This is a genomic window from Bacillus sp. HMSC036E02 (assembly GCF_001836235.1).
GTDB lineage: Bacteria > Bacillota > Bacilli > Bacillales > Bacillaceae_G > Bacillus_A > Bacillus_A cereus.
Genome location: NZ_KV827802.1, coordinates 68,432 through 124,947, shown reverse-complemented (window position 1 = coordinate 124,947; position 56,516 = coordinate 68,432). Strand labels below are relative to the sequence as shown.

Below are 56,516 nucleotides of genomic sequence, written 5' to 3'. Positions count from 1 at the left end.
TGGTTGAGATGTAGGTTTTTAATATAAATGATTATCATGGTTTTGTGATTGTTTCTTGTTGAAAAATTCTTATTGTAATGCCAGTTTGGAGGCTGTATAAACATTTTTCGTATTTAATCCCAAATTAATGGTCTTTCTAAGTTTACCGTTCGTAAATATTGTAAAAATTGACCTGCATGGACCGCATCATGATAGGCAATTCGTAATAGCATATCGCCTAAATATCGTTGATAGCCAACATCGCTTCTATCAATAAGTCTTGAATCTAGCTCGGCTATGCTTATCGATTGAACATATTCTATGAAGTCAGTAAAGTATGATTGTGCCAATTCAATTTCTTTTTTTACACAAGTAATCGGCTCGTCATCATACGGGATACGTATGTCGTTTATTGAACCGTTGTTTTTTATAATCATATGGTAGTAAAAAGTTGAACTCCATACATGACGAATCATCTCACCAAAAGACATAGCCTCAGGATCAGGCTTCCAATTAAGAAAATTGTTAGGAAGAGAATTCCATAATTTTTCTGAGCGCCTTCTCGTTTCTTTCAAATTTAATATACTAAGATCAATTGCATTCATAATACATTCTCCTTTACTATTAAACTTAAAATAATTGTATCAATTTAATAGTTAGGGTATCATCGAAATATGAATGTATATCCGAATATCTCATATATAGCTAAACTAATTGCTGAACCTACAAGAGCAATCATATTAGATTGTCTAATGAATAATCAGGCACTACCTGCTAGTGAATTGGCTTATATGGCAAAAGTGTCACATCCAACAATTAGTTCGCATCTTTCTAAATTAGTAGAAGGGAATTTACTTACAGTTGAACAACATGGTAGACATCGTTACTATCGACTTGCTAATCAAGAAGTTGCAGAAGTGCTTGAAAAGTTAGGGACAATTGCACCAACAGTTCAAGTTCGCTCTTTAAAACAATCAAGCCAACTAAAACAAATTCGTTATGCTCGAACTTGTTATGATCATCTTGCAGGCAAACTCGGTGTAGAGATAACTGAAAAATTACTAGATAGGCAATTTATAATTTTAGAGGATGGAGAATACATTGTAACGGAACAAGGTAAGCAATGGTTTCTGAATTTTGGAATAAATGTTGATGAGGCAGATACAAAAAGGAGGGTATTTGCAAAACCTTGCCTTGATTGGAGTGAACGACGCTACCATATTGCCGGTTGGTTAGGATCTGCAATAGCAAAACTATTTTTTGAACAGGAATGGATTACAAAAACGGATAAGAACCGAGCTGTCCATCTTACAAAGAAAGGTGTAAAGTTATTGGAAGATCAATTAGGCATTGATATGAAAACTGAGGAAAGAAAAGCTTGAAATTAGAAAAGTCCGTCAAAATGACGGGTTTTTTCATTATGGTAGGAGTGTACATGAATAATAGGATGTTACCAATAATTGTTGCCAATAAAAAAATCTTTCTTTTCATTCTTCTTTTTTAAGTTTTAAAGGAGAAAGCTAGGCTTCTTATTTTTACTAATGTTATAATAAGAAAAAAGCACGAAAAGAGGTCATCTCATGCTAGAGGTTATTGCAACATGTTTAGAAGATGTAAAACGAATTGAAAGCGCTGGCGGGAAGCGGATTGAATTAATTTCATCTTATACAGAAGGTGGTTTAACACCGAGTTATGCTTTTATAAAAAAAGCGGTAGAAGCGGTAAGTATACCAATTCATGTTATGATTCGTCCGCATGCGAAGTCTTTTACATATACGGAAGAAGAAATTGAAATGATGAAAGAAGATATTATAGTTGCACAGAAGTTAGGAGCAGCTGGTGTAGTATTAGGCGTATTAAATGAACGAAATGAAGTGGATGAAGAGAAATTAGCGGACTTACTATCTGTTGTAGATGGAATAAATGTAACGTACCACCGTGCGATAGATGATATAGAAAATCCAGTAGAAGCGATGAGAACTTTAAAGAAGTTTCATAAAGTGACTCACGTTTTAACTTCAGGTGGACAAGGAAATATAGTAGAGAATATTCCGGTGCTTACAGAAATGCAAAAGGTAAGCGATGGTCAAATTCAGCTTGTAGCTGGAGCTGGCGTGACGAAAGAAAATATAAAGCGATTGCTAGATGAAACTGGAATCACGCAGGCGCATGTCGGTACAGCGGTAAGAGAAGGAAAATCATGTTTTTCTGAAATAGATCCTAATTTAGTACAAGAATTAGTTGAAATAATAAAATAAGTGCTTAAGAAAGAGGAGAAACGATGAAGGAAAATACGAAGAAAGAATTATTCTCTTGGGCTAAAACGATAGGTTTTACCCTTGTATTAATTGCTATTATTCGCGGTGTTTTATTTACACCTTCTTTAGTGCAAGGTGAATCAATGATGCCCACTTTAAAAAATAACGAACGAGTTCTCGTGAATAAGATTGGTTATAGTATAAGTGGATTAGATCGCTTTGATATTATCGTCTTCCACGGAAAAGAAGGATACGATTTAGTAAAACGAGTAATTGGTTTGCCAGGCGATACAGTTGAGTATAAAAATGATGTTTTATATGTAAACGGAAAAGCGATGGAAGAACCATATTTAAAAAAGTTTAAAGAAAAAGCAGTAGGTCGTGTATTAACTCCAGACTTTACGTTAGAACAAATCACTGGGAAAACGAAAGTGCCAGAAGGCCAAGTATTTGTTTTAGGGGATAATCGTGAAGTTTCTAAGGATGGTCGCATGTTTGGCTTTATTTCAGAAGATGAAATTGTCGGAAAAGGACAAGCTGTTTTCTGGCCGTTGGAACAAGTAAGAGCGTTATAAAGTGTGGTGAAGTATGGTGAAGTATGGGAGAGATATTCTTCCATACTTTTTTATTTGCTTAAAATCTATTGATTGAATTGAAAGAATATTTTATAATTTTAAATTATATGTTTGTTTCGAAAAATGGAATTTAAGTTCCGTAATTTGGAACGAAAGGGAGATAGAATGAGTATAAATAAAACGGCAGTTAAGACAATGGATATTTTAGAGTTGTTTTATGAGCATGAAGAGCTAAGTTTAACTGAGATGGTTCGGCTTACAAATATGCCGAAAACATCTGTTTATCGTTTAATTGGCTCGTTAGAAGAGATGGCGTTTTTACAAAAAAACGAAAAGGGGAAATATCGTTTAGGGGTCGTATTTTTACGGTTCGGTCAACTTGTTTCACAACGATTATCAGTAAGAAATATAGCAATTCCTTATATGAAAGAACTTAGAGATAGTTTAGGACAGGCAGTTAATTTAATAATTCAAGATGATAATGAGGCAATTTACGTTGAAAAGATGGAGGGTGTTCAGCCGGTACGCGTGTATACGGCGGTTGGAAGAAGAGCACCGCTTTATGCTGGTGCATGTCCAAGAATTTTACTATCGTATTTCTCTGAGGAAGAGAAACGGAGATACATAGAGGAAGTGGATTTAAAACAGTTTGCAGATGGAACAATCGTGGATAAGGAACAATTGTTAGAAGTGTTGCAAATGGCAAAAAAGGAAGGCTACACAATTAGTTATTCTGAGTTAGAAAATCATACAGCCGCGATAGCAGCACCCATTTTCGCGAGCGATGGAACGGTTGTAGCAGGCATTAGTATTTCAGGATTAGCAATTGAGTACAGCGAAAGTAACATTTCATATTTTATTGCGAAGGTGAAAGAAACAGCGCATCGCATTTCGAAAGAACTCGGCTTTTTGGCATAGAAAGAGGGAGTAGGATGAAATTTTCTGCGTTAGGGGATCAAGCAATTATTGTTACATTTGGTGAAGAAATTAAGATGGGTATATATGAGAAAGTACAGCGGTTATTTAAAGCACTGCAGCAACATCCGTTTGCAGGAATGATAGAGTGCGTTCCGTCGTTTACTTCATTAGCTGTTTACTACAATGTATACGAAGTATGGAAGGGAAATGAGAGAAGTGAAAGGTCACATGATTACGTTCGCCAGTATATAAAGGAGCTGTGTGATTCTTATAAAGAAGAAGTAAAACAGGATGTGAAACATATTTCTATACCAGTGTGCTACGGGGGAGAATATGGACCTGATTTAGAAGAGGTCGCGCATTATCACGGTTTACAAGTAGAAGATGTGATTCGAATACATAGTGAAACTATATATTTTGTATATATGCTTGGTTTTACACCAGGGTTCCCGTATTTAGGAGGACTATCAAAAGAATTAGAAACACCTAGAAAAGAAACACCACGATTACAAATCTCTCCTGGTTCAGTAGGTATTGGGGGAAATCAAACAGGTATTTATCCGCTTGAAACACCAGGTGGATGGAATATTATCGGCCGAACACCTATTGCTCTATTTAATCCGAAAGAAGAAATGCCAACATATATTCAAAGTGGTATGTATTTACGATTTATCCCGATAACGAAGGAAGAGTACGTATCACTTGAGGGGGCTAAAGAATGGATGTAGAAGTTTTGCATGCAGGAATGTTTACAACAGTCCAAGATTTAGGGCGATCTTATTATCAACAGTTTGGTGTACCTGTTGGGGGTGCTATGGATAAAAATGCGCTTAGGCTCATCAATATGTTAGTCGGTAATGAAGAGAATGAAGCAGGATTAGAAATGACGATTTTAGGTCCTAAATTGTTAATAAAGAAAACGACTTTACTCGCAATTGGTGGGGTTGATATGGAACCGTTGTTAAATGGAGAACGTATCCCATTATGGCGTCCCATTTTAGCGGAAGAAGGTAGTATGCTTTGTTTTGGAAAAGTGAAAAGTGGTTGTAGAGCGTATGTGACTTTTGCGGGTGGTATACATATTGAGCGTACAATGGGAAGCAAAAGTACGTACATACGTGCTGCGATTGGTGGTATAGAAGGAAGAATGCTGAAAAAAGGAGATTGTTTTCAAATTGGTACGTACTCAGAAATGGCGAATCGTTTCATTCAAGACTTACAAAAAGATGAGCGAATAAAAACGAAATGGGTAATTAGCAACAGCGTACTACCAAAGTATAAGAAACATCCTAAGCTTCGTGTCATAGCTGACTTTGAATACGATCAATTTACAGAAGAAAGTAGAAAGGCATTTTTTACGAAAGAGTATAAGGTATCTAATTATGCTGACCGTATGGGCTATAGGGTTGAGGGAGAAGTTTTAAATAGGATTGAAGAAAAAGAGATTTTATCGAGTCCTGTTACATTTGGAACCATTCAAGTTCCTAATGGCGGACAGCCGATTATATTAATGGCAGATAGGCAAACGACAGGTGGCTATCCGAGAATGGGAAATATCATTTCAGTAGATTTACCTCTTCTTGCCCAGCTAAAGCCGGGGGACTATGTTTCTTTTGAGAAAATTACGCTTGAAGAAGCGGAACAATTGTACATAGAACAGGAAGTAAATATGAATCTATTAAAGAAATTCATCGCTTTACGAAGCTGGAATTAGGAGGAATACATTGTGACTACAATCGATTTAAACTGTGATTTAGGAGAAAGTTTTGGAGCTTATAAAATGGGGAATGATGATGAAATTCTTCCGTTCGTTTCCTCTATAAACGTTGCTTGCGGTTTTCATGCGGGTGATCCGTCTATTATGCGTCAAACTGTTGAAAAAGCTTTGGAGCATAACGTAGCAATAGGGGCGCATCCTGGATTTCCTGATTTAATTGGATTTGGTAGAAGAAACATGAATGTTTCAGCAAGTGAAGTATACGATTATGTTTTATATCAAATCGGCGCATTAGACGGGTTTGTAAAAGTGGCTGGCGGGAAGATGCAGCACGTAAAGCCGCACGGTGCCTTATATAATATGGCGGCGTCTAATCCGGAAATTGCAGATGCAATCGCAAAGGCAATTTATCATATAAATCCAAGTCTATTACTTTACGGATTAGCAAATAGCGAGGCGTTTATACAGGCTGCAGAAAAATACAATGTAACTCTCGTACAAGAGGCTTTTGCGGATCGTACGTATAAGCAAGATGGTACATTAACGAGCCGTACAGAAGAAAATGCGCTTATAAAAGATGAAGACGAAGCGATAAAGCAAGTACTTCAAATGGTGAAAGAAGGCCATGTAAATTCGATCAATGGAGAGAAAGTAGCAGTTCAGACGCAAACGATTTGTTTACACGGTGATGGGGAAAAAGCAGTGCAATTTGCAGAAAGAATATACAGAACATTCGGGTATTATGGTATTTCTATATGTGCACCGAAATAAAAAATGAGGGGAAGTGTTGGAATTGGTGAAATTAATCGGGATATTATTAGTGGCAGTGGGCTTTTTATTTAGATTAAATACACTTTTAGTAGTTATGGTTGCAGGTATTGTTACTGGTATGGTTTCAGGATTAAGTTTTTATGATGTGATCAGCATGTTCGGTAAATTTTTCATAGAAAATAGATATATGTCTATGCCAATTATATTAACTTTACCGGTAATCGGAATTTTAGAGCGTTACGGTTTAAAAGAAAGAGCCGAAGCACTTATAACGAAATCAAAAGGAGCAACAACTGGAAGAGTATTAATGTCATATTTTACGATAAGAGAATCATCAGCAGCACTAGGGCTTAATATTGGTGGGCATGCGCAAACAGTAAGGCCGCTCGTTGCACCGATGGCAGAAGGGGCTGCGCAAGGTAAATACGGTAAACTTCCTGAAAAATTAAGAGAAAAGATTAAAGCAAACGCAGCTGCTGCGGAAAATACAGCTTGGTTTTTCGGAGAAGATATTTTCATCGCAACTGGTGCTATTTTATTAATGAAAGGATTCTTCGATTCAGTAGGTATGCATGTCGGTGTATGGGATATGGCACTTTGGGGCATTCCGACAGCAATATCTGCACTTATTGTAAGCTGGATTAGATTTAGAAGGTTTGATAAATATATAGAGAAAACAATGAAGGCAGAAGGAAAAGAAGAGAAGGAGGCAATCTAATATGAACATCATCACAATGGATACAATCTATTATGTATTAGGGATAATTGTTGCTTTTATCGCTGTTCGTATCGCATTCGATCGTGAACATCCAAACAGATTCGGTTCTAGTTTATTTTGGGCATTGTTTGCAGTTACATTTTTATTTGGAAATGTAATTCCTTCGTTTTACGTTGGCTGTATCGTGCTCGCTATGGTCGTTTTAGCCTCGCTAAATAAAGTGACAAAATCAGAGGAAAAAGAAGTTCCAGTACAAGAACGTGTAAAACATGCTGAGAAATTAAAAAATAAAATTTTTATGCCTGCACTATTAATTCCTATTTTTACAATTATCGGTACGTTGACGTTAGGGAAAATTAAATGGGGAAATGTCTCTCTTGTTGATCCAGATAAAGTAACTTTAGTTGCATTAGCGCTTGGTGCATTACTCGCATTTGTCGCGGCGATGCGTATTACAAAATCGAAAATAACAACGCCTGTTCAAGAAGGAAGCAGACTATTACAAGCTGTCGGCTGGGCTGTTATTTTACCACAAATGTTAGCGGCACTTGGCGGTATTTTTGCGAAGTCGGGCGTTGGACAAGTCGTTTCTGATTTAGTCGGACAAGTGTTACCGACAGAGTATCCGTTCGTTGCTGTTATGGCGTACTGTTTAGGCATGATGCTATTTACAGTCGTAATGGGAAATGCATTCGCAGCGTTTGCTGTTATTACTGGCGGAATTGGCTTACCTTTAATAGTTCAAATGCACGGCGGAAACCCAGCAATTATGGCAGCACTCGGTATGTTTGCTGGATATTGCGGAACGCTGCTTACACCAATGGCAGCAAACTTTAATATCGTACCTGCGATGCTTTTAGAGCTAAAGGATAAAAATGCGGTTATTAAAGCGCAAGTACCAATTGCTCTTTCAATTTTTATCATAAATATGTTTATTATGTACGGCCTTGTATATCGTTTTTAATTAGGAGGATAAAACTATGAAAACAGTATTATTAACAGGGTTTGATCCGTTTGGCGGAGAAAATATCAATCCAGCTTGGGAAGTAGCAAAAGGTTTGCATGAAAAAACAATTGGAGAATACAAGATAATAAGCAAACAAATACCAACTGTATTTCATAAATCAATAAGCGTATTAAAAGAGTATATAGAAGAACTAGCGCCGGAAATTATTATATGTATCGGACAAGCTGGGGGCAGACCAGATATTACGATAGAACGTGTCGCAATTAATATTGATGATGCAAGAATTGCTGATAATGAAGGGAATCAGCCAGTAGATGTACCGGTTGTAGAAGAAGGAGCGATTGCGTATTGGTCTACACTTCCGATGAAAGCAATCGTAAAAAAACTTCGCGAAGAGGGCATACCGTCATCTGTTTCACAGACGGCAGGCACATTCGTTTGTAATCACTTATTCTATGGACTTATGCATGAACTAGAGAAACATGATAAGAAAATAAAAGGCGGATTCATTCATATTCCGTTTTTACCAGAACAAGCGAGTAACTATCCAGGGCAACCGAGTATGTCACTTTCTACTATTCGTAAGGGGATAGAATTGGCAATCGAAGTAACGATGACAGTTGAAGGAGATATTGTAGAGGTTGGCGGCGCAACGCATTAAGTAAAATGAATTGTACAACACCTCCTGTAAACAACTGGTATAATAAGAATAGGAAAATACATAGAGGTGATTTTTGTGCAACAATTTGAAGAGGTACGTTCAATTTTAGAAAAAGCGAAGAAAATTACAGTATTAACAGGCGCTGGTGCAAGTACGGAAAGTGGTATCCCAGATTTTCGTTCAGCAAATGGATTGTATGCTGATGCGAATGTGGAGATGTACTTATCAAGAGGGTACTATAACCGAAGTCCGAAAGAATTTTGGAAGCATTATAAAGAAATCTTTCAAATTAATACGTTCCATCAATATAAACCAAATCGTGGACATCGTTTTTTAGCTGAGCTAGAAGAACAAGGGAAAGATATTACGATTTTAACGCAAAATATTGACGGTTTACATCAATTAGGTGGCAGTAAACATGTCATTGATTTACATGGAACACTTCAAACAGCACATTGTCCGAAGTGTAAAGCGGGATATGATTTACAGTATATGATTGATCATGAAGTGCCGCGTTGTCAGAAGTGTAATTTCATTTTAAATCCAGACGTTGTTTTATACGGAGATACACTGCCTCAATATCAAAATGCGATGAAACGTTTATATGAAACAGATGTACTTATCGTTTTAGGAACGTCGTTAAAAGTACAACCTGTCGCTTCATTCCCACAAATCGCAAAGAGGGAAATCGGGGCAACGACAATTTTAGTAAATGAAGAGTTAACAGGACAAGAATATAACTTTGATTTTGTTTTTCAAAATAAGATTGGTGAGTTTGTTGAAGGGTTATCTTCAATAAAATAAATTATCGAAAAAACTGAGGTATCCACCTCAGTTTTTTATTTGGGTAATCGCTGTATTAAGCAACATGAAAACAGGTCGATAATGTAGTAACCACATCTCTATAATTTATAAAAAAGGTTTTAGTCGGCAAAATAGCAGAATAGGAAGAAATGTTTTCTTTAACCAATAAACAATCGTCATAAAGTAAGCTAATATGTAGCTGTTGTAAAGGCTCTATTTCGTTTTGCTTTAAGTATAAAACTAAGTCATTATAAAGTTGTTCACTATAATTACTTACGGAACATTCTATTGAAAGCTGACCTACTATGCTAGTCCACCATACTTTAAAGCTACATATTAATTCTTTAAATGATTCCTCATCACATAAATTAGCGTCAAAAAGTTTCTTATAAAATATATGATTCTCCTCGTGGAAAATTTGTAAATCATATCTGTCGTTAGCAGTTTGCTTACGAAGAGTCAGCCATAATTCTTTGAAATTTGTTTCAAAGTCACTTGAGAAATGTAATGTTTTTGCTATGTAAGGAAAACGTAAATTTCCTTTTTTCTCTTTTTGGTTGAGATACATATTTTGAATGTAGATCATAAAGTTTAAACAATGTGGCGTTTTAGTATGTATGATAAACGAATCTGTCATTTTCGTTCTCTCCTTAAGTAATGTCTTTTATAAATTTATTTCTTTAGTATACAAAGAAATGTAAACTAATGGTATAAAAATAAATTTGCCCCATTTTTCTTTTAGAATAATATTCATGTTATTTTGCATTCAGGGAATGGTAATAAATAGGATATAAAAATAAAAAACTGAAAATTAAATCTTTTATTTCTTTTATAATTAATATAAAATTCTATATATATCATATAAATAAATTTGATACATAATGACTTTGCGTAGAAATGTTAATAGAATGAAGCGAGGGAGCGAAATGAGACAGAAAAAGGAGCAGAAAAAACTATCGAAAAAGAAAAAGACTCATATTCCATTTCGGTTAAATGTACTATTTTTTATTGTCTTTCTTTTATTTTCAGCTATTATAATTCAATTAGGTAAAGTACAAATCATTGATGGAGAAACGTATAGAAATGAAGTAAATAAAAAGGAAGATGTAACGGTAAGCACTCCCGTTCCTAGAGGGAAAATGTTTGATCGGCAAGGTCACGTTATTGTAAATAATAAACCATTGCGAACCGTTACATATACGAAAATGAGAGGAGTAGACTCGAAAGAAGTTTTACAAGTAGCAAGAGATTTAGCTAAGCTAATTGAAATGTCGCAAGAGGACATAGACAAGTTAACAGAAACAGATAAAAAGGATTTTTGGATGCAGTTAAATGAAAAGCGGGCAGCAGCGAAAGTAACGAAAGAAGATGAGAGTAAATTTAGAAAGCAGGAGATAGAAGGGAAAGAATTAGATAAAAAAGTTGAAGAGTTACGTAGGGAAAGAATTACACAAGAAGAATTAAGTGAACTTTCAAAAGAAGACCTAGAAGTACTAGCCATTAAAAGCAAAATGAATGCGGGATATAAAATGACGCCGCAAATCGTTAAAAAAGATGTAAGTCAAAATGAATATGCTGTCGTTAGTGAAAGGTTGGCAAGTTTACCGGGGGTAGATACAACAGTAGATTGGGAACGTGAATACCCAAATGATAAAATACTGCGCTCTATACTAGGTAGCGTTTCTAATGAAAATGAAGGGTTGCCAAGAGAACAATTAGATTATTATTTAGTTCGTGATTATAATCGAAACGACCGTATTGGTAAAAGTTACATCGAAAAACAATACGAAGATGCACTACACGGAACGAAAGAACAGTCTAAAAATATTACGGATAAAGCAGGGAAGATTGTTCGAACAGAAAAAGTGACTGAAGGAAAAAGTGGAAATAACTTGATGTTAACAGTCGATATGGATTTACAGAAAAGAGTAGAGGGAAGCCTTGAAAAGAATTTACGAGCCTTTCATGCTGCAGAGCCGATGATGGATCGTGCGTTCGTAGTAATGATGAATCCGAAAAACGGTCAAATTTTATCAATGGCAGGAAAGAAAATTGTAAATAAAGATGGCGGTATGCAAATAGAAGATTATGCATTAGGAACGATGACAAGTTCTTATGAGTTAGGGTCAACTGTAAAAGGTGCTACTTTATTAACTGGATATCAAACAGAAGCGATTAAGCCGTATACACATTTCTTTGATGCACCAATGTATTTTAAAGGAAGTTCTAAGCCGAAGAAATCGTGGAAAGAATTTGGGGATATTGATGATTTAAGAGCTTTGCAAGTGTCATCGAACGTTTATATGTTTAATACGGCTTTAAAAATGGCAGGCATTAATTATGTCCCAAACAATCCATTAGACATTAAACAAGAAACATTTAATAAAATGCGCTACTATTTTAGACAATTTGGCCTAGGTGTGTCGACTGGTATTGACCTGCCAAATGAATCAATTGGTCAAGTAGGTAGAACTGATAACATACCCGGATTTTTACTTGATTACGCGATTGGACAGTATGATACATATACGCCGCTTCAGCTTGCACAATATATTTCAACCATTGCAAATGGCGGTTACCGAATGAAACCACAAATTGTACAAGAAGTTAGAGAGCAACCGAATAGACCAGAGGATGTAGGAAAAGTCGTTCGGTCGATTGAACCAGTTGTATTAAATCGAGTGGATATGGATACTTCGTACATTAATCATGTAAAAGAAGGATTTAGAAGAGTTTTTCAAGAAGCTGACGGAACAGGTACCGGAACGTTTAAAGGTCTACCATATAAACCAGCGGGAAAAACAGGAACAGCTGAGACAGTATATGGTGGAGAAAGTGATATTGGAAGAGATGAGAACAACAACCGAAAAAAATGTTATAATTTAACTCTTGCCGGTTATGCACCATATGATGCTGATCCGGAAGTGGCTTTTTCAGTTGTTGTACCATGGGTGAATGATGATAAATCAGGAATTAATTCTGCGATTGGTAAAGAAATTTTGGATGCGTATTTTGAGTTAAAAACAAATAGATCAAATGCAAATTCAATTCCAGTAGAACAACCGAACAAGGCACAGTAAAAATAGTATCACTGCATGGAAACATATTGTGCAGTGATATATTTTTTGAGTTAAAAAGCGCTTTATAAGGTGGGAATGGATATGAAAAAGGAGATTAAGAGAGGCTGGGGCAAGTACATACTATTTATATTGGTGATAGTCATAGGCTACCATTCTTTTACTTTATGTAAGGTGGAAGGGGAATCGATGCAGCCGACTTTATATGAAGAAGATTACGTATTTGTAAATAAAGCAGTAGTACGTCTTTCTAATTTACAACACGGAGAAATTGTCATTATAAAGGAAGCGGATGAATCGAAATATTATGTGAAACGTGTAATAGGGCTTCCTGGTGATGTAATTAACATAACGAACGGAAAGGTATATGTGAACGATAAAAAGCAAGAAGAACCATATACAAACAAAGATTTATTTAACAACACACAAGTGTTTTATAACTTTCAAAAGACAAAAATTCCGCCAAATAAGTTATTTGTAATGGGAGATAACCGCGAAGTAAGTAGAGATAGTCGAAATGGCTTAGGATATATTGAAGAAGATAACATAATTGGCAAGGTGGAATTTGTATATTATCCTTTTTCAAAAATGAAAATAATAGAATAAGTGGGAGAGGAGCAAAACCCCACTTATTAAAGTTTCACTTTATTTTCTTTAAAAAACCTTTTGGATTAAATGATATGAAAAATTTATGTTTAGACTCGTCGATTATGAAGTTATTATTTTTAGTTAAAAACTCATCCACAGCCTCCATCGGGCCAGGACCCCAATCGGGAAGAAGCGGATGTCCATTAATGGAGGTATCTTCTACAATCATATAACTGCCAGTAGTGACGATAGATTTATATAGTAATAGTTCTTTGGATACATGCTCTTTACTATGATCAGAATCTAAAATAACTAAAACCACATCATCAGGTTTGCGCATGCTTACTATTGTTTGGATGGCCTGCACAGAAACAGAAGATGCTGTTAAATACGTAATCCGATTATGTGATGGTCGATTTGGCTGCGGAGTTATATCGATAGTAAGTACGTGACCTTTTCCAATTAAATCTAACATAGAAGCTAAATACAGTGCACTACCACCGTGAAAAGTCCCGCATTCAATAATTAAATCGGGCTTTAATTCATAAATGATTTCTTGATACAAAAAGAGATCAGAGGGAAGTTTACAGATTGGAACCCCGAACCAGTGTGTATCGTTTAACCATACGAGGCTGTAGTAATATTGGTTTAGAAATTCATTGTTTATATTATCGATTTTAAATTCTCCTTTCTAAAAAGGATTCTCTCGTTTGACGTAAAGTGTTTACGCATGAAAGTTGTACTATATATTATGTAGTAAGGAATTGTAAGGCGAGTGTTTTTACTTGAAAATAAGCCAAATAACTCATGTGGAAAATGAAAGGAAATGATCGTATGTACAAATACACAATTTGCTTTATTAGAAAAAGCGATAAAATACTGCTATTAAATAGAAATAAAAAGCCGAATATGGGGATGTGGAATGGTGTTGGAGGAAAAATAGAAGATAATGAAACGCCATACGAAGGAATAATTAGAGAAACATTTGAGGAAACGGGCATAGAACTTTCAAGTGTAACGTATAAAGGGACTGTTGATTTTAAAGGTAAAGATGAGCCCAAGGCTAGTGAAGGAATGTATGTGTTCGTTGCTGATTTGCCAGATGGAATGCAAATGAATACACCATTACGTACGGCTGAAGGTCTATTAGAATGGAAAGAAATTGATTGGATATTAGATGGTGATAATAGAGGAGTAGTTAGCAATTTACCAAAATACTTACCGACAGTATTAACAGAAGAAAATAAGTTAGAACATATGTTTACGTATGATAACCGGAATATTATTCATTACACAACTGCATGTTTGACAGAAGATGATGCGAACAAGCGATATGAAAAACAACTCATTTCTCAATAGAAGAGGAAAGTGAAAAATCACGTTTTTGCTCTTATCATATATGCGAGGTGATTATATGTTTCAGAAATACAATTCATTGGTCATAATTGTAATATGCATGATATAACTTTTCTTATTATGAAAGAGTAGAGAACATATGTAAACGGAGCAAAAAGGAGGTGGCTTTGCCACCTCTTTTTGTTAGCTACAAATCGCCTTAATCATAAAACGATGTTGCTTCACATCAAAATAACCTTTTTGTAAGATGATTTCATGTATACGATATAATTCCTCACAATACCTTTCAACAGTAAAATCAGGAATTTGCCACGGAATTGCTTTTAAATAATAGACGATAGCGCCAATGTCATAAAAGCGTTGGAAAGGGAATTCCTCTTTTGCATCTAAGATAGTAAATCCATTTTGCTTTAACTCACTGCATGCGGTTTCGAGAGACCAACTTGCAAATTCGCTATTTAGTGGTGAGCCAAACTGCTCATTAAGTTCCGCGCAATCAAGACCGCCAACTTGTTGTGTAAGAAAAACGCCACTTGGAGAAAGAATTCTGTTTACCTCAGAAGCAGCATACGATTCATGTTGATTTATAATTAAATTAAATTGACCATCTTGAAATGGCAAAGCAGTATCATCGGTCACTTCTACAACGGTAACCCCTAAAGGCTCTAATTTCTTTCGAGCAATTGGCACATTTGGAGCGTAGCCCTCAGTAGCGAATATAGTTGACGGGAACGGTTGTAACATAGATAAAAACTCTCCGCCGCCAGTACCCATATCGAGCATTGATTCTGCACGTTGCATAAGCTGAAAAGCAGTACTGCCGTATGACCACGATAAAGGCTCGCTCTTCATTCGACCTGTTTCTGAAATGAAAGAAAAATCCCAGCCGCTAAAATGTGTATTTGCACTTTCTAATAAAGTTAAAAATAATGAATCACGTTTCATAATTATGTCCTCCTATTTTTTTAATGGATGATATGATGAGAAAAGAAAAAGGGAGGACCTCTTATTAAAGTGGAACGGTTTTATGTTTCGTGTTCGAATAGATTCATATAAAGTTACTCCTTGTGAGAATTGTTATTTATATATTCGGGTTAATTGAGTGAAAATCCTTTGAGGGTATAAAAGAAGGCAGTTGTTTAATGAAAAAATAAATTGAGTTATCTAATTTTATAGTGTAATTGTTCATCCATACGCATAAAAAAATTATTCTCTCCATAAAATAGTAAAATTATATTGGAGGTTGAATTATGGAAAAATTTAGTGTATTTTCAATAACCTTGATGACTTTTGGAATGTTATTATTTGGATTAAATAGGATAATAGATAGCTATTCTGAGCCTATTATCCTATTAGGGTATATTTCTTTTTTAATTGGAGTGGTTCTGAGTATTATAGCGATTGCTAGACGTGAAGATGGAAGATTAAAATTCATATCACTTATCTCTTTCTTTGTTCTCCTGTTTTTCATTACTTGGTTTGAGTCGTTTCAGGTACTACAAATTATTACTTGGCTAAAAAATATCTATTAAAATTTAAATTGTTGGTAAAAATGGGAAACCTTAAATTTAGGTTTCTTTTTATTATATTCGATTATCAATATTAAAACTTATTAGAGCCATTAATAAAAGAAATAGATATATAAACCGAGTGTAAAAATATTTTAATTCTTTGAAAACATTCAGCGATTTAGTATTCTTTATATATGGAATATTTTGTTTATGCGAAAAGAGGGCAAGGTGCTATATGAAAAGAATGAAAAATGTAATGTTAGTATTGTTATGTTTCTTATGTTTAAGTGGGTGTAATTATAAAGATGACGATCAGGTGAAAAAATATGTGAAAAAAAAGCACGGAATTGATGTGATTGTAACACATTGGGGTGCTATAAACGAAGGGAATATGGGGCATACATATCATACTGTTCAAGCAAAAAATAACAAAAATATTCAATTTAGAGTAGAGGTAGATGGCTTTTTATATTCAAGAATAAAAGGTGATGAATATCAATACGGAAAAAAAACATATGAGGAATATAAGAAATTTAAACCAATGCTAGAAGAAATTAAAAAATTAGGTTACGTGGAACCTGAAAATAAAAATGTTTTTCAATATATAGTGGATGATGATATAGAGGAGAAACCAACGGATAAGTTATTATTAACTTTAAAAACGAGTGACAAGATTGATTACAGTCAATTTGAATCAAAAGAATTAGAACGTTTATATGCTCTAATTCAATTCATTCAGAAGAGTAATAGAAAGATAACAACACTTGAAATTGAGGATTATAATGGTGAATCTATAGGTTTCCCTTTTCAAAATGTGCAAAAAGCTATAACGAAAGAAGAACTGCTTTTAACAATGAAAAACACAGTAAGCGGTTATTGGACATATTTGATTCAAACTGAAACAAAAGTAGGCGTAAGGTTAAATGAAATTCAAAATGATCGTTTTGTAATTGAGGATATTACTTGTCCACACCCGAAAGACGGCAATTGTCTAGAGTATGAATTGACTTTAGTTTTCAATGACAGTGAGATAAAATATAGAAATGATCCATATGTAATAGATGATTTGAGAAAGGTAGTCACTATTCTTAAAGAAGAACTATATAATAAGGAATTTAACATATATTTAAGGAACAAGGATGGAACAAGTTATTCACTCTGGCTATCATCCGAAAAAATTAAGGAAAGTAATAACATAGAAGAGTTAGTAAAATAATGATATAAAGAAGAAATTTAAAGTACTTTTTATGTTTGTTATTTCTGTATTCAAAAGGAAAACTGCTTATGCTTCATTTTTGAAGCATAAGCAGTTTTGTTTAAAATACTTAAAAAGAAAAATTTTTTGGTAAAGTACCACTTTTTATTACTGTTCTTAGTCCATGTTTTATAATACAAGGTTTAATAGGATGCTGTTTATCACGTAATTGCTGTAACCACTGAAAAACGAGTTCTTTATCTTCTTTCGTAATATCGTTAATATGATTGGCTACAGATTTTTGAACATATTTAGAAGGGTCATTCATTAATGGTTCAAGAAGCTGTAAATTGTACTTAAAATCATCTTTTAGAGCTCCTATTTTTTTAGCCCAAGGAAGCCTTGGTCTTGTACCTTCAGAAACTAATCTTCTAATGTGGCTGTTTTCGTCATGAATCCACTGTTGCAATATGTCTAGTGTGTCTTCATGGTATGTTTGAAGAAAAGGCCGAATGGCATATTCAGCAGTATTTCTTTTCGTTATTTTATACATGGCGTTGAATGAGGTTTCAAAGTCGTTAAGTCCATATTTTTCAACGTATTTTGCAAGAGGCATGTACATATATCCGTTTGTAAATGTGCCTACTTCTGTTGTATTTTCTGGGCCTAATGTTTTTAGTAATATATGTATTGCTTCATTAAAATCTTTTTGTAATGCATTATGTAATTCATCTGCTATTACTTCAATACGCTGCTTTAACTCTAAATTTTCAACTTTACATGTTACGGAAGATACAAAGTTTCTTTTAGAGAAAGTAGGATCGTGTTTACAAATAGAATCAGCCATTTTTTCTGCTAATTCTTCGTTAAATAAAAATTTTAACGGAACATATTTACCCATTTTTTCACCTCGGTGGTCAAATGAAAACAATTTTTATTTTTTAATCGACAATCCATAAACTAACGTCTCACTCGGAGTCGTAATACTAAAACCTGTCGTCTTATAATCAAGTTTCACCGTATCACCAGTGTAGTCTTTCGTGAATGAATCCATTTGTACGATAAGATCTGCATCTTCATATACAACATCATCTGCGTTATATGTATCCCAAATTAAATCGACATCAACGAAAATACTACAAGAGTTTGTCATTGTCCCTCTAATGCGAATGATCTTTTTGTCTTCACGTTCTAATCTATGTATAGCTGCTTTTGCTTCATCAGTAATGCGAATGTTCATTGTATCCCAACCTTTATTTATATTTCCTTTATTATTGCAAAAACAGGAGCAATAGGGAAGCAAAGAGGTTTGCAACAAAAAACGAGCAAACAAATTTGTTTGCTCGTTTCACTTTATTTTAGTTCACATTTATCGAGTGGAATCACTTTTGTTTTTTTCGTAAATTTATATCCTAACCATAGTACTAAGAAGAGTGGTAAACCGATGTAAGAAACAAGTACGCCGTTCCAATCGATTGATTCACCCATAAATGCGCCATAGTTTTGTCCTAAAATTACGATAATACAAAGAGTAAATGCGAAGAGTGGACCGAATGGGAACCATTTTGCTCTATATGGTAAGTCATTTAAATCTTTTCCTTGTGCGATATATGCTTTACGGAAACGGTAATGACTAATTGCAATGCCAACCCATGCGATAAAACCAGACATTCCGGATGCGTTTAATAACCAAATGTATACAACTCCGTCACCGAATAAAGAAGCAATGAAAGCAATACTACCAACAATTGACGTTACGATTAACGCGTTAACAGGTACACCGCGGCTATCTAATTTACCAAGAAATTTTGGTGCTTTTCCTTGGCGAGCTAAATCCCAAAGCATACGAGTTGATGCATACATACCAGAGTTACCAGCAGATAGTACAGCAGTTAAAATAACAGCGTTCATAACAGAAGCAGCAAAGGCAACGCCCGCTTTTTCGAAAATAAGTGTAAATGGACTTACTGTTACATCACTTGCGGCAAGACTTTCAGTTGTATAAGGAATTAATAAACCGATAACGAGAATCGCAAGAATATAGAATAAAAGAATACGCCAAAAGATCGAACGAATTGCTTTCGGGATATTACGTTCTGGATCAGAAGTTTCACCAGCAGCTACCCCAAGTAATTCAGTTCCTTGGAAGGAGAAACCAGCTGCCATAAATACACCGATAATTGCCATGATACCACCGTTAAATGGTGCATCAGCAACAGTGAAGTTTTTGAAGCCAACAGTTTCGCCCCCCATAATTCCGAAAATCATCATAAAGCCGACAATTAAAAAGATAATAATTGTAACTACTTTAATAAGTGCGAACCAATATTCAGATTCACCAAACCCTTTAACAGATAAATAGTTTAAAAGGAAAATAATAGCTAAACATAATCCGCTCCAAATAAGAGAAGGGGTATCTGGGAACCAAAATTTCATAATTAATGTTACGGCCGCTAGTTCTGCCGCAATTGTAATCGCCCAGTTATACCAGTAGTTCCATCCAAGTGCAAAACCAAGTGATGGATCAACAAATTTTGTTGCATACGTACTAAAAGATCCAGTAACAGGCATGTAAGCTGCAAGTTCAGCTAAGCTTGTCATTAAGAAATATACCATAATTCCAATTGCGGCGTATGCGATTAATGCGCCGCCAGGACCAGCTGAATGAATGACACCACCGCTGGCAAGAAATAGTCCGGTACCAATTGTACCGCCGAGAGAAATCATCGTAAGGTGACGCGATTTTAATCCGCGTTTTAATTCACCTTGTCCTTGTGTAGTTTGCGTTTTAGAGGTAGATTGATTTGTTGCGCTATTCATGTTCAACACTCCTTTTCTTGTAGGTTAGGAAGGAGCGGGGGAGAAAAATACAAAAAACCGCCAAAGGAATTTGGCGGAACGTTTCACAAATAACCACCCCATCATACCCTTCCGTTAAGATAGCACCCCACGTTTACACGGTAATTTTGTAAACGTGACAGTTCTGTTCCTTTCGGAGACAGCCCCAGCTCATATTTCCAGAGAAGAAATATAAACTTCGGCAACTTTTCCTTTCAAACGGAGTCAGCTGACATTCTCTGTGTCTCGTCCGTCGTACTCTTAAAAGTCGCAACCTCTACCTCATCGGATTGATGAGGATTTATATATTGCTAAGATTTTTAATATATGGCAATTGTAATGACTTTCTGAATATATTGCAAGATATTTTGTTAGGAAAAGTCAAAAAATATCGGTTATTGTATAGGAAACGCTTGCAAAACTCCACCCGAACCTACTATTATGTAGCAATAAGCAAAGAAAAAATTGTTATACAAATGTTTCGCAAAAAATATTGAAAAACCCTCTAAATAAAAAGAAAATTCAGAAAAATATAATTCGACATTCATGATAAAGTCATATTATTTGTTATAATTAGAGTAACGTTTAAGCAAAAAGGGGAAATCAAAATGAAATTAGAAACAGAAAGGCTCTATATAGTGCCGTGTACAGAAGAGAGTATTCAAGTTGCTAACGAGCAAGGATATAATAGCGGTCTGCATATTGTAGGGCATGTAGAGAATGTAAAACAAGATTCGGCTTTATTACCATGGGGGGCGTGGTATGTTCTTCGGAAAGAAGATGATAGCGTTTTAGGAGATATTGGATTTAAAGGGAAACCAAACGAGGATCAAACAGTAGAAATTGGCTATGGATTTATTGAGAAATATTGGAATCAGGGCTATGCAACAGAAGCTGTAAAAGAACTAATCGATTGGGCTTTCAAAACAGGAGAGGTAGAAACAATAATTGCAGAGACACTCATAGATAACTATAGTTCGATGCGTGTTTTAGAAAAGTTACATATGAAGAGAGTAAATGCTACAGAAACGATAATTAATTGGAAAATAGAAAAATAAAAAATACCGCTCTAAATTGAGCGGTATTTTTTTATAGTTATGGTAGCATTTGCTTCTGATCATTTGGATACTCAGCCGTTGATGCGTTAGGACGATTGGAATGATTTCGAACAGCAATGAAAATAGAAATAATAACGACAAGACCAACTGCAACGTAAGAAAGTGAAATAACAGTTGGATCCACTTTAAATGTAGTAAGCAGTGTACGAATATTTGTAAAGATAATAAGACCACCAACTAATACGCCAAGTAAATGGGGTGGAACGATGCGGACTAACCATGCAGCAATTGGAGCTGCGACAATACCGCCGAGCATTAAGGCAAATACCCAAACCCAGCTTACTTGTTCCCAGCCAAGTGAAATGAAAAAGCCGATTGTTGCAGCGAGTGAAACAGGAAATTCACTCGTATCTACAGATCCAATAACTTTTCTAGCTTCATTTCCTCTTGCTAGAAGAACAGGTGTCGTAATGGGCCCCCAACCACCGCCACCAGTTGAATCAACGAATCCAGCGAATAAACCAAGCGGCACAAGTTGTTTTGCAGACATACGCTTATTTGAAGTGACAATTTGTTTTTGAATGATGAATCGTAATAAAATATAAACCCCTAAAGTAAATAAAAATACGGAAATGTATGGTTTGATTACATCTCCGGGCAAATTACTTAAAAAACATGCCCCAACAAATGCGCCGATTGCCCCAGGTAATGTAAGTCTGGAAACTGTATATTTATCAACGTTTCCAAATTTGATATGAGATGCGCCGGAAGCTGCAGTTGTAACGACTTCAGCTAAATGAACTGATGCAGATGCAACAGCTGGTGCAATACCAAACATTAATAATAAAGAGGAAGACGTTACTCCATACGCCATTCCAAGTGCTCCATCGATCAATTGAGCGAAAAATCCAATAATAGCAAAGACAATTAATTTCTGCATAAATAATCCCCCTGTAATAATAAATGAAAAAGACACTTTTCCCGTATGAGAAAAGTGCCTTTGGTTTTTCCAATCAGCAATAATTAAATTTGTTTCATTATAATACATATTAATCGTATAAATCAACTAGGTTTTAAAGTTTTTGAATTGAATGAAAGAAAAATAAAATATACAATAAAAGGATGGAGAGAAAGGGGAGAAAGACATGTTACGATTTGATCATCTCGTTCACGCAGTTCATGGTACACCGGAGGAAGCGGCAAAACAAATGCAGGAACTTGGATTTCATACTGTATTAGGCGGAGAGCATACGAATTGGGGTACTTGGAATAGTTTAAGTTATTTTGATTTATCATATATTGAATTTTTAGCAGTTCAACATGAAGAAAAAGCGAAAGAAGCAGAAAATCCATTAGTACAAGAAACAGTGGTGAAACTACAAAATGGAGAAGGAATGCTACAAATCGCGATCCGAACAGATGCAATTGAGGAGCTAGCAGTTAACTTTAATAAGTACGGCTTACATACGATAGGGCCATTTGAAGGGAAACGTATGAGAAAAGATGGCCGACTTTTAGAATGGAAAATGTTATTCGTTAAGCAAGAAGAGAACGGACCGAAATTACCTTTCTTTATACAGTGGAATGAAACGGACGAAGAAAGAAGAAACGATTTACGTAACAGTGGGACGATTACTGAACATAAAAACAAAGTGCAACAAATTGAAACGATTCATTACGCAGTAAAAAATGTTCGAGAAACAGTACGGAAATGGAAAGAAGTAATGGAGCTATCTACAAGCTTAGTTGTGAAAAATGAAAAATGGAATGCTGAGTGTCAAAGTGTAGTATTTGGAGATATTCATGTGCAGTTTTGTGAACCGATTGGAGAAGGGCTAGTACTAGAACATTTGAATAAGAATGGCGAAAATCCATTTGCAGTAGAGTTTAAAGGTGGAAATAAACGAGAACATGAAGTGCTAGGTAGTTTGTACATATATTAATAGAGGTGAACGTTGTGGAAGAAATACTTAGAGAGATAGAGAGAATACTAGAATGGCCTCGTATTGCAACGTGTACAGCTATTTCAAAAGGTTTTTCACATGAAGAGAAGTATAAAATTGAATTAAAGAATCAAGAAACCTATTTTGTAAAAGTATGTGATGCTGTTCATTTTGAACGTAAACAAGAAGAATATACGTATATGAAACAATTAGAGTCATTACATATTCCAACACCCAAGTTAATTCATTTCATAATAATTGAGAAATTAAATAAATGTGTTCAAGTATTTGAATGGACCCGAGGTATAAATGGTGAAGAAGGTTTAACGAAGTTATCGGTGGAAGAACAGTATATGGCAGGAAGAAAAGCAGGGGAAGTATTAAAGAGGATTCACTCAATTGAAAGAGAAAGTGCAAGTAATAAATGGGAAACATCTAGATGGAATAAATACGAAAGATACATAGAGGCACTAACAGATTACGAGGTGAATTTTCTGGATTTGAAGCCAGTATTAACCTTTGTAGAAAATCATAAAGATTTATTGGAAAATCGTCCAATAAGATTTTTACATGATGACTTCCATCCAGCAAATAGCATGATTCATAATAAGGAATTTATCGTTATCGATTTTGGTGGATATGATTTTGGTGATCCAATACACGATTTTTATAACGTAGCGATTTTTACTATAAGAATAAGTAAACCATTTGCGGTTGGACAAGTTCACGGTTATTTCGGAGGCGAACCATCGCTTCATTTTTGGAAACTGTATACATTGTACGTCGCGATGACATTCCCAGCGGATATCGTTTGGACGAATCGAAGTACACCGCATTTAGTAGATGATATGAAGGAAAGATTAAATGGAATTTTAGAAAATCATAATCATTTTTCATCTTATATTCCAAAATGGTATCAATCAAGCGAATTTAATAAATAAAGGAGTAATTTATATGGATAAAATAGCAGTAATTTCAGATATTCACGGTAATATTCAAGCATTAGAATCCGTGTTGAATGATATTAAATTAAGAGGGATCGAGCGCATTATTTGCCTTGGAGATTTAGTAGGAAAAGGACCTCATTCCAGTGAAGCAATTGAAATCATTCGTAAAGAATGTGAAGTAGTCGTAATGGGAAACTGGGATGATTTTATTACAAAGCCGACTGAATTTGAAGCGTTGAAATGGCATCAAAAACAATTATCGGAAGAACAAAATGACTATTTAAGAAACTTACCATTTTCAATCGAGTTTTATATGAGTGGGAAATTCATTCGTATGTTTCACGCTTCACCGAGAAGTTTATATGAAAGAATTCAACCACACGCTTCAAGAGAAGAACGTATTAGTATGTTCGAAAATAGTGATCTGACGGAAAATATAGAAGGGGAAAGAAAACCAGATGTCGTTTGTTACGGTGACGTTCACCAAGCGTTCGTTCAAAATTTCAGAGGGAAAACGTTATGTAATGCCGGTAGCGTAGGAAACCCGCTTGAAATAACGCAAGCTTCCTATTTAATATTTGAAGGGACTTACAATGAAAAAGAAGCAGCGAGCTTTTCTATTCAACTTGTACGAGTACCGTATGATATTGAATTAGCTATCAGACTAGCAGAAGAACTCGAAATGCCAGAAATTGAAGAATACAAACAAGAATTACGGACTGCTTTATATCGAGGGTTTAAGGGAAAGTAAGCTAATAATATATCAACAATTTTTCAAATATATCTATCATAACTTAAAATATATCAATGATTTTTTCGAGATATCAGCGATTCGAGAAAGGATATCAATTTACTGACAAATAGTGACATGAATTATTATCTATAATTATATTATGTCAACTAATTATAAAGGGAGATATCATGAACCGAAAACAACGAATCAAAGAAATTGCAGATCATATTGTAAAGCTAAACTTAACCCATCCAATAAGAGTTGGAGTAAGCGGTATTACAGCCTCAGGAAAAACAACATTTGCAAACGAACTAGCGGAAGAAATAAAAAAACGAGGATTACCAGTAACACGCGCCAGCATTGATGATTTTCATAATCCAAGAGTGATTCGCTATGCAAAAGGAAAAGAATCTGCAAGAGGGTATTATGAAGATGCACACGATTATACAGCTTTCAAAGAAAGATTATTAATGCCTTTAGGACCTAACGGGAATTTACAATATGAAACGATTTCTCATAACTTAATAACGGATATGCCTGTACATAATGAGCCGCTATTGGCCACGAAAAATATGATATTAATAGTAGATGGAACGTTTCTATTGAAAAAAGACGTTGCGCATTTATTTGATTACAAAATCTTTGTAGATACAAATTTTGAGATTGCGAGAAAACGTGGTGCTAAGCGGGAAACTGAAGCTTTTGGAAGTTATGAAGAAGCAGAGAAGATGTTTTTAAACAGGTATCACGCGGCTTGTAAAATGTATATAGATGAGCATAATCCGAAAGAAATTGCAGATGTTTTATTTGAAAATAGTAAATTTGATGATCCAGTAGTTCTATTTAAAAGACATTAATACAGTTTATATAGGGGGAATGAACATTTGTTTAGATGGTTTCAAAAAAATAATAAAGTGAATGAAGAGAAGGATGAACAATATTTAGAAATCAAAAATGAACAGATAAATGAACAGTTAAAACAAAAAATAATGGAACTAGAGAGTATAAGTGAAGACATTTGCAGTAAGTATCAAAAAATATATGAAGAACGTTTTGCGCAAAAGGGTAAATTAAATTTGAAGCTGTCAATTAAAAGAGATATAGACGGTGATGAATTAGAAGAACTAACATCTAAGAATTGTTTAGAGTATGAATATAGATCAGAAATTAATTTTGAATATGATGCTTCAAAATCATGGGAAGTCTGTACTATTTCGCTTTGGTATTATTACCAAGGATATCGAAAAAGTAGTAGCATAGGAACACTTTATAGCGGAACGATTAATGAATTAGAAGAAGAAGTTAAAGCAACATTGGAAGAACTGTTACATAGTGAAGATAATTAATGATTCCATTTTATATTGCGTTAAGAATGGGTTTAATTTTATGATACTAATAGGGAATAATTTAGGAAGAGAAATTTAAAGGGGATAAAAAAATGACAGAAGTACTAGAACTAAAAGAAGAACTACTACAAATTAAAAATAATAATTATGCTGTACCAGAAGACGTAGATGCATATCCATATGCGCAGTGGATACTAGATTATATCGGATCACCTGATGCTGAATTACGTGATGATTTAATTTATAGTACGCTTCACACATGGATTACAAATGATGTATTTAGACAAAAAGAGTTAAGAGGATTAATGTTACAAGCAATTAGTCCTGATTATTTATTTTATAAAATTGGTGAAAAGGGAACAGACTCTGTATTTAAACGTGCATTCTCCGTATTAATTCCACCACTTATTTTATCTGTTCATGAAAGAGAACCGTTGTTATCCGAAGAACAACTGTACAGTGTAGCAGAACAAGTGCTGGAATATGTATATTTAGAAGAAGATGTAAGGGGCTATGTAGAAGGGAAAGGCTGGGCGCACTCTACTGCACATGCAGCAGATGCACTCGATGCTTTAGCACGTACAATCCAAAATCGTGAGTTCTCATATGCAATACTAGCTGCCGTTCGTCAGAAGGTCCGCTTACATGACTACGTATACATTCACTTTGAGGATGAGAGATTAGTAGCACCAATTATGTCGTTACGTAACCAAAATCTTTTAACTGAAGAAGAGTGGAGCAATTGGTTACATAGTATAGCAATTGTTGAAGACATCCCGCATCCTCAATATGATATTTTAGTACAAAATATTAGAGCTTTCTTAAGAAGTTTATATTTCAGAGCTTTAGAGACAGAGGGTAGTACAGCCTTTACAGATGATATATTGGAGACTTTAAAGGGTTTGCGTAGGTATTAAAAAATAGTCCAGCCTTAGAAACCAAGAATAGATATTAATTTAGAAAAATTTATTAGAAATTTATTTTTATATTGTACCCTTTCAGTATAGAGTGAAAGGGGTGTCAAATGAAAAAACTATTGAAGTTAGTGAAAATAATTTTTTTAATGTGTATTAGTATTAGTTTCTTTGGAACAGGCGCTGTATTTATATATCATAACTATCAATTAAAAATGGAATCGAAATTAATGAACAATAAAGGTGAACTTGTTAATTTCGATAATAAAAAAGTGAATGTTTATAATGAGGGGAGCGGTGAGGATACGTTTGTATTTATGGCCGGATCTGGAATTGCCGCTCCTGTTTATGAATTGAAAGGTTTATATAGTAAATTTTCGAAAGAAAACAAGATTTCTGTAATTGAGAGAGCTGGTTATGGATACAGTGATGTTTTTCAAGATGATAGAGATATTGATACGATATTAGAACAAACGAGAGAAGTGCTTATTCGAAGTGGAAATAAACCACCTTACATTTTAGTACCACACTCTCTATCGGGTATTGAGGCTATTTATTGGGCACAAAAATATCCAAGTGAAGTAAAAGGGATTATTGCATTAGATATTGGTTTACCCAAACAGTACGTAACTCATAAAATAGGCATGGTGGATTCATTAAAAATAAAGGGGATGAATATTTTAACGAAAATTGGTTTTCAGAGATTAGCTCCTTCTATTACTTATAATCCTGAGGTCATTAGGCAATCCTTTTTAAACGAACAGGAAAAAAAAGTTTATAAAGCGCTTACGTATAAAAGGGCTTTTAATGATGATATGAAGCAAGAACTTTTACAAAGCTATAATAACAGTAAAAAATCAAATTCCTTATCAATCCCAAAAGAAACACCTATATTATTTATAGATGCAATTGCTAGGCAAAATAAAGATTCGAAGTATACAAAGCAAAAAAACAAAGACTATAAGGAGTTTGCTAGCGAGTTATTAATAGCTGATGTGAAAATAATTGAAGGTACACATAGTATTTATTTATACGCTCCTGATGAAATATACAAATTTGCTATGGATTTTATTAATAATAAAGTAGTTAAGAACTAAGCTATTGCTATTATAGCGATGAAAGGTCTACATAATGAAAGTATATAACATATTAATTGTTGAAGACGATTTAATTATAGGGGATTTATTACAAAAAATTTTGCAGCGCGGGAAGTATAATGTGTATTGGGAGAAAGAGGGAAGGAAAGTTCTTGATGTAATTTATGAAATTGATTTAGTCATAATGGATGTTATGTTATCGGGAGAAGATGGTTATCAAATTACAAAGAAAATAAAAAATCTAGGATTAAATATTCCGATTATATTTCTATCAGCTCGGAGTGATATGGATAGTAAACTAAAAGGTTTGACTATTGGGGAAGAATACATGATAAAACCTTTTGACCCTAGAGAGCTGTTGTTAAGGATTCAGAAAATGTTAGATAATCAATATGGTACCTTCACGCAAATTAACCATTTATTTATAGATGCAGAATATAAAAGAGTTTTTATAAATGGTTTGCGTAATGAAGTTGCTTTTACAGCAATTGAACGTAAAATATTCTTCTATTTATATGAAAATAGAGATAGAATTTTATCGAAAGAACATTTCTATGATTACCTATGGCAACTCGAAGATAGAAATCAAAATATCATGAACGTACATATAAAGAAAATTAGGACAAAAATTGATGATAAAACAGGTGATATTATACAGAACATATATGGAGAAGGGTATAGACTAAATACCTACATGAAGAAATGAACTTAAAGAAAAAATATCAGTTACTACTATTCTCCGCTATTATTAGCGTACCACTGTTATTGTTGTCGATTAGTATCTTTGTATCAGTTATTTATAATGTTGTCTTTAAAACTAAAAATAAGAACATTCCTTTTCACGAATCCTATGCATATCCTACTATGTTAATCATATTTTTATTATCACTATTAGTATTAGCTTTTGTATTTTCAAAGTCGATTAACACCGTATTAAACAAAATTAATATATTAAATCAAACAATTCGAGATTTAGCTAGTGATAAAAAAATCCCTAATATAATAGATGTTAAAAGCGATGATGAAATGGGAGAACTGATTAAATCAGTAAACTTGCTTATAGAAAGAACAACTTATCGAGAATTGGAACTACAGCAACAGGAACAAATAAAAAAGGAACTATTAAATAAATTACGGCATGATATTAATACACCCTTAACAGCGGTCAGATTACAATTATATTATTTAGAATGTGAGTACAAGGAACAAGTACCAGTACTTGAATCACTGTATGATCAGATACAATATATAAGTGAATTAACTAACGAATTTAATATTCAATCTACAGAAACTTTAGAGAATACTTATATTGTGCATGATGAAGTGAATATACATAATTTAATAGAAAATATGATTAAAAAATGGAGCTATTTGTATAGCATTCATAAAATTGAATTAGTATATAATCCACAAGATAAAGAGTTGATATGGAATAGTAATGAGTTATGGATTCAAAGGCTATTTGATAATATTTTTCAAAATGTCCTTAAACATTCAGAAGCTAAAAAACTCAAAATCATTATAGATGAAGATGTTGTTTCTTTTAGAGATAATGGGATTGGGTTTGATATAAATAGTAAAGGAACGGGACTTGGTTTGAAAAACATTGAAGATATATCAAAGATGTTCGATATAAAATACACTTTACAATCAAATAGTGAGGGGACTATGTTTTCATTTGAAAATACTAAAGTTTAGAGCAAATTACATAAAACCAACACCTCCCAACCATACTAATAAAATGTTTTGGAGGTGAGTTTAATGGACAAAAAAGACTTTGAAAAAGTATATAATGATTATTTACATCAAGGGGAAGAGCAAGCTCAATTTGAACTAGCTCAGGAAGTTACTTCAGGAGCAGAACAAATTGTTGCTGTTCGTAAAAATGATGAAGGTGATTTGATTGCTTTTAAAACAAGTAGCGGGAGAGAGTTAGATTATATGACTGCTCTTAGTGAAGCAAAATCAGGGAAGTTAGCTCATGTGGACATATTTCATAAGTATGGCAGAGATATTATACGTAGTGAATCTGATGGAATAAAAGAAAATAACTTAGATAATTTACCTTCATTTTAAAGGGTAAACCTCAAGAAGAGAATGCTCATTACGATATTCTCTTCTTTGTTTTGCGAAGTTTTCCTTGCAAATAGACGATTCATTTTTAAAGTGCGATCATACTTTTAAAGAGCTCTCTAAATTTCTCTTTATCTTCTGCTGTAAATGGTTTCGGTCCCTTTGTACGTTTACCACTTTTTCGAACCATTGCACTTAAATATCGTGTTTGTAACAATTGTTCAATGTTATCATTCGTATACTTATAGCCTTTATGGTGTAGTACGATACAGCCTTTTGCTAAAGCGAGCGAAGCAAGACCGTAATCTTGTGTTACGATTAAATCTTCTTTTTTTGCTAACTGCATAATTCGGTAATCTGCGGCATCTGCTCCGGAATCAACATAAATTGTTTCCACACCTTTAGGTTGCTGAGCATTAGAGTAATGAGAAAAGCTAGTAACGAGGGTTACAGGGATTTCTGCATTCGTAGCTTCAAAAATAATTACATCTTTTACAGGACAAGCATCTGCATCAACGTAAATTTTCATTTTTACCACTCCTATAAAGTGAAACTTTAATCAGTGGGGGGATTCACCCTCCACTGATTATTAGTTGAACCAATCGGGCATTTACGGGCAGTTAATCTCCCACATAACTTCTTTGTTACAGCTGAATTTTGAGCTGGGAGTTTTATTGCCCGTTAATGCGGGGTAACTAGGTTCGTGTTGATAATAATGGTAGATTTTTCTTTTGTCAAACGATAGAGCTTTATGTAAATTTATTTTTCACAAACCAAAATAGCCTCCCGCAAACGAGAAATACCTTCCTCAATTTGATCAATATCCACTTTTCCATAAGATAAACGAATATAACCATCTTTCGCGCCGAAAATACTACCTGGCATAAAAGCAATTTCTTGTTTTAAGCTTTGCATAATAAGTTGTTTTTCGTTTATCGGTTCTTTTAATTTTCCCCATATGTATATTCCACCGGTCGGATTTGAAAAAGAGATTTTATCATGAAGTTGCTCGTTTAGAGCTCGAACAATAACGTCTCTTTTTTCTGCTAGTTGTTTTCGTAACGGTACGATATGCGACTGAAATGGTACAGTTTCGAAAAACTGCTGCATAAGCCACTGCGGGAAAATACTCATTCCTAATTCCATTTGATGCCTTGCGTCTGATAACCTTTCTACTACAGATTGCGGAGCGACGAGCCAGCCGACTCGTAATCCTGGCGCAATCATTTTTGATAAAGAATGTACATAAATAACTGTTCCATTTTCATCAATCGATTTTAAAGTAGGGCAAGGTTGTTTCTTTTCTAGCGTAAGTAAACTGGACGGATCATCTTCAACAATTGCAATTCGTAAATCTGCGCAAAGTGATAATAGTTTTTTTCTACGGTTTGGATGAAGCATCGTTCCCGTAGGGTTTTGGAAATTTGGATTTAAAAAGATCATTTTAATACGGTGTTTTCTATATAACTCCTGTACATCATCTGGGTTAATCCCATGTTCATCGACAGGTAATGGGAAAATACGAATACCTGCTGATTGGAATAGAGGCAGGGAATAACAGTGTGAAGGACTTTCGAAAGCAACAGCATCACCTGGATTTAATAAACATTGTACGATCAGGTGAAGTGCTTGCTGTGCGCCAGATGTAATCATAATGGATTGCTCAGTTGCTTCAACTTTTAAATATTCCCTCATATATTTTACAACCGCTTGTCTCAGCGGAAGATGGCCTTGTGGATGATCATAACTTAATGAATGTGTTAACGGTTGTTCTCGTAAAATTGTTTGTAGTTGATCGTGTGGGTAGAGATTACAACCGAGTTCTCCGTTTGCGAAATCAATAATATTTTCATTTTGTTGTACTTCTGCCCGAATATGGCGAAGTAACGGTAAGTTTGGTAAGAACGTACCGCCTTCTACGAAATTTCTCCAGTTCGGCGTTAATGTTGGAGAAACGCCCCACATATGTGTACTTACACGTGTACCTTTACCAGTCGTACTTTCTACAATTCCCATAGCACGTAGTTCGTTATAAGCAGTCGTTACTGTACTTCGGTTTACATTTAACTGTGTAGCTAATTTTCGTTCGGAAGGTAGGAAGCTTCCTGGAGGAAGTTCTCCGTATGTAATACGTTTTTCAATAAAGTCAACAACTTGCTGATAAATGGGGATTTTACTGTCGTTATCTAGCTTCCATTCCATACAAACGCCTCCGCATCTCTTATATACATTCAGTATAACAAATTGGCTGGGTAAAAAAACAGCCAATTGGACGGTGTTATATCCAGCCAATTTTACTATGCTAAATATGGAAGGGGAGATTCGGATGAAACGATGGCAAATGGAATGGCTCCTAGTATCTGTTGCATTAGTATGGGGAGCAAATTATACAATAGGAAAGTATGGCGTGGCATATATGTCATCCATTCAATTTAATAGTTTACGATTTTTAGTAGCATCACCGGTATTATTACTTATTACTTTTATGATGGAACGCTCATTACGTATTGAAAGAAAAGATTGGTTACGATTAGTAGCAGTCGGCATCGTTGGAACGACAATGTATCAAACGATGTTTATGCTATCTGTGAAATATACTTCAGCAACGAACGCTTCATTATTAATTGCAATGTCACCTATTTTTACAGGGATATTAGCAGTATTGCACAAACAAGAACGTTTTTCGATGAAAGTACAAATTGGTTCAATCGTAGCCTTTATTGGTGCAGCATTCGTTTTATTAACAGGACATACAGGAGGAGCTACTTACGAGTATGCGTGGCTCGGAAATATAATTGGATTAGTCGCAGCAATTGCGTGGGGATGGTATCCAATTTTAGCGCAACCACTCATTACAAAATACTCCGCAATGAGAGTTACATCATGGTCTACTTTAATTGGAATTGGACCTCTCGTTATATACTGTTTACTCAATGTAAGCACACTAACGTGGCCAGTAGATATGCCAAGCTGGGGATCACTAGCATATTCAATCGTCTTTGCGACCATATTCGGACTTGCAATGTGGTATGTCGGTATTAGTAAAATAGGCTCAACGAAAGTAATGGTTTATATGTATCTTGTGCCATTGTTTGCAGTGATCTTTGCGGCAGTAACCATTGGAGAGCAAATTAATTTGATGCAACTAGTTGGCGGGCTTATTATCTTCATCGGTTTATATGTTGTAAAAAAAGGTGGAATGAAAAAGCCTGCTCTCAATTTGAAAAAAGTAAGTTAACAGTAAAAAGGATCTCTTTCATATAGAAGGAGATCCTTTTTGTTTTTGTAATAAAAGCGCTTGTTCAACGGCCCATTTTTGATGATCGTGCATGAGAAGCTCTATAGCATGCAATGGAGACATCCACCTTAGAACATGATCCTCCTCACAGTTTTCAGTTTGTTTCTGCACCATATTCGCAATATAAAAAAATCCATCGTTTAAATAATATATATCTTCCTTTTCTGCATAAAAATATCGAGCCGCATTACCGATATACTGATCAATTTTAATTGCCCATCCTAATTCCTCTAGTAGTTCACGGTGCAAACATTCTTCTTTTGTTTCATTACCTTCCATACCGCCACCAGGTAAAAAGTAACGGTCTCCTTTTTGGATAACAGCAATCTTTGAAGAAGATGATTGAAAAATAATCGCATAACAACTAGGCCTTAATGTATAATGAACGTTAATTTTTTTAGAGCCAAATGTGAGTTTTGAAATCATAAAACACGACCTTTCTCTATAAAATACATAAAAGGAATATTAAGGTAAATGCAGAATTGTATAAGTATAATCTTAACAGATTGGAGTGATAACAACATGATAAATCGAAAATGTTCAAGATGTAAAGAAATAACAGGTACGATGCACGGTGGTAAAAAAATTAAGGAAGAATTTCTATGTGAAGACTGTTTGCAAAAAGGAATTGAGAGCGGGGAAATCGAATTATCACAAGTGGAACAAGAAAAAACCTCGTATCTTTCTATAAAGATATTAAAAATAACGAGTGTTATTTATTTAATAGTATCAATTATATCTGCTTTTTCTGCTGGAGCATTTATACAAGATCCAGGGCTTGGTGGAATATCTTTTTCAATAACAGGTACAGTTGGTGTTATGATAATTGGATCCATATTCCAGTCTGTTCTCGTATTTTGCGGGATATGGGTATTTATCCTTTTAGTAGAAACAGTCATTAAAATTTATGAAAAAATGAAGTGAGTGAGAGGGAGAAACATATGCGAGTAAGAAACATCCAAGGGGAAGATTATGTAAAGATTCATTCTGTTTTAAATGATTGGTGGGGCGGGAGAGACATGGCTGCCATGTTGCCAAAATTGTTTTTCGTTCACTTTCAAGAAACGAGTTTTATCATTGAAGAAGAAGGAGAAACGTTAGGTTTCTTATGCGGATTTTTTTCACAAACATATAAAGATGAAGCATACGTTCATTTTATCGGTGTAAATCCGAAGTATAGAAGAAGAGGAATCGCATCGACATTGTATTCTTATTTCTTTGATGTCGCTCGTGCAAATAATCGTAAAGTTGTAAAAGCAATTACGTCACCAACTAATAAAAAGTCGATACAGTTTCATCAAGAAATCGGTTTTCGAATTGAGGCTGGGGATGATGAGGTAGAGGGTGTATCGGTACATACAAATTATGATGGAAATGGCGGGAGTAGAGTTTTATTTTTGAAACATGTGTAGTGAAATAAGCTTTACCTAAACGCACTGAGTTAAATGTATATCAAAACGTTATCCGTTGCATAAAGAATGACTGATTTTGTTAGCTTGATAGAGGGTAGTATGATAGTCGAAATGAATTTCCGTAACAAAATTTCATCTAAAAAAGAGGGATCTATATGAAATTTGAAAGAGATAGATATTTTTTACAGATGGCATTGGAAGAAGCTGAAATGGCATTAAAAGAAAATACATATCCAGTAGGAGCAGTTATTGTTGATGGAAATAATAATGTCATTGCAAGAGGAAGAAATAGAGTGCATCCACAAAAAGACATAACAGCTCACGCAGAGATAGACGCTATTCGCAATGCAGGGGAAGCAATGTTTGATGCAAAAATAAAAAATGAGAAGTTTACTATTTATAGCACGTTGGAACCGTGTCCAATGTGTACAGGGGGTATTTTATTCGCAAAAATACAGAGAGTAGTCTGGTTACTAAATGATGACTTAGGTTTTGGTGGATATAAAAAGATAAAAAATGCTTTAGTTTTCGAAGGGAAATTTAATAAAATCGACATAGTGGAAGAACCATTTGAAGACTTAAAAACAAGACAAAAAGAACTTATGAGACAATGGGAGCTAAATCCCAATAATATTATTAATTTGCGTAGGGCTATAAAAAAATAGTTGTTTCTTTCAATTAAATCGGGATACTGCCACATTACCATCAATTTAAAAAATATAGTGAAATTATATCGATTTAACAATAGAATATGGAAGAATCTATTACGAATAGAAAGCCGTCCTAAAAGTATTCTAGGATGGTTCTTTTTGTTGTGAGGAGATAAAGAGTATGGAGAATAAACAGAGTAGAAATGAGTATGTAAGACGCATACATAAGGTTCAAGATTATATAGAATCAAACATAGACAGTTCATTATCCATTGAAGAGCTAGCTGATATAGCAGGATTTTCGAAGTATCATTTTCATCGGATTTTTAAAGGAATAGTTGATGAGCCATTATCTCGGTATGTGAATCGCTTGAAACTAGAAAGGGCAACACATCTACTTACATATCGCGCAGACATGACGATTACAGATATTGCGTATCACTTCGGATTCACAGATTCAGCAGTTTTTTCCCGAACATTTAAAAGTCATTACAGTGTAAGTCCGTCTCAATATCGAAACGATAATAGCAAGAATTGCAAAGACGTAAGGGGAATTCCTCAATACAATGAATGTAAGAAGGTTCGAGGAAATGTTGAAATTGTAACAGCGGATAATATAAACGTCGCATACATAAGACATACAGGTACATATGAAGAGTTAGCTATAGCTTTTCCAAAAATGATAGAGAAATTCTTTCATTACGCAGCGGGGGAAAACTATCATGTATTTGAGGATACGAAAGTATTAACCATTTACCACGATCATCATGAATTTACGGAGGACAATCATTTAAGAACTAGTTTATGTATAACAATTCCGAATGAGCCTGCAGTAGAAACGAACGACATTGGAATAATGGTAATACCTTCTGGAAAGTATGCGGTAGGTCATTTTGAAATATTCCAAGATGAATATAAAGGAGCGTGGGATTTCTTATATGGTGAGTGGCTTCCAAATAGCGGATATAAACCGAGAGATTCCTATCCTTTTGAAATGTATAAAAATGACCCAAGGCAGCACCAGGAAAATAAACATATAGTTGATATATATGTACCTATCGAACCTTTTTAATCATAGGTTAAAGGGGAATGAATAATGAAAACTGCTGAAAAGTTAGATCTAATTATAAAAGAAGAATACAAAAATATTAATGGTATGTTAGTAGTACAGAGAGGTAATATTGTTTTTGAAAAATATTATAACGGCCAAGGTCCAGATAATGCATTTCATGTAGCATCTGTCACAAAAACGATTATTTCTGCGTTAATTGGGATATGTGTAGATAAAGGCTATATAAAAAGTGTAGATCAAAAAGTAATAGAGTTTTTCCCTGAATATAAACGTACGGCATCTGCAGTAACAGTGAGACACTTACTTACAATGACAGCGCCATATCCTTTTGTAGACTGGCAGGAACCGTTAGAAGAATTATGTACACAACAGGATTGGGTACAGTATACACTTAATAGGATGGGGAATGGCGGAGAAATTGGATCTTTTAAATATTCATCTGCAGGAGCTCATTTATTATCAGCAATTATTACGAGCGTAACAGGAAAAAGTGCGCGTGAATTTGCGAATGAACAGCTATTTCAGTCACTCGGTATGAGAGAAATTCCAAACTATAATATGAAAGCATTTGGATTCGATGACTTATTCGGAAAAGATGTGAAAGGGTGGGTTCACGATCCAAATGGTATTTCGACAGGCGGATGGGGACTAACGTTAACTGTTAGGGATATGGCTAAGTTTGGACAGATGTATTTGAATGAAGGTATTCATAATGGAAAACAAATACTATCAAAATCATGGATAAAAGAATCAACAGAAATAAACCAAAATCAATATGGTTACTTATGGTGGTTTCGAGAAGAAGATGGAATCTTTTCATACTGTGCTATGGGTGACGGTGGGAATATGATTTGTTGTATTCCAGAGAAGGATTTGGTTGTAGTAATTGCTTCTGAAGCTATGCCGAATGCACGGGATAGATGGGAATTGATTGTGAAATATATTCTTCCTGGCATACAGTCAAATCAATAATGGTAGTAAAAAGATGGGGTGAATTTTGGTTTTATACCATCTTTTTGTTTTGTGACGTAAAGTTCATGGGAATGTAAGGGTTTTGTTAAAAGTGTAAATATTAGGGTTTTTTAATGTAAAAAGTCTTTCTTTATGTATAATGGGGACAAGGCCTAAAAATACTTAAATATTTAAGTGAATATTTTAAAAAGGGAGATTAAGGATATATGAAAAGCTTACTTCCAAAAACTTTAGCTGTTACAGGATTAACTGCTTCTTTATTAGGTATGGTTTCTTCCGTTTCATTTGCTTCGATTAGTTGGGATAATAATGCAACGTGGACAGGAAGCGGAGCAAAAGCTAAGGCAACTGCCTATACTGCAAAAAAGGACGAACCTCATTTTTACAAGATGACTGTAAGAGCTAGCTTTGATGATGGGACTTCTAAAGAGTTAGCATTGTATGATGCTAAAATTTCAGATCGTATAAACGTTAGCGTTGCATCCAAAGGACCGGTGACCAGAGGTTATTCGGGTCATGAATGGATAATGGTAGGGGATAGTGCGTACACTTCTAAGGAAATGGTAATTAAATAAAAATCAACAAAAACCGTGAAAAAGGATACATACCTTTTTCACGGTTTTTAAAATGAGGAGGATATATGAATCTAGTATTAAAAGAAATAGTGGTGAACAAAACAATATTCATTATGCTATTTATTGGATTTGTATTGACAATATGGCCAATCCTGATCGCAATGTCGACGCGAGATTATTATGATGAGAAATTTTATGATAGTAAAAATGGTTATTTTAATTATTACTATTCAGTTCAACTTACTAATATGGGGGAAATCAATTTCGAACAATTTCAGACGTTAATAGAATCTGATTTTAAAAACGCTAGTGTTATTACAAATGATATTCGTATTACTATTCCGGATATCGGCCACGTAATAATGAATGGTCTCCTTAATAAAAATTGGTCTCCACCTTTGCTAAAAGGTTCTCAGATGGAACAAGATGAAAAAAATAGTGTAATAGTGGGGAAGAAAATTTATAAGGATATGGCAACAATAAAATTATTTAATAAGGAATATACAGTTAAAGGCGTAGCTGGAGAAAATACTGGATATGAGTATAATATTAAAATTTTCGTCTCTCTAAATGACATGCCAGATGAGGTGAAACAGATGATACAAAAAGATAATACATTCCAAATGATTGTTCGTTCTAATGAAAACCCTATCAAGGAAATAGAAACTTTCATACAGCATATGAAACAGAACAATAAAGATATAAATGCCAAAGTGATTAGTGAAAAAGAGAACTATGAAAAGGAAAAAAACTCAAGTGAAGCCGTAGAAGAGTTACTCAGTTTTCCATATAGGCTTTTATGTATAGCTTTCATTACCAATATAATAGTAAGTTATTATTGGATTTATACGAAGAAAAAAAGTTTGTCGTTAAGGAAAGCTTTGGGAGCAAGTAATATAAATTTTTTTATTTTTATATTTAGTCAATTATTTTTATGTGCAATCACTGCATCAGCCTGTGCAATATGCATACAATGGATTTTTAGCATTTTGAGTGAAAATATTATAGAGTTTACAAGTTATAGTATTAGTTTACAGTCTACTCATATTGTAATGTGTGTATTTCTTTCACTTACTATAGCTTTCATCCTCTCTGTAATACCATTTGTATATGTGCTTAAAAGTGAACCTGCTAAAGCATTAAAGGAGTAAAAATGATGAGAATAAAAAGTGCGTTCATAGCATTAAAAAAGAGATTTCTATTTTCCGTACTTCTTCTAATACAGATTACATTTGGATTAGCAACTCTAACGAGTTCAATTAATGTATTTTATAATTTACACCATCTAAACGATAAATCCAGCTCGGTATTAAATGTGGATAAAACATATTTAGTTACTTTTGAAATGACGACAGATAGATTACAAAGCAATCAATTTAATAAAGAGAAAATTCAAGCGGTTTATAATACAATTCATCAAAATAAAGATGTGATTTCGTATGGTACATACGAGGAGCGAGTTATTGAAATAGAGTCAAGTAATAGACCATTTCAAAACAGTATGATTACTGATTTGAAACATAAAACGTTTCACGATGAAAGACCTACTATTAAAACAATTTTTGTAGATGAAAATTACTATAAAATGTTACGTTTACCTTTAAAACCTGAAGAAGGTTTCTCGCATGATGACTTTCAAAAAAATAGTGAAGAAAAAACAAAAGTTTTAATGGGTTCTTACTTTAAGAAATATTTTCAAGTTGGAGATACAATTAATGATCGATATACAATTATAGGGTATTTGCCAGAAAATAAATTTATCGTAAATAATAATACGCCGAACACATATTTGAAGTTGGATTACGCAATGATAATGCCTATGTCATTTGATAGATTTGAAAAATATGAAGCAATGTTTTTAAGACTACATCAAAGTACAGTTTTATATTTACAAAAAGGTGCAGATGTAAAGAAACTAGAAGAATCAATTCAACTTAAAGGAAACGGCGGTACGTTTCATTTAAAAAGTTTAGGTGATGAAATAAATGAAGATGTTACTCTTAACGGCTATTCGGAAATACCTCAACTTATAGTAGGAATCTTATTCGTTGTATTCTCGATCGTCGGAATTGTAGTAACGACCATTGTTTCTATCTTGATGAGAAAGCGGGAATTTGGTATAAAAATAGCTTTTGGCGAAAGTAAATTTGGTATGTTTATTCAAATTGTTTTAGAGAACATTATTGTAGCAATAACTGGCTTAGGAATGTCGATAACTTACTTTTCATGGAGGTATGGGGTTCTATTACAAATGTCGAAGGATTTAAAGGAAGCAACGGTATTAGACTTTAAATTGGATATGCCTATATTGTTTTTAGTATTTCTATTCTTATTATTAATCATCGTTGTCTCGAATGTAATTGTCTTCTTATTTATTAGAAAGCTTGAACCGAAAACATTAATAGGTGGGATGGAATAATGGGGTTAATTGAACTAAAAGATATTAAGAAGGTGTATAGTAATAAGAATCATAATACGTTCGCGTTAAACGGTATAAATTTAACGATAAATAAGGGCGAAATTATAGCGGTAATGGGGCGATCAGGCTCAGGGAAGAGTACATTACTAAATGTTATAGGGTTAATTGATATGCCAAATGAGGGTGAATATATGTTAAATGGAAAATCATTAACTGAAATTAGAGCAAATAAAGTTCATAAAACAAGAAATGAAATGATTGGATTTATACTTCAATATTTTGCATTGTTAAAAGAACATACTGTACTAGATAATGTAGTGCTACCACTCACATATAGAAAGCTAAAGCAACGAGAAAGAGAAAATAAGGCGAAGTTCTATTTAGAAAAAGTAGGTTTAAAAGAACATATGCATAAAACACCGGACGAGCTATCAGGTGGACAACAGCAGCGCGTCGCAATTGCAAGAGCGTTAGTAGGTGAACCAGAATTAATATTGGCTGACGAACCGACAGGGAATTTAGATAGAAAAACAGGAGAAGAAATTATGAATTTGCTATTACAACTGAATGAAGAAGGACGAACGATTATTATTGTAACCCATGATATAGAAGTAGCGAATAAGTGTAATAGAATTATTGAGTTAGTTGATGGGGAAGTTGTGCGGAGTTAGTAATTCAACAATTATATCTAATTTAAGAATCCGTATTGATTAATTTTTCAAGATGGATTCTTTTTATTTGTAGGATTAAAGTAAAACAACAAATCCCCCGTAACTTTTTATGATAGAAATTCGTTTAACAAAAGAAACGATTTTTAATGAGGAATGGGGGAGAACAATGAAAATTTTAATACTAGGTGGTACACGATTTTTGGGAAGAGCTGTTGTAGAAGAGGCTTTGAACAGAGGGCATGAAGTTACATTATTTAACCGCGGAACAAACAAAGAAGTTTTTCCTGAAGTGGAGCAGCTGATCGGTGACAGAAATGGTGATGTATCAAGTTTAGAAAATCGAAAATGGGATGTTGTTGTGGATACATGTGGGTTTTCTCCGCATCACATTAGAAATGTTGGAGAAGTACTTAAAGATAATATTGAACACTATATATTCATCTCAAGCCTTTCCGTATATAAAGATTGGATTCCGCATGACATAAAAGAAGACTATATATTACAACCTGAACCGACGGAAGAGCAAATAAAGGCTGTAGAGAATGGTGAAATATCTCCTTATGAGCATTATGGTGCGCTGAAAGTATTATGCGAAAAAGAAGCAGAGAAGTATTGGCCGGGGCGTGTTTTACACGTAAGAGCAGGACTTCTTTCAGGAATGTTCGATTATACAGATCGACTTCCATACTGGATCGGGCGTGTAGCAAAAGGAGGTAAAGTGTTAGTTCCAGGAAGAAAAGACCGTCCAGTACAGATAGTTGATATAAAAGACGTCGCAAACTGGGGACTAAACATGGCAGAAAATAATAAAGCAGGTACATTCAATATAACAGGTCCGAATGATGAATTGACGATGGAAGAGCTATTAAATACGTGTAAAAAAGTTACGAATAGCAATGCTGAATTTGTTTGGGTAGACGAATCGTTTATGAGTGAACACAATGTGCAGCCTTGGACAGAAATGCCTTTGTGGATTCCAGAAACTTTCCCATTAGATGGTGGGACGAAGCCGTGGAGAGGCGGGTTTTCTATTTGTCTCGAAAGTGCGGTTAATGAAGGGCTTACTTTTAGAAGAATAGACGAGACAGTTACAGATGTGTATGAGTGGATGGAGAGTACGGAAGAATGGGAATTAAAAGCAGGTATTTCAGGCGAGAGGGAGAAGGAATTGTTAGAAAGATGGTATCAATAAATTTAGCGGAGTTCTTTGAATATGCTTGATTGCACATAAGGAGGAAAAGGTGATGTGGAAAGACACCATTCACAGTATCTCATCAAATTTAAGCTTGAAAAACCCAGCTACGAAGGATGAACTTACTGATATACAAAAATGTTTACATGTGGAGTTACCGAATGATTTATATCAATTATTACAGGAAACAAACGGTATAGAAGGTGAATACGGTGACTTTATATGGTCTGCTTCAAAAATTAAAACTGAAAATATGAGTATGAGAAATATAGTTGATTTTAAGGATTTATACATGCCTTTTGACTGTTTATTATTTTTTGCTGATGGGGGAAATGGTGATTTGTTTGGCTATTCCATTTTGAAAGGAAAAGTACAAAGAGATGATATATATGTATGGAACCATGAGAATGATAGTAGAACGTGGGTTGCTCCTTCTTTAAAGACTTTTATGGAGTGGTGGGAGAGTGGAAAGATAATACTTTAAATATAGTATCAAAAAAGTGCCTTGTTACTAAAGAAACAAGGCACTTTTTCACGAATAATTAATCTACCACTCAATCGGTTCTTCTCCGTACATCTCCCATAGCTTAGGAAACATCTTTTTTAAACCTTCTTCATCGTCTTCATTCCAGTCAAATTCAAAATCTACATCGTCGAATTCTTCATTAGATAAGACATGGTAAAGTGTAAAGTAAGTATCATCTTCGTCACCAGTTTTTTCTGCATATACAGTGAAACCGAAATATAAAGAAAGTTCTTCTATTTCTGGGACGTCATACTCACTCAAATTTTCTAATACAGGAATTAATCGTTCTGGATCTTCAATACAAGCTTCGTATGTCTCTTTTCCTTGATATAATAACCATCCGCGGAAGTAATCGAAAGTATCATCTGAACAACCACCCATAATAATATAGGCTGCTGCCCATAAACGGGAGGTATAGGAATCTTTCAAAAGACGATGCATATGCGTATCAAAAGCTACAATTTCATGTACTGTACGTTTAGCAAGGTGGGAAGTAAGCCATTCTATTTGTTCTTCTTGGTCTTCACCTTTCGTTTTTGCACGATTAAGTAGTTCCCAAAATTCTTCTTCTGTTATCGTTTTTTCTTTTATGTAATCTTCCCCAGGCAACGGGTCTGTATATCCCTTTTTACGTTTGGAAGCAATTAGTTTGTTAGCTTCTTTCATACATTCTTCTTCTGTTTCAAACTCTTTCGCTTTCACACTGCCAGCTGTGCCGATTTTTCCGTAAAACACAACATAGTCTTTTTCTTTCACAACGATTTTCCAAAACTTATTTGATTTCTCAGTTTGCTGGGTTAATAACGTTTCCATCCGTACCCCCATAATGTTTTCTAGTGTGCAATATGATTGTAACATATGTATATACACTTGTAATGATGAAAAATAATAGTTTAGAAAATTCGAAAACCATTGAATGGAGTGGATAAATTTAGTAACCTTATTTGTAAAGTAATTACATAATTGTTTTGTAATAATTCAATATTTGTATAAGGGGGCGTTACGGATGGATCTTACGTTTAAAGTTGAGGAAACATGTTTTAATTACCGCGTTGGAGCAATTTGTAAACATGATAATAAAATACTCATTCTGCAAGGTGACGGTGAAGATTTTTGGTATGTACCCGGCGGTAGAGTAAAAATGCTAGAGAATAGTGAAGATGCATTAAAACGAGAACTTGCGGAAGAGATAGGTGTTCCTATTAAAAGGAAAAGGTTAATATGGTCAGTAGAAAATTTCTTTACACTTTCTGAGCGAAAGTTTCATGAAATTAGTTTTTATTATGAAGTAGAGCTACATGAGTTACCTGCGAGTGGAGCGGATCAATATATTTTGGAAGAAGAGGGTAGAACGTATTTGTTTAGATGGGTGCCAGTAGAAGAACTGCATACATATAACTTACAGCCTGCATTTATAAAAGAGAAAGTAAAGGATGTATCAGTTCACACAGAACATATCGTATTACAAAAGTAAACGTATTCGGAGGAGAAAACGGTGAAGGGGACTAAAAAAGAGGTACATATAAATGACAAAGTAATTCGTTACACACATATCGAAAAAGGTTCTAGTACGGTTTGTTTTATGTTTTCAGGTTCAGGATACAATTATGATAAGCCGTTATTTTATTACGCAACGATGTTAATGCTTGAACATAAAATAGATGTTGTACATATTCATTATTCTTATGATGGACAATTAATGAATAAACCAATGGAAGAAGTAACGAAAGTAATGATGGATGATATTAATCTGTAATAAATGAAGTATTAAAAGATGAGCAATACAACGAGACTATGTTTTTAGGGAAGTCACTCGGAACAATTCCGATTGCAAATGATTTAATGAAGAGAGAAGAATTCGCGCAGTCAAAAATGATACTACTTACACCTTTACTGACGTTTGATACAATTTTTGATTCTATCTTACATAGTCGACACGAAGGGTTTTTAGTTATTGGGGATAAAGATCACCAATACAATGCAGATCAAATTGATCAGTTATATAAAACGAATTTACAGATTGAAGTTGTCAAAAATGCAAATCATTCTGTAAATGTTGGGGGATATGAAACGGAAAATTCAATTGAGGCTATAGCGAAAATAATAGGAAAACTTAAAGAAGTTGTTAGGACAAACTAACCTATTAATACATGCAAAAGAGGTGCGAATTGCACCTCTTTTACTTTAATAAGCCTTCAAAACATGAAGTAAATAATCCTTACGATTCAGCGGATTATAATCAACACGTTTTCGAGTAGGGAAGGGAGCCATAAGTTTTGTGAAACCAGCTGGCTTCGTTGTAAATATGCCTTCTCCTTCTGTAAATGAATGTAGTATTCGTTTGAAACTCTCTGTTTTCGCAACAGGTAATGATCCTGTTAACTGATAAGAATTGTTATTGAATATAGGCTCTGCAAAAGTTGCTGGAACGGCAGCGAGCTTATACATTGCGGTACTAATTGCTTGCTCCGGTACAGTTAATTCAAACGCATTAACTGGTTCATATACATATGTTGCAGCTTGTTTTAAAGCATCCATTAAAACGAGCGGTGTTAAGTTTCTAAAGTCACTCGCTGTTGTAACAGGACTAGCATAACCAGTATGTGTTAACGTGACGATAATATCTGTAACTTCCCACCCATATAATCCTTGTTTTAACGTTTGAAATACCGTATCTTCAATCGCTTTATGAAATGCTAAAGGTAGTGAGCCGAGCTCAACACCTAATTTATATGTTATACCGCAATTAAGTTCACCACGTTCAACTTTGAATCCGATTGTTGCGTAAAATGGATTCTCTTTTTCACCCATTACTTCAACAGAATTGCCTACGCCAATTGGTTTCTCGATACATACAACTCGCGTATTTGAAAAAATAACCTGCAAATTATATTTCTCATAAAGTGTTGTTTCAATTACTTCTTTTTGTACCTCACCGAAAAGGCGAATATATAGTTCATTATGAACATCGTCTTTCCAAACTTTAATGAGCGGATCTTCTTCACAGAGTTCCATAAGAACAGCGTATAAATTATGAATTTGCTCTTTAGGTACCGCATCAATGGCAGCTTCCATTTGTGGTTCGGCAAAGTGAATATCTTTTATATAATCCGTACGTTCACCGATAATATCACCAATTTTAATATCATTCAGCCCCCACACTTTACCAAACTCACCGCTAGGAACGGTAGAAGTTTGAACGGTATCTCCATTATGAAATAGGCACATTTTTTTTATCTTTTCTTTATGGAATAGAGACTTACTGCGCTGTATATTAACATATTTTCTAACATGTAAGCTACCTGAAAAAACTCTTATATAAGCAACCTTTTCTCCAGAAGGTTCACGTTCAATTTTAAAAACAACACCGGATAATGGTTCCTCTTGTGCCGATGTAAGAGCTGGAATGAGAGCCGGAAGTTTTTCAAGAAGTTCTGTTACGCTCATACCAGTCATTGCTGAACCGAAAAAGATTGGATACACATTCGCTTGCTGTATTTGCTGTTCTAGTTTTTCTCTTAATAGTGCGTCCGGTATTATTTCGTTATTTACATATGATTCAAGTAACGATTCATTAAATGGTGCTAACAGTTCCATACAATCGTCATATGATTTGTATTTAATGATCCGGGCTTCTTTCGTTCCTTCGTTTAGAACAGAGTAGAAGGGGAATGCTTCATTTGAAAGAACCTCTTTTATTTGTTTCATAACTTTTTCAGTGTTTGCGCCACTACGATCAATTTTATTAACGAATAAAATAGTCGGTATGTTTAGTTTCTGTAATGTTCGCATTAAAATTTTTGTTTGTGCTTGCACACCTTCAACGGCAGAGATAACTAAAATCGCACCGTCTAGAACGCGGAATGATCGCTCCACTTCAGCGATAAAATCAGCGTGTCCAGGTGTATCAATGACATTTACTTTTACAGCATCAATAAAGAAAGAAACGACAGATGCTTTAATCGTAATTCCGCGTTGTCTTTCTAATTCCATTGAGTCAGTTTGTGTATTACCACTATCTACTCGGCCAATTTCTTTAATCACATTCGTTTCATAAAGAATACGCTCAGTCAAACTCGTCTTGCCAGCGTCTACGTGCGCGACAATCCCTATATTTATTGTTGTCATTTGTGAATATCCTCATTTCATTTTCCATTTTCAATTCCTCATTTCTATTTGTATATTGCCGCATTATCAATCACTCTCCAGTTCTTTAAATTAGTATTATTATAGTGCAATTAACATTATTTGTAACGCTACAAAGCGCCTTAATTTGAAAAAAATAAAATGAAAACAAAATGCTTGCATTCTAAATCGATATAGATTATATTGATTGACATATCAACTATTGATACATCAAATGTTTTTATTTTGATTGTAAAGGAGGGTTAATTTGACAAGTTCATGCTCAAAAGAAGCGATTATTTTATATAAATTACACTTTCTAAATAAAGAAGTAAGTTCGAAATTTGAAGGGTGTACGGGTATGAGCCAGTCTCGATTAGAGCTTATACTTCAGTTATATGAAGTAGGTGAAATTAGTCAAAAAGCACTTCAACAAGAAGTGAATATTGATAATGCTGCGATAACAAGGCATTTAAAGCAGCTTGAGGCCAATGAAATGATTGTAAGACGTAAAAATCCAGATGATAACAGAATTACGTTAGTTTCTCTTACTGAAGAGGGACGAAATAAAATTCAAGCATTTCAAGAGGAAAAAGAACGTTTTGCAGCATCTGCATTTAAAGGATTAAGTGAGGAAGAACGCGATAATCTTTTAAATATGTTAAATCACATTCAAGAAAATATAAAAGAATTATAAAAAAGGGAGAATACAACTATGACTAACTCAGTAAAAACAAATGATTTTAACGAAATTTTAACAGGACGTCGTTCAATTCGTAAGTACGACCCTTCAGTGAAAATTAGCAAAGAAGAAATGACAGAAATTCTTACAGAAGCAACACTTGCACCATCTTCAGTAAACATGCAACCATGGAGATTCGTAGTGATTGAAAGTGACGAAGCGAAAGCAACACTTGCGCCACTTGCAAAATTCAATCAATCTCAAGTAGAAACATCTTCAGCAATGATCGCTTTATTTGGTGACTTAAACAACTTTGATAACGCAGAAGAAATTTATGGTACAGCAGTAGAGCGTGGACTTATGCCAGCAGAAGTAAAAGAAGATCAAATGAAAAAACTTTCAGCTTACTTCTCTATGGTTACACCAGAAGTAATGAAAGATACAGTATTAATTGACGGTGGTCTTGTAGCGATGCAATTTATGCTAGCAGCTCGTGCGCACGGTTATGACACTTGTCCAATTGGTGGATTTGAAAAAGACCAAATCGCAGAAGCGTTTGGACTAGATAAAGAACGCTACGTACCAGTAATGCTAATTTCAATCGGGAAAGCTGCTGACAGTGGTTACCAATCAGTACGTCTTCCAATTGACAAAGTTGCTGAGTGGAAGTAATCTAATTAGGTTATAGAAATATATGGAATATGAAAGGGGAAACACCATGATTATTATTCACGCAATATTTCAAGTAGACCCAGCAAAACAACAAGCATTTTTAGAAGAAATTCAGCCACTCATTCATGGTTCAAGAGAAGAAAGTGGAAATGTATCTTATGACTTATATAAAGATACAGAAAAAGAAAGTGTTTATACGATGGTAGAAGTATGGAAAGATGAAGCAGCAGTTGCGAGCCATAATACGAGTGAACACTTCACATCTTTCGTTAGTAAAGCAGCACAATTTTTAACTGCTCCGCTTAATATAAAAGCTTATAATGGAGAATTAGTAAAATAATAAGGTAGAAAAAGATGACTTTAGCATATGGCTGAAGTCATCTTTTTTGTATAAGTAGAATCCATTTTGGACTCAGTTATGTTGATAGATAAGCGTTGCTCGCATCCTCAGTAACAGTGCTGAATTGTATGTTAAATTCGAACATTCGGTTTATTGGGATATTTTTCCGTGGTATAATTTTCTTGTGAATAAAAGGTAGAGGGGAGTAAGTAATGGGAGAATTTCAAAGTAATTTGCATACGGCAACGCAACTTGCAACGAAAATGAGAAATGCTTCAGATAGAATGCAAAGTGCTACTAGTCGCTCTATAAATAAGGCAACGCGTACGACACTATCTGTGAACTTCAAAGCACAAGAAGCAAATCAACAAAATTTACAAATCACGAAACAATTTTGCGCTACTTTTCAACAAACGATTGATAATATCCATTCCGTAGCAAATGAATTTGAGAAAATGGATACTGGACTTCAAAAGACTTTTCAATAATGTAACAACCTACGTAAAGGGGAAAAGGTAGGGAGAAAAGATGAGTCAAGAAATTGAAACGAGAATCAGTCAATGTAATCAAAAATTACGAATTATATTTGAAGAACAAAATGAAAACCGAATCGCGCTGCAAAATCAAGAACGAGCTGAGGTTAGTTTTCATGAATGGAAAAATAGAAGTAATCGTTTATTTAACCGAATACTAGAAACTTGGCACGGCGACAAAGAAGTGTTTCACCTTTTTACGAATATGCGGCAAGAAATCGGACAGTATGAAAGAAAACTTACATTCGAATTAGAAAATGAAAAAGAGACGTTGCTTAAAGAAAAACGGCATCTCAGTGAGAAAGAAAACGACCTTTCCTATGAACAGCAGCAACTACAAAGGGAGGCCAATACATGAGTTTAAACATGTATTTGGGAGAAGTACAAAGTCAAACTCAAAGTATGAACGCTATATGTAATGCTACGATTCAAAGTATGGAACAAGCCATTCAATCTATTGATGCATTTGCGATAGACACAGTATTACAAGGACAAACATACAGTAGTGCAAAAGCCTACCTTGTCCAAACATTTCGGCCATTAGCGCAAGGAATCATATGCTTATGTGAAGAATTAATTCGCCAAAATGAAGCATTTCCAAATGAGTTCCAAGCGAAAGTTGCTTCGACAGATGTGATTGAACAAGAAATAAGAGAACAAATAAGGGGAATTAATCAATCGATTACAAGTATAGAAGCAATAGAAGTACTTACACCAATGCCCGGAGTAGGTGCAATTGTAACGGTATTAGGTGCAATGAGAAAAAAACTGGAAGAAAAACTAGAGCATTTATATGAATTCAATCATTCATCCAGCAACAACTACAGCACCGCTCTCCAATTAGCAGCTAGCATCACAGCCGGACTCGCTGAAGTGCAAAGTGGGAAAGGATTTAGTCCTGTGAGTGGTACGTTTAGTACACAAGGGTTGAATATGGATTGGGTGAGTTCGATTCAGGGGATTATAGAAGAAACAGCTCGAAAAAATGATCAGTCAATTAAAGATATAGAAACAAATAACATAATTGAGAAGAAATCTCCGGTTAGAAATGCTTGTGACGATGCGACAGACAGTATAGTTGGCACGTTTGAAACAGCGAAAAAGATGTGGGAAGCTATTCAAAGAGGATCGGGGAAAGCTATTGGTGATGAAATCGAGTCCGCAATAGCTTTAAGTAATATGGACATAGGAACTTTTATTAATGTAACCTATGCACTTTTCCATTTGGATGAAACTGCAAAAAATATGTGGCATGCATTTTCAAATAAAATAAAACGAGATATGATAGAGGGAGATGCAGAGAGTCGTACAGAATTGACTACCTATGGATTAACACAAATAGCTACCACAATATTAGGCGATAGGGCACTAAATAAAGTAGGCCATATCACAAAAGGAGCAAAAGCATCAAGTGGAGTAAGTACATTTGCTAATGCAGTAAAATTAGCAAAAGAATTGAAGCCTACGCTTGAAATGTTACAATCATTTAAGAGAAATGCTTCCTATGCATTCTCTAGTGTTGGTGGAACTATTATAACCAAAATACCACACGGTGAATTGATAGAAGCTTATTATAAGTTTGCGAAGTCTAAAGATGGTGGTAAGGGTACGGGTAAAACTGTAAGCAATTATCTTGATGATATAGTCGAGGCTGGTGGTACCAGAAGAGAAATAAATTCTAAACTTCGAAATCCATTAGATAATCCTAAGATAGCAAAGGAGATTGAGGGAAATACTGAAGCTGTATATGGATATTCACCTAAGAAGGAATCTGGCTTAAATAAGTTTGGGGTAGACTGGACAAATGGTGATGAAGTTGCTTATGCAAGAAGCGAAAGAATAAAGTATCATGAAAAAATACAACAAAAAAGAATACAACTAGAACAAGATATTAAAAATCTTCAAAATGATGGGCTATCTATGGAGGAAATTGCTAGATTGAAAGTCGAAGAGCGAAATCAAGGAAGAATGGAAACGTATATAAAATCTAATAATTTAGATGGATTGAATGCAATGAAAGAAAGAAATATTCTTGAATATGGCAGGGCAGAAGGACCTACACCTGAACAACTTTATAAAAAGTATGGTTCATGGGAAGATGTGATATATGGCAGTTTAAAAACAAATCCAGCAATGGATGTCTTGACAGGATTATTTCATAGTATGGGAGGAAATAATTATGAAAGAAGAAAAAATACAAGGTAATATAAAGTGGATTGCATACAATAATTTAAGATTTAGAATAGAGAAGGTTAATGATGATTCATCCGTAATTTGGGTTTCTGATAATTTTGTAAATTTATGTTTTACCTTAGTAATGAATGACTTTTTAAGTAAATGTGAGGATGAGTTGAATATAAATATCGAAATTGATTTGACTTGGAATAATCATAGAGGTTTGATTATAAAAAATCATGATATAAATCTAATTTTAGGAGAAATAATTAATTTTATTAGCGAATGGGAGTTAGAAGGAAATTCAAATGCTGATAATTTTTCTACGGAAGAGTGGTATTCAGCATAAGCTTGCAGGGTATGCTAGCTTTCCATCATTTTTAGGAATTTAAAAATATGGAGGGAAATTTAAATTTAATGTATGTTTAGGGGACATTGAATGTGAATTGAAACTAAAGAGTTAGATAAATATTTTAAGCAACTAGTGAGGAATGAATTCTGTATAGTAAAGAATTCATTCCTTTTAAGTTTGTTTTAATTTACTTGTAATTATAGTAGTTAATATTTGAAGAGGCAATCACCCTAAGTCGTAAAGACACGAAAGCCTATACTCAAAGTAAGATTTCAAAGCTTTAGGAAGAAATTGGTTGAGTTAAAGGGGCTAAGGATGATACTTAGGATACGGCTAACGGTAAACCTAGCAGTAGCAAAAACACAAATGTAGATAATTTTGATGCAAAAACAGCTACAAATAAGCAAAAAGGTAATTATGGTGAAATAAAATCTAGTGACAATTTATTGAATAATCAAAGTTTAAAAGAAGCTGGATTTGATTTAAAGCCAGTCGGAAAAAGTGCACCATCAGGCATAAATGATAAAATAGTAAAAGGAATTGATGGATTATACGAAAATGCAAATGCAGAGTCAAAGATCAAATACGTTATAGATGAAGCTAAGTTTGGTAGTTCACAATTGGGGAAAACTAAAGATGGACGACAAATGTCAAATGATTGGTTGAATGGTGCGAAGACCAAAAAAAGTAGAATATTTAAAGCTGTTGATGGAGATAAGAAATTGGCAGATAAGATTAAAAGAGCGCTGGAAAGAAATCAAGTAGAAAGAGTACTATCACAAGTCGATAGTACCGGAAAAGTAAAAACATATAGATTAGATGCAAAGGGAAATATTATTGGAGAATGGCCATAATTTAGAAGCTAGGAGGAATCAAATAGAATGAGAGATTATTTAATTATAGAAGAAAAATGTAGAGAAGGAATTGAATATAATAAAGAGTTTATTCAAGAAAATAAAGAGGATATTAAAAGTTTAGAAGAAGATGAGAAAAAGGGAATTCAAAGATATTCTAAGGATAATAATAGTATTATAGAAGGAACCTACTTATCAAGCTTTAATTATGAGTTAGAGGATATTAACGCAAAATATTCCCTAGGAGAAGCTATCCATACAATAGAAGGAGATTTTGACAACGCTCTTATTGATTTGGGGCATATAGGGGAAAGAGAAGTTGGATATTTAAATCTAATTTGGATGATATCTCTAGGGATTTTATTAGAAACGGATAAAAAGAATCTTGTAAGTTTAGCCAAGCTAGTTGAGAAGGAAAATATGAACGACGCAGTAATCGATTTCCTCTTATGCGCTAGTGATATCGGATACACAAAAATGACGAACAGATATTATAAAGAAAATCCATATGCAAAAACGAAAGAGATTATAGAACTTGCACAAACAGATAAAAGAGAAGCATCTAAAAGATTACAAACGTACATGGAGAAAGAATGGTTTAAAGGTCATTATGATTATGAATGGAAAAATGCCCATAAAGAACCTGGATATGTGGGGTATTGGAGCTTTGAGACAGCTGCAATAGTAAAGATACTCGGACTTGATGATACAAGTTTAAAAGGTAATAACCATTATCCATATGATTTGGCACATTATAAAAATGAAATGAAATTTAAGCATATAGACCTAAGTGAATATCACTATGAAGATGAGACAGAAGAAATCGAGGATATAGTAGAAGGAATTGAACATAATCCTACATTGGAAAATATTATTCCGCCAAGATGGCATTCATTGGTCAATGAATTAATACATGATTATGAGAATATGGATGATAGTAGTTTTTATGAAAAATACAAAAAAACGATAGGAATAGGTCAAGTATGGTTTTTACCACAAGAGTATGAAGAAGAGAATGAGCAAAAAAATCTATTAGGAAGTTTAATTGTGTTTGCCCTGACGGTAAGAGATTATATATTACAATTGGATTATAAAGAGGATTTAGAGGACTACATTGATAATCTTAAAAATTTCTGGAATGGATCAGAAACAAAGTTAATTCAATTTATTTTAGAGAATGATCAAAATTATTATGCATGGGTACCAAAAGAAGCAAACATCCCAAATATGTATGAAGTGAAGATAGAGAGTGTCGATGTAGAGGAAGTTCTATAACGAGCAAATCGAAATGGTTTTTATTATATGTAATATTAGAATGCATTTTACTAGTTAATTGAAAACAATGCATGCGTGGCAGAAAAAAGGATGTATTGTTACTAAAAATTAGAGGGAAAGAAGGCTGTTGGATTGAGTTAAGCACCTCATTGTCAATATACGACAATAGGTGCTTTTTTGCGTGCAATGAAGAAAAAATAAAAGATTTATTTTCACTCTATTTCATCTTCGAATTACATGTTATAATTTGGAAAAATATATTCTTAATTTTTAGATAATTAAAAGGTGGTAGATTACTATATGAGTACATTAAAGAAAATTACTAATAATATTTCGAAGGTTATTATAGGTAAGGATGAAGCGATTGAACTTGCAGCTATAGCTCTTATAGCAAGAGGACACATTTTATTAGAGGATGTACCTGGGACAGGAAAAACAACATTAGCGAAAAGTTTGGCTAAAAGTGTGGACGCTAAATTTCAAAGAATACAATTTACAGCGGATACTTTGCCTGGAGATGTTATTGGTCTTGAATATTTTCATGTAAAGGAATCGGATTTTAAAACAAGGTTAGGACCGATTTTTGCAAATATCGTATTAGTGGATGAAATTAATCGAGCTGTACCGAGAACACAATCTTCGTTACTTGAGGTTATGGAAGAGCGTACTGTTACAATTGCGAAACAGACACATTCATTACCAGAACCTTTTTTAGTTATAGCAACGCAAAATCCACTCGAATCAGCGGGCACATTTCCGTTACCAGATGCTCAGTTAGACCGGTTTTTACTCACAATACGCCAAGGTTATCCTACGAGAGAAGCTGAAAAGGAAATGATGAATCGGTTTCAAATGAATGATCCATTAGAAACGTTACATTCTATTATTTCAAGTGAAGAAATTATTACGATGCAAAAGCGTGCAAGAGAAGTGTTAGTAGGGAATGATGTGCAAGATTATCTCCTTGAAATTATTGAAGCAACTCGTAACCATGAGTTAATTGAAATTGGTGTAAGCCCTCGGGGAACGTTGGCATTTATGAGAGCAATTCAAGCACGGGCAATATTAAATGAAAGAGATTACTGTACGCCAGATGATATTAAGACGCTCGCTGCATCAGTTTGTGCTCATCGTTTAACGTTAACGATTGAGGGAGAGATGAAAACGACGAAAGAACAAATTATGAAAGAAATTCTTCATACGATTAGTGTGCCAGTGGAGAATGTACGATGAATCAACAGCTTGCGTATACATCTTTAGCGGAGCCTTTCGTAATGGGGGTTATGTCAGTTGTAGCCGTTATTTTAAGTGTATTTTCAAGTAATCTACTGTTTTTATCTCTCGTATTTTTATATGTAATTTTAATAGGTGCTATGCATGTATATATACGTAAAGTATCTCGTGTTGAATGGGAATACAGTCAAGGGAATTCGAATGTTTTTATAGGTGAAACGAATATGTGCAAAATGAAAATTTCAAACAAGTCGATATTTCCTATTCTTAATATCGTATTTCGATTTAAATGTGAAAATAAGCTAACTTGGAATCATGATGAAATAAACAAAAATCATAGTACAGGTTCAAATTATTATATGAATTTTAATTTAAAAGGAAGGGAGTCAGTTTCATTTGATTTGCAAGCTGTAGCGTTAAAAAGAGGCATCGCGAAATGGGAAGAAGTTGAAATTGTTATTACTGATCTCTTTGGATTTATAACGAACCATATAACATATAAACAAGTTGATACGCCCTCTTATTTAGTCTTACCAGCTGTTCCGAAAATACAAGTTCCTGAATTACAAGAATGGTCACGAGGATTTCGAAAAGCGATGTCTTCACCCTTATATGATGAAACGAAAGTAATGGGAGTAAAGTCTTATGAAAATGAAGATTTTCGTTCCATCCACTGGAGTGCAACAGCGAAAACAGGGACGCTAACTGCGAAAAAGTATGAGCGAACACAATGTGATAAATACGCGATTTATCTCAACTTGCAAAATAAAAGTGGTGTTTCTTTGCGAAATGATATAGAGGAACTAATTGAATTAACAGCAGGTATATGCAAACAACTTCTTATGCAAAACTGTTCGTTTGAAGTATGGATCAATAGTGTAAAAGATAACGGTTTGCTACATATAAAAAATGGGGATAATCGGAAACATTTGCAAAATGTATTAAAGGTACTTGCCTCGATATCAGACCAAGATACGCCTATATCTTCTTCTTACTTTTACACAGCAGGCTTTCGTCGAAAGGAACTGGATGCGGTTCCTTTAATTATCGGTACTTCACCAAAGAAATACAGTAGAACGAATAAATGGATTGTAATGAAAGAATAAGAAGGGGCTTATGTCATGGTGAATAAGAAGCGGCATATGAAAGTGAAGTTATGGAGTGTAAGAACTTTAATCATACTTTTCTTTGCGATTAGTGCGATAACGTTATCACAAGGTGTTGTGTATGTACAAGACATAGTAAAAGAGCGTTTTTTCAGTAAGACTAAGACAATATCGGAAAGAAATTATGATTTTACTAGTATAGGTGAAAATTTCGATGATTCCAAAATAGATGAAGATGAATATGAAGAAGTAGAAGATACAGGTATAAGAATGAAAACGGGTAAAAAATTTCAACCTTTCGAAAGAGAAAGTCTATGGAGTGACGTGCTTTCTGTTCT

At 34.3% G+C, this 56,516-nt stretch carries 64 protein-coding genes, 2 pseudogenes and 1 riboswitch (1 of these 67 cut by a window edge); of the genes and pseudogenes, 53 read left to right on the top strand and 13 right to left on the bottom strand.

The genetic code is table 11. The features are described 5' to 3' along the window. Nucleotides 1–113: 113 nt before the first annotated feature. The gene (locus HMPREF2590_RS01645) at nt 114–584 is read right to left on the bottom strand and encodes a DinB family protein (RefSeq protein WP_000991284.1); all 471 of its coding nucleotides are present in this window, start codon (nt 582–584) and stop codon (nt 114–116) included. Between the two features lie 69 nt (nt 585–653). Between HMPREF2590_RS01645 and HMPREF2590_RS01640 the strand changes: the two genes are divergently transcribed. The 11 genes from HMPREF2590_RS01640 (at nt 654) to HMPREF2590_RS01590 (ending at nt 9,368) form a co-directional block, all read left to right on the top strand. After that, nucleotides 654–1,361, top strand: coding sequence for an ArsR/SmtB family transcription factor (locus HMPREF2590_RS01640; protein ID WP_001103809.1), 708 nt, complete (start codon nt 654–656; stop codon nt 1,359–1,361). 198 nt (nt 1,362–1,559) lie between these two features. Continuing rightward, nucleotides 1,560–2,237, top strand: a complete 678-nt coding sequence (locus HMPREF2590_RS01635) for a copper homeostasis protein CutC (protein WP_000895111.1) — start codon at nt 1,560–1,562, stop codon at nt 2,235–2,237. Nucleotides 2,238–2,260: 23 nt separating this feature from the next. Further along, nucleotides 2,261–2,812: a signal peptidase I gene (gene lepB / locus HMPREF2590_RS01630; RefSeq protein WP_000662498.1), complete on the top strand. Its 552-nt coding sequence runs from the start codon at nt 2,261–2,263 to the stop codon at nt 2,810–2,812. 165 nt (nt 2,813–2,977) lie between these two features. Continuing rightward, nucleotides 2,978–3,730, top strand: coding sequence for an IclR family transcriptional regulator (locus HMPREF2590_RS01625; protein WP_000026392.1), 753 nt, complete (start codon nt 2,978–2,980; stop codon nt 3,728–3,730). Nucleotides 3,731–3,744: 14 nt separating this feature from the next. Further along, the gene (gene pxpB / locus HMPREF2590_RS01620; RefSeq protein WP_050821947.1) at nt 3,745–4,458 is read left to right on the top strand and encodes a 5-oxoprolinase subunit PxpB; all 714 of its coding nucleotides are present in this window, start codon (nt 3,745–3,747) and stop codon (nt 4,456–4,458) included. Continuing rightward, entirely contained in the window at nt 4,449–5,444 is a 996-nt protein-coding gene (locus HMPREF2590_RS01615; RefSeq protein WP_000382257.1) for a 5-oxoprolinase subunit C family protein, read from the top strand. The genes pxpB and HMPREF2590_RS01615 overlap by 10 nt, the downstream gene beginning before the upstream one ends. Before the next feature lie 12 nt (nt 5,445–5,456). Next, on the top strand, nt 5,457–6,218 hold the full coding sequence (pxpA, locus tag HMPREF2590_RS01610) for a 5-oxoprolinase subunit PxpA (protein WP_000207314.1): 762 nt from the start codon (nt 5,457–5,459) through the stop codon (nt 6,216–6,218). A gap of 22 nt (nt 6,219–6,240) precedes the next feature. Continuing rightward, entirely contained in the window at nt 6,241–6,936 is a 696-nt protein-coding gene (locus HMPREF2590_RS01605) for a DUF969 domain-containing protein (protein WP_000239809.1), read from the top strand. 1 nt (nt 6,937) lies between these two features. Continuing rightward, nucleotides 6,938–7,900: a DUF979 domain-containing protein gene (locus tag HMPREF2590_RS01600; protein ID WP_001021658.1), complete on the top strand. Its 963-nt coding sequence runs from the start codon at nt 6,938–6,940 to the stop codon at nt 7,898–7,900. A gap of 16 nt (nt 7,901–7,916) precedes the next feature. Beyond that, on the top strand, nt 7,917–8,564 hold the full coding sequence (gene pcp, locus HMPREF2590_RS01595) for a pyroglutamyl-peptidase I (RefSeq protein WP_000859702.1): 648 nt from the start codon (nt 7,917–7,919) through the stop codon (nt 8,562–8,564). 75 nt (nt 8,565–8,639) lie between these two features. Continuing rightward, entirely contained in the window at nt 8,640–9,368 is a 729-nt protein-coding gene (locus HMPREF2590_RS01590) for an NAD-dependent protein deacylase (RefSeq protein WP_001183798.1), read from the top strand. Nucleotides 9,369–9,423: 55 nt separating this feature from the next. Here the strand turns inward: HMPREF2590_RS01590 and HMPREF2590_RS01585 are convergent, their stop codons facing one another. After that, nucleotides 9,424–10,005, bottom strand: coding sequence for a hypothetical protein (locus tag HMPREF2590_RS01585; RefSeq protein ID WP_050821946.1), 582 nt, complete (start codon nt 10,003–10,005; stop codon nt 9,424–9,426). Nucleotides 10,006–10,294: 289 nt separating this feature from the next. On the opposite strand from HMPREF2590_RS01585, the gene HMPREF2590_RS01580 reads away from it, so the two are divergent. Then, nucleotides 10,295–12,448, top strand: a complete 2,154-nt coding sequence (locus HMPREF2590_RS01580; RefSeq protein WP_001249182.1) for a peptidoglycan D,D-transpeptidase FtsI family protein — start codon at nt 10,295–10,297, stop codon at nt 12,446–12,448. 81 nt (nt 12,449–12,529) lie between these two features. Then, nucleotides 12,530–13,051 (top strand): signal peptidase I, encoded by a 522-nt coding sequence (lepB, locus tag HMPREF2590_RS01575; protein WP_001986493.1) that lies wholly within the window; start codon nt 12,530–12,532, stop codon nt 13,049–13,051. 34 nt (nt 13,052–13,085) lie between these two features. Here the strand turns inward: lepB (HMPREF2590_RS01575) and HMPREF2590_RS01570 are convergent, their stop codons facing one another. Then, nucleotides 13,086–13,709 carry a cephalosporin hydroxylase family protein gene (locus HMPREF2590_RS01570; RefSeq protein ID WP_083325412.1) on the bottom strand — a complete coding sequence of 208 codons (624 nt, stop codon included), beginning with the start codon at nt 13,707–13,709 and terminating at the stop codon, nt 13,086–13,088. A gap of 140 nt (nt 13,710–13,849) precedes the next feature. Between HMPREF2590_RS01570 and HMPREF2590_RS01565 the strand changes: the two genes are divergently transcribed. After that, nucleotides 13,850–14,392, top strand: a complete 543-nt coding sequence (locus HMPREF2590_RS01565) for an NUDIX hydrolase (protein ID WP_228490604.1) — start codon at nt 13,850–13,852, stop codon at nt 14,390–14,392. A 180-nt stretch (nt 14,393–14,572) separates the two neighbouring features. On the opposite strand, the gene HMPREF2590_RS01555 is transcribed toward HMPREF2590_RS01565, so the two are convergent. Next, nucleotides 14,573–15,334 carry a class I SAM-dependent methyltransferase gene (locus HMPREF2590_RS01555; protein ID WP_050821944.1) on the bottom strand — a complete coding sequence of 254 codons (762 nt, stop codon included), beginning with the start codon at nt 15,332–15,334 and terminating at the stop codon, nt 14,573–14,575. Between the two features lie 305 nt (nt 15,335–15,639). Between HMPREF2590_RS01555 and HMPREF2590_RS01550 the strand changes: the two genes are divergently transcribed. Beyond that, entirely contained in the window at nt 15,640–15,921 is a 282-nt protein-coding gene (locus HMPREF2590_RS01550; protein WP_000410606.1) for a hypothetical protein, read from the top strand. A gap of 214 nt (nt 15,922–16,135) precedes the next feature. Then, complete coding sequence (locus HMPREF2590_RS01545; RefSeq protein WP_050821943.1) at nt 16,136–17,116, top strand: hypothetical protein; 981 nt, start codon at nt 16,136–16,138, stop codon at nt 17,114–17,116. Nucleotides 17,117–17,225: 109 nt separating this feature from the next. Here HMPREF2590_RS01545 and HMPREF2590_RS01540 read toward each other — a convergent pair whose 3' ends face one another. The 3 genes from HMPREF2590_RS01540 to HMPREF2590_RS01530 all read right to left on the bottom strand — a co-directional run bounded on the left by HMPREF2590_RS01540 (nt 17,226) and on the right by HMPREF2590_RS01530 (nt 19,915). Beyond that, nucleotides 17,226–17,996, bottom strand: coding sequence for a DNA alkylation repair protein (locus tag HMPREF2590_RS01540; protein ID WP_050821942.1), 771 nt, complete (start codon nt 17,994–17,996; stop codon nt 17,226–17,228). A gap of 33 nt (nt 17,997–18,029) precedes the next feature. Then, on the bottom strand, nt 18,030–18,335 hold the full coding sequence (locus HMPREF2590_RS01535) for an iron-sulfur cluster biosynthesis family protein (protein ID WP_030026273.1): 306 nt from the start codon (nt 18,333–18,335) through the stop codon (nt 18,030–18,032). 113 nt (nt 18,336–18,448) lie between these two features. Continuing rightward, nucleotides 18,449–19,915, bottom strand: a complete 1,467-nt coding sequence (locus HMPREF2590_RS01530) for an amino acid permease (protein WP_001083387.1) — start codon at nt 19,913–19,915, stop codon at nt 18,449–18,451. 112 nt (nt 19,916–20,027) lie between these two features. Continuing rightward, a riboswitch (Lysine riboswitch) is annotated at nt 20,028–20,221 on the bottom strand. A gap of 320 nt (nt 20,222–20,541) precedes the next feature. Between HMPREF2590_RS01530 and HMPREF2590_RS01525 the strand changes: the two genes are divergently transcribed. Then, nucleotides 20,542–20,991: a GNAT family N-acetyltransferase gene (locus HMPREF2590_RS01525; protein WP_050821941.1), complete on the top strand. Its 450-nt coding sequence runs from the start codon at nt 20,542–20,544 to the stop codon at nt 20,989–20,991. Between the two features lie 37 nt (nt 20,992–21,028). Here HMPREF2590_RS01525 and HMPREF2590_RS01520 read toward each other — a convergent pair whose 3' ends face one another. After that, entirely contained in the window at nt 21,029–21,931 is a 903-nt protein-coding gene (locus tag HMPREF2590_RS01520; RefSeq protein ID WP_001170721.1) for a sulfite exporter TauE/SafE family protein, read from the bottom strand. Between the two features lie 205 nt (nt 21,932–22,136). Between HMPREF2590_RS01520 and HMPREF2590_RS01515 the strand changes: the two genes are divergently transcribed. The 10 genes from HMPREF2590_RS01515 to HMPREF2590_RS01470 all read left to right on the top strand — a co-directional run bounded on the left by HMPREF2590_RS01515 (nt 22,137) and on the right by HMPREF2590_RS01470 (nt 30,047). Next, nucleotides 22,137–22,934, top strand: a complete 798-nt coding sequence (locus HMPREF2590_RS01515) for a VOC family protein (RefSeq protein ID WP_000943349.1) — start codon at nt 22,137–22,139, stop codon at nt 22,932–22,934. Nucleotides 22,935–22,948: 14 nt separating this feature from the next. Beyond that, entirely contained in the window at nt 22,949–23,875 is a 927-nt protein-coding gene (locus tag HMPREF2590_RS01510; protein WP_050821940.1) for an aminoglycoside phosphotransferase family protein, read from the top strand. A 13-nt stretch (nt 23,876–23,888) separates the two neighbouring features. Further along, a complete protein-coding gene (locus tag HMPREF2590_RS01505) occupies nt 23,889–24,632 on the top strand; it encodes a metallophosphoesterase family protein (RefSeq protein WP_000357653.1) in 744 nt (247 codons plus the stop codon). Nucleotides 24,633–24,802: 170 nt separating this feature from the next. Beyond that, nucleotides 24,803–25,471 carry a nucleoside/nucleotide kinase family protein gene (locus HMPREF2590_RS01500; RefSeq protein WP_001080550.1) on the top strand — a complete coding sequence of 223 codons (669 nt, stop codon included), beginning with the start codon at nt 24,803–24,805 and terminating at the stop codon, nt 25,469–25,471. Between the two features lie 27 nt (nt 25,472–25,498). Then, entirely contained in the window at nt 25,499–25,960 is a 462-nt protein-coding gene (locus HMPREF2590_RS01495) for a hypothetical protein (protein ID WP_000490268.1), read from the top strand. A 92-nt stretch (nt 25,961–26,052) separates the two neighbouring features. Next, entirely contained in the window at nt 26,053–26,877 is an 825-nt protein-coding gene (locus tag HMPREF2590_RS01490; RefSeq protein ID WP_050821939.1) for a DUF2785 domain-containing protein, read from the top strand. Between the two features lie 107 nt (nt 26,878–26,984). Next, on the top strand, nt 26,985–27,971 hold the full coding sequence (locus tag HMPREF2590_RS01485) for an alpha/beta fold hydrolase (protein WP_030026260.1): 987 nt from the start codon (nt 26,985–26,987) through the stop codon (nt 27,969–27,971). A gap of 34 nt (nt 27,972–28,005) precedes the next feature. Beyond that, nucleotides 28,006–28,677: a response regulator transcription factor gene (locus HMPREF2590_RS01480; protein ID WP_050821938.1), complete on the top strand. Its 672-nt coding sequence runs from the start codon at nt 28,006–28,008 to the stop codon at nt 28,675–28,677. Continuing rightward, nucleotides 28,674–29,669: a sensor histidine kinase gene (locus HMPREF2590_RS01475; protein ID WP_001049588.1), complete on the top strand. Its 996-nt coding sequence runs from the start codon at nt 28,674–28,676 to the stop codon at nt 29,667–29,669. The genes HMPREF2590_RS01480 and HMPREF2590_RS01475 overlap by 4 nt, the downstream gene beginning before the upstream one ends. A 63-nt stretch (nt 29,670–29,732) precedes the next feature. Next, the gene (locus HMPREF2590_RS01470) at nt 29,733–30,047 is read left to right on the top strand and encodes a DUF3892 domain-containing protein (RefSeq protein ID WP_050821937.1); all 315 of its coding nucleotides are present in this window, start codon (nt 29,733–29,735) and stop codon (nt 30,045–30,047) included. Between the two features lie 85 nt (nt 30,048–30,132). On the opposite strand, the gene HMPREF2590_RS01465 is transcribed toward HMPREF2590_RS01470, so the two are convergent. Further along, a complete protein-coding gene (locus HMPREF2590_RS01465) occupies nt 30,133–30,573 on the bottom strand; it encodes a YaiI/YqxD family protein (RefSeq protein WP_000708769.1) in 441 nt (146 codons plus the stop codon). A gap of 230 nt (nt 30,574–30,803) precedes the next feature. Next, nucleotides 30,804–32,246 carry a MocR-like pyridoxine biosynthesis transcription factor PdxR gene (pdxR, locus tag HMPREF2590_RS01460; protein ID WP_030026253.1) on the bottom strand — a complete coding sequence of 481 codons (1,443 nt, stop codon included), beginning with the start codon at nt 32,244–32,246 and terminating at the stop codon, nt 30,804–30,806. Nucleotides 32,247–32,370: 124 nt separating this feature from the next. Here pdxR and HMPREF2590_RS01455 point away from each other — a divergent pair, with 124 nt between their 5' ends. Then, nucleotides 32,371–33,282: a DMT family transporter gene (locus tag HMPREF2590_RS01455; RefSeq protein WP_000832983.1), complete on the top strand. Its 912-nt coding sequence runs from the start codon at nt 32,371–32,373 to the stop codon at nt 33,280–33,282. An 18-nt stretch (nt 33,283–33,300) separates the two neighbouring features. On the opposite strand, the gene HMPREF2590_RS01450 is transcribed toward HMPREF2590_RS01455, so the two are convergent. Then, complete coding sequence (locus HMPREF2590_RS01450) at nt 33,301–33,768, bottom strand: NUDIX hydrolase (protein ID WP_000624000.1); 468 nt, start codon at nt 33,766–33,768, stop codon at nt 33,301–33,303. Between the two features lie 96 nt (nt 33,769–33,864). Here HMPREF2590_RS01450 and HMPREF2590_RS01445 point away from each other — a divergent pair, with 96 nt between their 5' ends. From HMPREF2590_RS01445 to HMPREF2590_RS01395, 11 genes are all read left to right on the top strand, one after another. Beyond that, nucleotides 33,865–34,266, top strand: a complete 402-nt coding sequence (locus tag HMPREF2590_RS01445) for a DUF3980 domain-containing protein (RefSeq protein ID WP_050821936.1) — start codon at nt 33,865–33,867, stop codon at nt 34,264–34,266. Nucleotides 34,267–34,283: 17 nt separating this feature from the next. After that, nucleotides 34,284–34,754: a GNAT family N-acetyltransferase gene (locus tag HMPREF2590_RS01440; protein ID WP_044584591.1), complete on the top strand. Its 471-nt coding sequence runs from the start codon at nt 34,284–34,286 to the stop codon at nt 34,752–34,754. Between the two features lie 155 nt (nt 34,755–34,909). Further along, nucleotides 34,910–35,419 (top strand): nucleoside deaminase, encoded by a 510-nt coding sequence (locus HMPREF2590_RS01435; protein WP_000667405.1) that lies wholly within the window; start codon nt 34,910–34,912, stop codon nt 35,417–35,419. 166 nt (nt 35,420–35,585) lie between these two features. Then, on the top strand, nt 35,586–36,476 hold the full coding sequence (locus HMPREF2590_RS01430) for an AraC family transcriptional regulator (protein ID WP_050821935.1): 891 nt from the start codon (nt 35,586–35,588) through the stop codon (nt 36,474–36,476). A gap of 24 nt (nt 36,477–36,500) precedes the next feature. Further along, on the top strand, nt 36,501–37,448 hold the full coding sequence (locus tag HMPREF2590_RS01425) for a serine hydrolase domain-containing protein (protein WP_050821934.1): 948 nt from the start codon (nt 36,501–36,503) through the stop codon (nt 37,446–37,448). A 206-nt stretch (nt 37,449–37,654) separates the two neighbouring features. Next, nucleotides 37,655–38,023: a hypothetical protein gene (locus tag HMPREF2590_RS01420; RefSeq protein ID WP_000838682.1), complete on the top strand. Its 369-nt coding sequence runs from the start codon at nt 37,655–37,657 to the stop codon at nt 38,021–38,023. 65 nt (nt 38,024–38,088) lie between these two features. After that, nucleotides 38,089–39,174 (top strand): FtsX-like permease family protein, encoded by a 1,086-nt coding sequence (locus HMPREF2590_RS01415; protein WP_050821933.1) that lies wholly within the window; start codon nt 38,089–38,091, stop codon nt 39,172–39,174. Between the two features lie 2 nt (nt 39,175–39,176). Then, on the top strand, nt 39,177–40,442 hold the full coding sequence (locus tag HMPREF2590_RS01410) for an ABC transporter permease (protein WP_223277244.1): 1,266 nt from the start codon (nt 39,177–39,179) through the stop codon (nt 40,440–40,442). Next, nucleotides 40,442–41,113, top strand: a complete 672-nt coding sequence (locus HMPREF2590_RS01405) for an ABC transporter ATP-binding protein (protein WP_050821931.1) — start codon at nt 40,442–40,444, stop codon at nt 41,111–41,113. Before HMPREF2590_RS01410 ends, HMPREF2590_RS01405 begins: the two co-directional genes overlap by 1 nt. A 166-nt stretch (nt 41,114–41,279) precedes the next feature. Then, entirely contained in the window at nt 41,280–42,305 is a 1,026-nt protein-coding gene (locus HMPREF2590_RS01400; RefSeq protein WP_050821930.1) for an SDR family oxidoreductase, read from the top strand. A gap of 52 nt (nt 42,306–42,357) precedes the next feature. Beyond that, entirely contained in the window at nt 42,358–42,789 is a 432-nt protein-coding gene (locus tag HMPREF2590_RS01395; RefSeq protein WP_050821929.1) for an SMI1/KNR4 family protein, read from the top strand. A gap of 63 nt (nt 42,790–42,852) precedes the next feature. Here the strand turns inward: HMPREF2590_RS01395 and HMPREF2590_RS01390 are convergent, their stop codons facing one another. Next, complete coding sequence (locus HMPREF2590_RS01390) at nt 42,853–43,644, bottom strand: DUF4240 domain-containing protein (RefSeq protein ID WP_000449211.1); 792 nt, start codon at nt 43,642–43,644, stop codon at nt 42,853–42,855. 193 nt (nt 43,645–43,837) lie between these two features. On the opposite strand from HMPREF2590_RS01390, the gene HMPREF2590_RS01385 reads away from it, so the two are divergent. Then, nucleotides 43,838–44,305 carry an NUDIX hydrolase gene (locus HMPREF2590_RS01385; protein WP_000366230.1) on the top strand — a complete coding sequence of 156 codons (468 nt, stop codon included), beginning with the start codon at nt 43,838–43,840 and terminating at the stop codon, nt 44,303–44,305. A 21-nt stretch (nt 44,306–44,326) separates the two neighbouring features. Next, a pseudogene (locus tag HMPREF2590_RS01380) lies at nt 44,327–44,970 on the top strand (alpha/beta hydrolase). Nucleotides 44,971–45,015: 45 nt separating this feature from the next. Here the strand turns inward: HMPREF2590_RS01380 and HMPREF2590_RS01375 are convergent. After that, nucleotides 45,016–46,959, bottom strand: coding sequence for an elongation factor G (locus HMPREF2590_RS01375; RefSeq protein WP_050821928.1), 1,944 nt, complete (start codon nt 46,957–46,959; stop codon nt 45,016–45,018). 265 nt (nt 46,960–47,224) lie between these two features. Between HMPREF2590_RS01375 and HMPREF2590_RS01370 the strand changes: the two genes are divergently transcribed. The 12 genes and pseudogenes from HMPREF2590_RS01370 to HMPREF2590_RS01315 form a co-directional block, all read left to right on the top strand. Further along, entirely contained in the window at nt 47,225–47,653 is a 429-nt protein-coding gene (locus HMPREF2590_RS01370; RefSeq protein ID WP_000204172.1) for a MarR family winged helix-turn-helix transcriptional regulator, read from the top strand. Between the two features lie 18 nt (nt 47,654–47,671). Continuing rightward, complete coding sequence (locus HMPREF2590_RS01365; protein ID WP_000185390.1) at nt 47,672–48,310, top strand: nitroreductase family protein; 639 nt, start codon at nt 47,672–47,674, stop codon at nt 48,308–48,310. 46 nt (nt 48,311–48,356) lie between these two features. Then, nucleotides 48,357–48,650 carry a putative quinol monooxygenase gene (locus HMPREF2590_RS01360; protein ID WP_000583805.1) on the top strand — a complete coding sequence of 98 codons (294 nt, stop codon included), beginning with the start codon at nt 48,357–48,359 and terminating at the stop codon, nt 48,648–48,650. Between the two features lie 212 nt (nt 48,651–48,862). Then, nucleotides 48,863–49,138 carry a TIGR04197 family type VII secretion effector gene (locus tag HMPREF2590_RS01355; protein WP_000503638.1) on the top strand — a complete coding sequence of 92 codons (276 nt, stop codon included), beginning with the start codon at nt 48,863–48,865 and terminating at the stop codon, nt 49,136–49,138. Between the two features lie 40 nt (nt 49,139–49,178). Next, complete coding sequence (locus HMPREF2590_RS01350; protein ID WP_000076595.1) at nt 49,179–49,541, top strand: DUF3958 family protein; 363 nt, start codon at nt 49,179–49,181, stop codon at nt 49,539–49,541. Next, complete coding sequence (locus HMPREF2590_RS01345; protein WP_050821927.1) at nt 49,538–51,388, top strand: LXG domain-containing protein; 1,851 nt, start codon at nt 49,538–49,540, stop codon at nt 51,386–51,388. Before HMPREF2590_RS01350 ends, HMPREF2590_RS01345 begins: the two co-directional genes overlap by 4 nt. Beyond that, nucleotides 51,363–51,707 carry a hypothetical protein gene (locus HMPREF2590_RS01340; protein WP_000656836.1) on the top strand — a complete coding sequence of 115 codons (345 nt, stop codon included), beginning with the start codon at nt 51,363–51,365 and terminating at the stop codon, nt 51,705–51,707. Before HMPREF2590_RS01345 ends, HMPREF2590_RS01340 begins: the two co-directional genes overlap by 26 nt. Nucleotides 51,708–52,036: 329 nt before the next feature. Then, nucleotides 52,037–52,564 (top strand): annotated as a pseudogene (locus HMPREF2590_RS29795) (hypothetical protein); the annotation flags it as partial. Between the two features lie 27 nt (nt 52,565–52,591). Then, complete coding sequence (locus tag HMPREF2590_RS01330; protein WP_001205868.1) at nt 52,592–53,839, top strand: PoNi-like cognate immunity protein; 1,248 nt, start codon at nt 52,592–52,594, stop codon at nt 53,837–53,839. Between the two features lie 300 nt (nt 53,840–54,139). Continuing rightward, nucleotides 54,140–55,072 carry an AAA family ATPase gene (locus HMPREF2590_RS01325; protein WP_000105649.1) on the top strand — a complete coding sequence of 311 codons (933 nt, stop codon included), beginning with the start codon at nt 54,140–54,142 and terminating at the stop codon, nt 55,070–55,072. Next, nucleotides 55,069–56,178, top strand: coding sequence for a DUF58 domain-containing protein (locus tag HMPREF2590_RS01320; protein WP_001075776.1), 1,110 nt, complete (start codon nt 55,069–55,071; stop codon nt 56,176–56,178). Before HMPREF2590_RS01325 ends, HMPREF2590_RS01320 begins: the two co-directional genes overlap by 4 nt. 15 nt (nt 56,179–56,193) lie before the next feature. Further along, nucleotides 56,194–56,516 carry the start of a hypothetical protein gene (locus HMPREF2590_RS01315; RefSeq protein ID WP_050821925.1) on the top strand. Its footprint extends 418 nt past the window's final position, so the window shows 323 of its 741 coding nt (coding positions 1–323); the start codon lies at nt 56,194–56,196; its stop codon lies beyond the right edge, outside the window.

Excerpts from the sequence above, each read along its gene's own strand:
- lepB (WP_000662498.1), top strand. The coding sequence starts at position 2,261 with ATGAAGGAAAATACGAAGAAAGAATTATTCTCTTGGGCTAAAACGATA.
- HMPREF2590_RS01375 (WP_050821928.1), bottom strand. The coding sequence starts at position 46,959 with ATGACAACAATAAATATAGGGATTGTCGCGCACGTAGACGCTGGCAAG.
- HMPREF2590_RS01515 (WP_000943349.1), top strand. The coding sequence starts at position 22,137 with ATGTTACGATTTGATCATCTCGTTCACGCAGTTCATGGTACACCGGAG.
- HMPREF2590_RS01400 (WP_050821930.1), top strand. The coding sequence starts at position 41,280 with ATGAAAATTTTAATACTAGGTGGTACACGATTTTTGGGAAGAGCTGTT.
- HMPREF2590_RS01365 (WP_000185390.1), top strand. The coding sequence starts at position 47,672 with ATGACTAACTCAGTAAAAACAAATGATTTTAACGAAATTTTAACAGGA.
- pxpB (WP_050821947.1), top strand. The coding sequence starts at position 3,745 with ATGAAATTTTCTGCGTTAGGGGATCAAGCAATTATTGTTACATTTGGT.
- HMPREF2590_RS01580 (WP_001249182.1), top strand. The coding sequence starts at position 10,295 with ATGAGACAGAAAAAGGAGCAGAAAAAACTATCGAAAAAGAAAAAGACT.
- HMPREF2590_RS01345 (WP_050821927.1), top strand. The coding sequence starts at position 49,538 with ATGAGTTTAAACATGTATTTGGGAGAAGTACAAAGTCAAACTCAAAGT.
- HMPREF2590_RS01585 (WP_050821946.1), bottom strand. The coding sequence starts at position 10,005 with ATGACAGATTCGTTTATCATACATACTAAAACGCCACATTGTTTAAAC.
- HMPREF2590_RS01385 (WP_000366230.1), top strand. The coding sequence starts at position 43,838 with ATGGATCTTACGTTTAAAGTTGAGGAAACATGTTTTAATTACCGCGTT.
- HMPREF2590_RS01470 (WP_050821937.1), top strand. The coding sequence starts at position 29,733 with ATGGACAAAAAAGACTTTGAAAAAGTATATAATGATTATTTACATCAA.
- HMPREF2590_RS01530 (WP_001083387.1), bottom strand. The coding sequence starts at position 19,915 with ATGAATAGCGCAACAAATCAATCTACCTCTAAAACGCAAACTACACAA.
- HMPREF2590_RS01485 (WP_030026260.1), top strand. The coding sequence starts at position 26,985 with ATGAAAAAACTATTGAAGTTAGTGAAAATAATTTTTTTAATGTGTATT.
- HMPREF2590_RS01395 (WP_050821929.1), top strand. The coding sequence starts at position 42,358 with ATGTGGAAAGACACCATTCACAGTATCTCATCAAATTTAAGCTTGAAA.
- HMPREF2590_RS01355 (WP_000503638.1), top strand. The coding sequence starts at position 48,863 with ATGGGAGAATTTCAAAGTAATTTGCATACGGCAACGCAACTTGCAACG.
- pdxR (WP_030026253.1), bottom strand. The coding sequence starts at position 32,246 with ATGGAATGGAAGCTAGATAACGACAGTAAAATCCCCATTTATCAGCAA.
- HMPREF2590_RS01415 (WP_050821933.1), top strand. The coding sequence starts at position 38,089 with ATGAATCTAGTATTAAAAGAAATAGTGGTGAACAAAACAATATTCATT.
- HMPREF2590_RS01505 (WP_000357653.1), top strand. The coding sequence starts at position 23,889 with ATGGATAAAATAGCAGTAATTTCAGATATTCACGGTAATATTCAAGCA.
- HMPREF2590_RS01625 (WP_000026392.1), top strand. The coding sequence starts at position 2,978 with ATGAGTATAAATAAAACGGCAGTTAAGACAATGGATATTTTAGAGTTG.
- pcp (WP_000859702.1), top strand. The coding sequence starts at position 7,917 with ATGAAAACAGTATTATTAACAGGGTTTGATCCGTTTGGCGGAGAAAAT.
- HMPREF2590_RS01430 (WP_050821935.1), top strand. The coding sequence starts at position 35,586 with ATGGAGAATAAACAGAGTAGAAATGAGTATGTAAGACGCATACATAAG.
- HMPREF2590_RS01450 (WP_000624000.1), bottom strand. The coding sequence starts at position 33,768 with ATGATTTCAAAACTCACATTTGGCTCTAAAAAAATTAACGTTCATTAT.
- HMPREF2590_RS01405 (WP_050821931.1), top strand. The coding sequence starts at position 40,442 with ATGGGGTTAATTGAACTAAAAGATATTAAGAAGGTGTATAGTAATAAG.
- HMPREF2590_RS01455 (WP_000832983.1), top strand. The coding sequence starts at position 32,371 with ATGAAACGATGGCAAATGGAATGGCTCCTAGTATCTGTTGCATTAGTA.
- HMPREF2590_RS01410 (WP_223277244.1), top strand. The coding sequence starts at position 39,177 with ATGATGAGAATAAAAAGTGCGTTCATAGCATTAAAAAAGAGATTTCTA.
- HMPREF2590_RS01420 (WP_000838682.1), top strand. The coding sequence starts at position 37,655 with ATGAAAAGCTTACTTCCAAAAACTTTAGCTGTTACAGGATTAACTGCT.
- HMPREF2590_RS01545 (WP_050821943.1), top strand. The coding sequence starts at position 16,136 with ATGAAAAGAATGAAAAATGTAATGTTAGTATTGTTATGTTTCTTATGT.
- HMPREF2590_RS01600 (WP_001021658.1), top strand. The coding sequence starts at position 6,938 with ATGAACATCATCACAATGGATACAATCTATTATGTATTAGGGATAATT.
- HMPREF2590_RS01325 (WP_000105649.1), top strand. The coding sequence starts at position 54,140 with ATGAGTACATTAAAGAAAATTACTAATAATATTTCGAAGGTTATTATA.
- HMPREF2590_RS01640 (WP_001103809.1), top strand. The coding sequence starts at position 654 with ATGAATGTATATCCGAATATCTCATATATAGCTAAACTAATTGCTGAA.
- HMPREF2590_RS01445 (WP_050821936.1), top strand. The coding sequence starts at position 33,865 with ATGATAAATCGAAAATGTTCAAGATGTAAAGAAATAACAGGTACGATG.
- HMPREF2590_RS01540 (WP_050821942.1), bottom strand. The coding sequence starts at position 17,996 with ATGGGTAAATATGTTCCGTTAAAATTTTTATTTAACGAAGAATTAGCA.
- HMPREF2590_RS01480 (WP_050821938.1), top strand. The coding sequence starts at position 28,006 with ATGAAAGTATATAACATATTAATTGTTGAAGACGATTTAATTATAGGG.
- HMPREF2590_RS01350 (WP_000076595.1), top strand. The coding sequence starts at position 49,179 with ATGAGTCAAGAAATTGAAACGAGAATCAGTCAATGTAATCAAAAATTA.
- HMPREF2590_RS01320 (WP_001075776.1), top strand. The coding sequence starts at position 55,069 with ATGAATCAACAGCTTGCGTATACATCTTTAGCGGAGCCTTTCGTAATG.
- HMPREF2590_RS01360 (WP_000583805.1), top strand. The coding sequence starts at position 48,357 with ATGATTATTATTCACGCAATATTTCAAGTAGACCCAGCAAAACAACAA.
- HMPREF2590_RS01425 (WP_050821934.1), top strand. The coding sequence starts at position 36,501 with ATGAAAACTGCTGAAAAGTTAGATCTAATTATAAAAGAAGAATACAAA.
- HMPREF2590_RS01635 (WP_000895111.1), top strand. The coding sequence starts at position 1,560 with ATGCTAGAGGTTATTGCAACATGTTTAGAAGATGTAAAACGAATTGAA.
- HMPREF2590_RS01340 (WP_000656836.1), top strand. The coding sequence starts at position 51,363 with ATGAAAGAAGAAAAAATACAAGGTAATATAAAGTGGATTGCATACAAT.
- HMPREF2590_RS01490 (WP_050821939.1), top strand. The coding sequence starts at position 26,053 with ATGACAGAAGTACTAGAACTAAAAGAAGAACTACTACAAATTAAAAAT.
- HMPREF2590_RS01390 (WP_000449211.1), bottom strand. The coding sequence starts at position 43,644 with ATGGAAACGTTATTAACCCAGCAAACTGAGAAATCAAATAAGTTTTGG.
- HMPREF2590_RS01435 (WP_000667405.1), top strand. The coding sequence starts at position 34,910 with ATGAAATTTGAAAGAGATAGATATTTTTTACAGATGGCATTGGAAGAA.
- HMPREF2590_RS01525 (WP_050821941.1), top strand. The coding sequence starts at position 20,542 with ATGAAATTAGAAACAGAAAGGCTCTATATAGTGCCGTGTACAGAAGAG.
- HMPREF2590_RS01615 (WP_000382257.1), top strand. The coding sequence starts at position 4,449 with ATGGATGTAGAAGTTTTGCATGCAGGAATGTTTACAACAGTCCAAGAT.
- HMPREF2590_RS01475 (WP_001049588.1), top strand. The coding sequence starts at position 28,674 with ATGAACTTAAAGAAAAAATATCAGTTACTACTATTCTCCGCTATTATT.
- HMPREF2590_RS01465 (WP_000708769.1), bottom strand. The coding sequence starts at position 30,573 with ATGAAAATTTACGTTGATGCAGATGCTTGTCCTGTAAAAGATGTAATT.
- lepB (WP_001986493.1), top strand. The coding sequence starts at position 12,530 with ATGAAAAAGGAGATTAAGAGAGGCTGGGGCAAGTACATACTATTTATA.
- HMPREF2590_RS01520 (WP_001170721.1), bottom strand. The coding sequence starts at position 21,931 with ATGCAGAAATTAATTGTCTTTGCTATTATTGGATTTTTCGCTCAATTG.
- HMPREF2590_RS01555 (WP_050821944.1), bottom strand. The coding sequence starts at position 15,334 with ATGAAACGTGATTCATTATTTTTAACTTTATTAGAAAGTGCAAATACA.
- HMPREF2590_RS01440 (WP_044584591.1), top strand. The coding sequence starts at position 34,284 with ATGCGAGTAAGAAACATCCAAGGGGAAGATTATGTAAAGATTCATTCT.
- HMPREF2590_RS01330 (WP_001205868.1), top strand. The coding sequence starts at position 52,592 with ATGAGAGATTATTTAATTATAGAAGAAAAATGTAGAGAAGGAATTGAA.
- HMPREF2590_RS01645 (WP_000991284.1), bottom strand. The coding sequence starts at position 584 with ATGAATGCAATTGATCTTAGTATATTAAATTTGAAAGAAACGAGAAGG.
- HMPREF2590_RS01565 (WP_228490604.1), top strand. The coding sequence starts at position 13,850 with ATGAAAGGAAATGATCGTATGTACAAATACACAATTTGCTTTATTAGA.
- HMPREF2590_RS01550 (WP_000410606.1), top strand. The coding sequence starts at position 15,640 with ATGGAAAAATTTAGTGTATTTTCAATAACCTTGATGACTTTTGGAATG.
- HMPREF2590_RS01500 (WP_001080550.1), top strand. The coding sequence starts at position 24,803 with ATGAACCGAAAACAACGAATCAAAGAAATTGCAGATCATATTGTAAAG.
- HMPREF2590_RS01535 (WP_030026273.1), bottom strand. The coding sequence starts at position 18,335 with ATGAACATTCGCATTACTGATGAAGCAAAAGCAGCTATACATAGATTA.